The 44751-nt window shown below is 59.6% G+C and carries 35 protein-coding genes; 23 read left to right on the top strand and 12 right to left on the bottom strand.

Annotated features, from left to right (window positions below; all coding sequences use genetic code 11):
- Positions 1-120 precede the first annotated feature (120 nt).
- The gene (locus ABD937_RS18720) at positions 121-927 is read right to left on the bottom strand and encodes an alpha/beta hydrolase (protein ID WP_345257392.1); all 807 of its coding nucleotides are present in this window, start codon (positions 925-927) and stop codon (positions 121-123) included.
- 206 nt (positions 928-1133) lie between these two features.
- Here ABD937_RS18720 and ABD937_RS18715 point away from each other — a divergent pair, with 206 nt between their 5' ends.
- The 3 genes from ABD937_RS18715 (at position 1134) to ABD937_RS18705 (ending at position 3754) form a co-directional block, all read left to right on the top strand.
- The gene (locus tag ABD937_RS18715; RefSeq protein ID WP_345257391.1) at positions 1134-2087 is read left to right on the top strand and encodes an ATP-grasp domain-containing protein; all 954 of its coding nucleotides are present in this window, start codon (positions 1134-1136) and stop codon (positions 2085-2087) included.
- Positions 2088-2204: 117 nt separating this feature from the next.
- Positions 2205-3317, top strand: a complete 1113-nt coding sequence (locus tag ABD937_RS18710; RefSeq protein WP_345257390.1) for a carboxylate-amine ligase — start codon at positions 2205-2207, stop codon at positions 3315-3317.
- Between the two features lie 176 nt (positions 3318-3493).
- A complete protein-coding gene (locus tag ABD937_RS18705; protein WP_345257389.1) occupies positions 3494-3754 on the top strand; it encodes a hypothetical protein in 261 nt (86 codons plus the stop codon).
- An 82-nt stretch (positions 3755-3836) separates the two neighbouring features.
- Here ABD937_RS18705 and ABD937_RS18700 read toward each other — a convergent pair whose 3' ends face one another.
- Positions 3837-4874, bottom strand: a complete 1038-nt coding sequence (locus ABD937_RS18700; RefSeq protein ID WP_345257388.1) for a proline iminopeptidase-family hydrolase — start codon at positions 4872-4874, stop codon at positions 3837-3839.
- A 71-nt stretch (positions 4875-4945) separates the two neighbouring features.
- Between ABD937_RS18700 and ABD937_RS18695 the strand changes: the two genes are divergently transcribed.
- The 5 genes from ABD937_RS18695 to ABD937_RS18675 all read left to right on the top strand — a co-directional run bounded on the left by ABD937_RS18695 (position 4946) and on the right by ABD937_RS18675 (position 11168).
- Entirely contained in the window at positions 4946-6592 is a 1647-nt protein-coding gene (locus ABD937_RS18695; RefSeq protein ID WP_345257387.1) for an amidase, read from the top strand.
- 9 nt (positions 6593-6601) lie between these two features.
- On the top strand, positions 6602-8251 hold the full coding sequence (locus ABD937_RS18690) for an amidohydrolase (protein WP_345257386.1): 1650 nt from the start codon (positions 6602-6604) through the stop codon (positions 8249-8251).
- 42 nt (positions 8252-8293) lie between these two features.
- Positions 8294-9121, top strand: coding sequence for a type 1 glutamine amidotransferase (locus ABD937_RS18685; RefSeq protein WP_345257385.1), 828 nt, complete (start codon positions 8294-8296; stop codon positions 9119-9121).
- A 230-nt stretch (positions 9122-9351) separates the two neighbouring features.
- Positions 9352-10548, top strand: coding sequence for a hypothetical protein (locus ABD937_RS18680; RefSeq protein WP_345257384.1), 1197 nt, complete (start codon positions 9352-9354; stop codon positions 10546-10548).
- A 92-nt stretch (positions 10549-10640) separates the two neighbouring features.
- Positions 10641-11168, top strand: a complete 528-nt coding sequence (locus ABD937_RS18675; protein ID WP_345257383.1) for a hypothetical protein — start codon at positions 10641-10643, stop codon at positions 11166-11168.
- Between the two features lie 154 nt (positions 11169-11322).
- Here ABD937_RS18675 and ABD937_RS18670 read toward each other — a convergent pair whose 3' ends face one another.
- Positions 11323-13602: a TonB-dependent receptor gene (locus tag ABD937_RS18670; protein ID WP_345257381.1), complete on the bottom strand. Its 2280-nt coding sequence runs from the start codon at positions 13600-13602 to the stop codon at positions 11323-11325.
- Between the two features lie 81 nt (positions 13603-13683).
- On the opposite strand from ABD937_RS18670, the gene ABD937_RS18665 reads away from it, so the two are divergent.
- The 3 genes from ABD937_RS18665 (at position 13684) to ABD937_RS18655 (ending at position 15679) form a co-directional block, all read left to right on the top strand.
- Positions 13684-14349, top strand: coding sequence for a metal-dependent transcriptional regulator (locus ABD937_RS18665; RefSeq protein WP_345257380.1), 666 nt, complete (start codon positions 13684-13686; stop codon positions 14347-14349).
- 191 nt (positions 14350-14540) lie between these two features.
- Positions 14541-14999 (top strand): hypothetical protein, encoded by a 459-nt coding sequence (locus ABD937_RS18660; protein WP_345257379.1) that lies wholly within the window; start codon positions 14541-14543, stop codon positions 14997-14999.
- Between the two features lie 125 nt (positions 15000-15124).
- Positions 15125-15679, top strand: a complete 555-nt coding sequence (locus ABD937_RS18655; protein WP_345257378.1) for a hypothetical protein — start codon at positions 15125-15127, stop codon at positions 15677-15679.
- A 73-nt stretch (positions 15680-15752) separates the two neighbouring features.
- On the opposite strand, the gene accC is transcribed toward ABD937_RS18655, so the two are convergent.
- From accC to efp, 3 genes are all read right to left on the bottom strand, one after another.
- Positions 15753-17090: an acetyl-CoA carboxylase biotin carboxylase subunit gene (gene accC / locus ABD937_RS18650; protein WP_345257377.1), complete on the bottom strand. Its 1338-nt coding sequence runs from the start codon at positions 17088-17090 to the stop codon at positions 15753-15755.
- Between the two features lie 133 nt (positions 17091-17223).
- Positions 17224-17706, bottom strand: coding sequence for an acetyl-CoA carboxylase biotin carboxyl carrier protein (gene accB, locus ABD937_RS18645; protein WP_345257376.1), 483 nt, complete (start codon positions 17704-17706; stop codon positions 17224-17226).
- Positions 17707-17914: 208 nt separating this feature from the next.
- Positions 17915-18481 (bottom strand): elongation factor P, encoded by a 567-nt coding sequence (efp, locus tag ABD937_RS18640; RefSeq protein ID WP_345257375.1) that lies wholly within the window; start codon positions 18479-18481, stop codon positions 17915-17917.
- Between the two features lie 177 nt (positions 18482-18658).
- Here efp and ABD937_RS18635 point away from each other — a divergent pair, with 177 nt between their 5' ends.
- From ABD937_RS18635 to mdh, 3 genes are all read left to right on the top strand, one after another.
- Positions 18659-21229 (top strand): BamA/TamA family outer membrane protein, encoded by a 2571-nt coding sequence (locus ABD937_RS18635; RefSeq protein WP_345257374.1) that lies wholly within the window; start codon positions 18659-18661, stop codon positions 21227-21229.
- 63 nt (positions 21230-21292) lie between these two features.
- Positions 21293-21823 carry a TlpA family protein disulfide reductase gene (locus ABD937_RS18630; RefSeq protein ID WP_345257373.1) on the top strand — a complete coding sequence of 177 codons (531 nt, stop codon included), beginning with the start codon at positions 21293-21295 and terminating at the stop codon, positions 21821-21823.
- A 165-nt stretch (positions 21824-21988) separates the two neighbouring features.
- Complete coding sequence (gene mdh, locus ABD937_RS18625) at positions 21989-22918, top strand: malate dehydrogenase (RefSeq protein ID WP_345257371.1); 930 nt, start codon at positions 21989-21991, stop codon at positions 22916-22918.
- A gap of 284 nt (positions 22919-23202) precedes the next feature.
- Here the strand turns inward: mdh and ABD937_RS18620 are convergent, their stop codons facing one another.
- Positions 23203-25764 (bottom strand): S8 family serine peptidase, encoded by a 2562-nt coding sequence (locus ABD937_RS18620; RefSeq protein WP_345257370.1) that lies wholly within the window; start codon positions 25762-25764, stop codon positions 23203-23205.
- 412 nt (positions 25765-26176) lie between these two features.
- Between ABD937_RS18620 and ABD937_RS18615 the strand changes: the two genes are divergently transcribed.
- The 3 genes from ABD937_RS18615 to ABD937_RS18605 all read left to right on the top strand — a co-directional run bounded on the left by ABD937_RS18615 (position 26177) and on the right by ABD937_RS18605 (position 29110).
- Entirely contained in the window at positions 26177-26995 is an 819-nt protein-coding gene (locus ABD937_RS18615; RefSeq protein ID WP_345257369.1) for a M57 family metalloprotease, read from the top strand.
- A gap of 227 nt (positions 26996-27222) precedes the next feature.
- On the top strand, positions 27223-28047 hold the full coding sequence (locus ABD937_RS18610) for a M57 family metalloprotease (RefSeq protein WP_345257368.1): 825 nt from the start codon (positions 27223-27225) through the stop codon (positions 28045-28047).
- Positions 28048-28264: 217 nt separating this feature from the next.
- The gene (locus ABD937_RS18605) at positions 28265-29110 is read left to right on the top strand and encodes a M57 family metalloprotease (RefSeq protein WP_345257366.1); all 846 of its coding nucleotides are present in this window, start codon (positions 28265-28267) and stop codon (positions 29108-29110) included.
- Positions 29111-29198: 88 nt separating this feature from the next.
- Here ABD937_RS18605 and ABD937_RS18600 read toward each other — a convergent pair whose 3' ends face one another.
- Positions 29199-30149: a class I SAM-dependent methyltransferase gene (locus ABD937_RS18600; RefSeq protein WP_345257365.1), complete on the bottom strand. Its 951-nt coding sequence runs from the start codon at positions 30147-30149 to the stop codon at positions 29199-29201.
- A 59-nt stretch (positions 30150-30208) separates the two neighbouring features.
- Here ABD937_RS18600 and ABD937_RS18595 point away from each other — a divergent pair, with 59 nt between their 5' ends.
- Positions 30209-31582 carry an exonuclease domain-containing protein gene (locus tag ABD937_RS18595; protein ID WP_345257364.1) on the top strand — a complete coding sequence of 458 codons (1374 nt, stop codon included), beginning with the start codon at positions 30209-30211 and terminating at the stop codon, positions 31580-31582.
- Between the two features lie 250 nt (positions 31583-31832).
- The gene (locus tag ABD937_RS18590) at positions 31833-32663 is read left to right on the top strand and encodes a M57 family metalloprotease (protein WP_345257363.1); all 831 of its coding nucleotides are present in this window, start codon (positions 31833-31835) and stop codon (positions 32661-32663) included.
- Between the two features lie 319 nt (positions 32664-32982).
- Here ABD937_RS18590 and ABD937_RS18585 read toward each other — a convergent pair whose 3' ends face one another.
- On the bottom strand, positions 32983-33420 hold the full coding sequence (locus ABD937_RS18585; protein WP_345257362.1) for an acyl-CoA thioesterase: 438 nt from the start codon (positions 33418-33420) through the stop codon (positions 32983-32985).
- Between the two features lie 161 nt (positions 33421-33581).
- Here ABD937_RS18585 and bamJ point away from each other — a divergent pair, with 161 nt between their 5' ends.
- A complete protein-coding gene (gene bamJ, locus ABD937_RS18580) occupies positions 33582-34292 on the top strand; it encodes a BamJ family beta-barrel-assembly machinery protein (protein ID WP_345257361.1) in 711 nt (236 codons plus the stop codon).
- A gap of 130 nt (positions 34293-34422) precedes the next feature.
- Here bamJ and cmk read toward each other — a convergent pair whose 3' ends face one another.
- The 3 genes from cmk to ABD937_RS18565 form a co-directional block, all read right to left on the bottom strand.
- Positions 34423-35112, bottom strand: a complete 690-nt coding sequence (gene cmk, locus ABD937_RS18575) for a (d)CMP kinase (protein ID WP_345257359.1) — start codon at positions 35110-35112, stop codon at positions 34423-34425.
- Between the two features lie 97 nt (positions 35113-35209).
- Positions 35210-39040 (bottom strand): M4 family metallopeptidase, encoded by a 3831-nt coding sequence (locus tag ABD937_RS18570; protein ID WP_345257358.1) that lies wholly within the window; start codon positions 39038-39040, stop codon positions 35210-35212.
- Positions 39041-39423: 383 nt separating this feature from the next.
- Positions 39424-41949, bottom strand: coding sequence for an ATP-dependent Clp protease ATP-binding subunit (locus ABD937_RS18565; protein ID WP_345257357.1), 2526 nt, complete (start codon positions 41947-41949; stop codon positions 39424-39426).
- A 114-nt stretch (positions 41950-42063) separates the two neighbouring features.
- Here ABD937_RS18565 and ABD937_RS18560 point away from each other — a divergent pair, with 114 nt between their 5' ends.
- From ABD937_RS18560 to ABD937_RS18550, 3 genes are all read left to right on the top strand, one after another.
- The gene (locus ABD937_RS18560) at positions 42064-42444 is read left to right on the top strand and encodes an STAS domain-containing protein (protein WP_345257356.1); all 381 of its coding nucleotides are present in this window, start codon (positions 42064-42066) and stop codon (positions 42442-42444) included.
- Between the two features lie 34 nt (positions 42445-42478).
- Positions 42479-43339, top strand: a complete 861-nt coding sequence (locus ABD937_RS18555; protein ID WP_345257355.1) for a fructosamine kinase family protein — start codon at positions 42479-42481, stop codon at positions 43337-43339.
- A gap of 301 nt (positions 43340-43640) precedes the next feature.
- Positions 43641-44546: a ribonuclease Z gene (locus tag ABD937_RS18550; RefSeq protein WP_345257354.1), complete on the top strand. Its 906-nt coding sequence runs from the start codon at positions 43641-43643 to the stop codon at positions 44544-44546.
- Positions 44547-44751 lie beyond the last annotated feature (205 nt).

Genomic DNA, 44751 nt, shown 5'->3' with positions numbered 1-44751 from the left:
ATGAAAACACCTGAGCAGGTGCACAAAACAAAAATCCCGGCCACCTGAGGCAGCCGGGATCTCTTCTAAAAACTGTCAACCTATTCTAGGACTATTCAAATAGACCAATAAACAAATAAACTACTTCCCAAACGCCCAGAGCAGGAAATGCGGAAAGGCACGGCCCCAGGTGGCCACGTCGTGGCGGCCATCTTCGTAGTTGACGTAGCAGATATCCTTGTCGGTGTAGCCTTTTTCTTTCAGCTCACCGATCAGCGAAAGGGTGTCGTCGATGGAGTCGATGATGCCGTTGTGGTTGCGGTCGGAGGTCTCGTCGAGGGAGCCGGTGGTGAAGTAGAAGCGCAGGCCCTTGTGGTGCTTGCCCTTGCGGACCTGCTGGTGCATGATACGGTCGGTCTCCTCCACGTAGCCATCTTCAAGGTCGCGGATACGCCACCAGAGCGAGCCCGAAAAAACACCGGCGATGCGGAACACATCCGGATGACTCCACGCACTGTCGATAGCACTGAGGCCACCGAGCGAGAAGCCGGCGATCGCCTTGGTGCTGAACGACTCGATGCAGTAAAAGCTGTGCACATGCGGCAGCAGCTTGTTGAGAACGAAGCGCTCATAAGCCGCCGCGCGCGCGCCGCGACCCTGGAAGTCGAGCACCTTGGCCGTGCCGTACTCCATCTTGCGGTCGCGCCCGGCATGAACACCCACGCAAAGCACCGGCTTCATCTGCCCCGACTCCATCAGGCCATTGAGCAGCGTATCGAATGGCATCTTCGAAAGGTCCTGACCGTCGTTGATCAGCAGCAGCGACAGCGCGGACGGATCCACGACGTTCTTGGGCAGGTAAAAGTCCACGGTAACGTAGCGGTGCAGGTCGGCCGAGTAGATCAGCTGACGCTCCACGATAATGCAGGAATGTTCGGCAAGTTGCATGGCGCCAAATATAGCCCGTCCGGCGTTTTCACCAAGGAATGCACATCGCGGGGACCGGCTGCGAAATTCTTTTTGGTCAATGCGGATAAGTCGTACTTTAAAGGCATCAGGGCAGCGCTCCTTAACCGGCGCACTTCGTGCCGGCAAACGGTCAGCGACGCTCCTGCAGCATCATCACAAACCGAGACCTGTACTAAAAACCCATTATGAAAAAGATCGGAATTCTCCATGGTAAAGAGCGCTCCTTCCCCAACGCCTTTATCGAAGCAGTAAACAGCAAAGGCATCGACGGCATCACCGCCGAGCCGGTCCGCATCGACAAGGCCATGCAGGGCGAGCCGAGCGGCTACGCCGTCATCATTGACCGCATTTCGCAGGACGTGCCCTTCTACCGCACCTGGCTCAAGAATGCCGCCCTGAGGGGTACTGCCGTCATCAACAACCCGTTCTGGTGGAGTGCCGACGAGAAGTACTTCAACAACTGCCTCATGACGCAGATCGGCGTACCGGTACCCAAGACCGCGATCCTGCCCTCCTACCAGCTTCCCAACGACACGTCGAACGAATCCTTCTCAAACCTCTCCTACCCGCTCGACTGGGAAGGCATCTTCAACTATACCGGCTTCCCGGCCTATATGAAGCCCTTCGAGGGCGGCGGCTGGAAGAACGTATACAAGCTGCGCAACATCGAGGAATTTTTCCAGAAGCACGCCGAAACCGAGCAGCTCGTGATGCTGCTGCAGGAGGAGATCGTCTTCACCGAATACTACCGCTGCTACTGCATCGGCCGCAAGTATGTCAAGATCATGGGGTATGAGCCGCGCAACCCGCATCACCTGCGCTACTCGCACGACTTCACGCCGAGCCCCGAGCGCCTGAAGCAGATGGAGGAGATCGTGCTCAAGATCAACAACTACCTGGGCTACGACTTCAACACCGTGGAGCTGGCGATCCGCGACGGCGTACCTTATGCCATCGACTTCTGCAACCCCGCACCCGACGCCGACCTTGCTTCCGTGGGCGAAGAAAACTTCAACTGGGTAGTGGAGAACGCCGCCAACTATGCCATCGAGCGCGCACAGGCGCAGAAGGACGACCAGGACAACCTTACCTGGGGTGAATACATCAAGCGCTCCTCGGCAGGGAAGAAACTGCAATAAGGTTTAGAAAGGTTCAGTAGGGTTTCGAAAGGTTCAGACAGGTTTTCCGAACCAACCTCCCTGAACCTTGCTGAACCTCACTGAACCTTTTTCGTTTGGAACAATTAAACGTTTTTCATGGCTTTATTGAACTTTAGCACCTTCACGCTTGGTGTGGAGGAAGAATACATGGTGATGGACCCCGACACGCGGGAGCTCAAAAGCCACGAGCAGAAGATCGTACAGGAAGGACAAAAGATCATCAAGGACAAGGTAAAGGCCGAGATGCACCAGGCGGTGGTGGAAGTGGGCACCGATATCTGCGCCAACATCGACGAGGCGTATGAAGACATCAAGACCCTGCGCCGCACGATCTCCGATATTGCGGGCAGCCTCGGCTTCTCGATGGGCGCCGCGGGTACCCACCCCTTCAGCCATTGGGAGAGCCAGCTCATTACGGATCATATCCGCTACAGCGAGATCGTGAACGAGCTGCAGGAGGCCGCGCGCAGCAACCTCATCTTCGGACTGCACGTACACGTAGGCATGGAAACGCGTGAAATGGCCAACCACATCGCCAACTCCACCCGCTACTTCCTCCCGCACATCTACGCGCTCAGCACCAACTCGCCCTTCTGGGAAGGCCGCAAAACGGGCTACAAGTCGTTCCGCACAAAGGTGTTCGACAAGTTCCCGCGCACCGGGATTCCCGAAGCCTTCGAAAGCATCGAGGCTTACGACAGCTACGTCAAGATCCTGATGAAGACGAACTGCATCGACAACGCCAAGAAGATCTGGTGGGACCTGCGCGTGCATCCCTTCTTCAACACGGTGGAATTCCGGATCTGCGACGTGCCCCTGACGGTGGACGAAACGATCTGCATCGCCGCGTTGTTCCAGGCCATCTGCGCCAAGATCTACAAGCTGCGGCAGCAGAACATGAACTTCATCCAGTACTCACGCGCCCTCATCAACGAGAACAAATGGCGCGCGAGCCGCTATGGCATCGACGGTTACCTGATCGACTTCGGCAAAGAGGAGGAGATCAACACCCGCGTGCTGATCTACGAGCTGCTCGACTTCGTCGACGACGTGGTGGACGAGCTCGGCTCCAGGCACCGCATCCAGTACGTGCACAAGATGCTGGAGCACGGCACCGGCGCCGACCGCCAGCTGGCCGTATACGAGCGGAACCAGAACCTCGCCGAGGTGGCCGACTATATCCGCGAACAGTATTTATACGGTGTCTAGACAACAAGATGAACGAACCGAACAGGACCGCCGCGGCGGTCCTGTTTTTTGATACCGCATCAGGAAATAATAAGTAAACCGCAGGGCAGCATAGATATACACAAAATGTGGTATATTAGTGGTACCACAGGGGCGCATAGCGAGAAACGGAGCAGGTAAAAACCCCTAAAACCACCATGGCAAGAATCTTCACCATCCATTTCGAACACGAAGGCAGTGGCCACAGCGCGCTGGTGACGGTGCGGCAAACCCCCTTCGCTACCGAGTACAACCTCTCCATGCTCTCCGACGAGCTCCTGGAAGCGCTTCCGGGCAACCGCATCCTGTCGAGCCACCCCGGGCAGTTCGCTTTCCTCGATACCAACGGCGGAAAGCCGACTCACCTGATGCAAAAGCTGCTGCAGTCGATTGCCGAGCATGTATCTACGCTTGCCTGAGGCCAGTGCTGCCGCAACAACAACGTCTACGAAAGAGGCCGCGCAGGTGCGCGGCCTCTTTCGTATGGAACCGGAGCCGGAGTTACTTCGCGCCATCTACCTTCCGGATCCAGGAAATGACACCGTCCATAAACACTTTCTGGTCGTCCCACATCGACATATGGCTCCCGTTGGGACAGAATAGATACGAGCCGTTCTTTACCATCTTGCTTTGCGCTTCCATGGCCTTCGGGTCCATCGTATCGTACTTCGCCCCGATCATCAGGGTGGGGATCGAGATGTTCTTGAGGTCGGCTTTGCGGTCCCAGTTGGCAAGGCGGCCGCTGGCGCCGAATTCGGACGGCCCCTGCATCATCTTATAGATGTCGTAGTTCATGTGCTTCATCGAGCGCATCACTGCTTCCGGCCATTCGGGGAGGCGATTGATATGCTTCGCGTAGAAGTGGGGCATGAGCAGCTCCTGGTAGCGCGGGCTCGTGTGCTCGCCCCGGCGCTCGATGTCGCGGATCTCCGCTACCACCTTCGGGTCCATCTGCGGCGCCAGCACCTCGTTGGCGTACCGCACATAATCCGGGATCGACGCCATCATATTGGCCACGATGAGGCCTTTCATGTGCTGCTGGTACTTAAGCGCGTACTCCATGCCCAGTATCCCGCCCCAGGAGTTGCCGAGGATATAAAAGTTGTTCTTGTCGGCGCCGATGGCCTGCCGCACCTGCTCCACCTCCTCTACGAAGCGCTCGGTGGTCCACAGCGAAGAGTCCTTCGGCTGGTCGGAGTAATAAGATCCGAGCTGGTCGTATTCGTAGAACTCGATCCCTTCTTTCGGGAAGAAGCTCTCGAAGCACTCCATGTACTCGTGGGTGAAGGAAGGCCCGCCGTGGAGGAGCAGCACCTTGATCCGCGGGTTGTTGCCGAAGCGCTTCGTCCATACCTTGAAGGTGCCGGCGGTAGTCGTGATCGGGATCATCCGTACCCCGGCGGTCTGCACGCCGCTGTCGCCGTAGTTGAAATATTCCTTCACCGTGGGGGCGGCGTCGTCCTGCTCTCCGGCAACCACTACCGGGGTGCAGGAGTAGGCCAGCAGGCAGGCCAGGAGCAAGAGGGAACAAAAGCGCATAGGTATCTGTTTAGAACAGTAAGATAGTGAGAATGCTGTAATTTGTCGGCTTCAACCCTGACCCTGATACAATGAAAAAACTGATCACCTCCCTCCTACTTTTTTGTGGCCTGCAGGCAGCTGCGCAGGGCCGTGCCGACAGCCTGCAGCAGGCCCGTGCCTTCGCGCGCTGGCTCGATCTCGACTACACCGATGCCGAGGCCGACTCGCTCCTGGATAACCTAGCCGCCTACCGGAGAACCTATGCCGGATTGCACCAGGCCGCACCGCCCAATCACCAGCCCTACCCGTTTGCCTTCCAGCCCGGCCCCTTCGGGACGATCATACCGACAGCGCAAAAGAAGATCGACTGGGCGCTACCGGACACCTACCTGCCCGCCAACCGAGCCGAGCTGGCATTCTACTCCATCCCGCAACTCGCGTCGCTGCTGAAGAACAAGCGGATCAGCTCCGAGGAGCTCACAAAATTCTTTATCGGGCGGTTGAAGAAATGGGGCGACACCCTGGAAAGCGTCGTTACCCTCACCGAGGAGCTGGCGCTGCGCGAGGCGAAGCAGGCCGACGCCGAGATCCGCGCCGGCAAATGGCGCGGGCCGCTGCACGGCATCCCGTATGGGCTCAAAGACCTCTTCGCCGTAAAAGGATACAAGACCACCTGGGGCTCTACCCCGTACAAAGACCAGGTCATCGACCAGGACAGTTACGTATATCTACGGTTGAAGGAAGCCGGGGCGGTGCATTGCGCCAAGCTCACGCTCGGTGCCCTCGCGTACGACAACAAATGGTTCGGCGGCGCTACGAAAAACCCCTGGAACCTGGCGCAGGGATCGAGCGGTTCCTCTGCCGGATCGGCGGCCTCGGTGGTGGCGGGCCTGCTTCCCTTTACCATCGGCACCGAAACGCTGGGCTCCATTGTATCGCCCTCGGCCCGCTGCGGCGCCACCGGCCTTCGCCCCACCTTCGGCACCGTGAGCCGTAGCGGTGGGATGGTGCTGTGCTGGAGCCTCGACAAGATCGGACCGATCTGCCGGAGCGCCGAGGACGACGCAATCGTATACTACTACATCAAAGGAACCGACGGCCGCGATCCCGGCGCCGTAGACCATGCCTTCAACTGGGAGCCGAAAGGTGACGTCAAAAAGCTGCGGGTGGCCTATGCGGAGAACTACTTCCGCCGCCTCCGCCCCGATGCGCCCGAGTGGAAGGTGCTTGACGTCTACCGCTCCATCGGTGTGGAGCCGGTGCCGGTGACCTTTCCCGACTCCGGCCTGTATCGCTTCGATATGGTGGGGCTCGTCCTCGCCGCCGAATCGGCGGCCGCCTTCGACGAGCTTACCCGCTCCAACCGCGACGACCTCATCGAGCGGCAGGACAAAGGCTTCTGGCCCAATATCTGGCGCGCCGCCCGGTACATCCCCGCCGTGGAATACATCAATGCGAACCGCTGGCGCTACGAGTTGTCGCAAACCGTACAGCGCTTCATGAAAGATTGGGACGTCGTGATCACGCCTTCGTTCGCCGGAAGGCAGCTCTCCATCACCAACCTGACCGGCAACCCGGCACTCTGCATGCCCATTGCCTTCAGCAAGGAAGGACAGCCGCAAAGCATCACCCTCCTCGGCAACCTTTACGACGAAGCCCGTATTTTGCAGGCCGCGAAAGCCTACCAGGAAAAAACCGGCATTCACCGCCAGCATCCCGCCCGCTTCCGCCAATAACCGCTCCACATGAACAGATCCTCCCTCCTGCTTGCCGCCCTCGCCGTGGCCTTCAACACCGCCGCCCAGAAACGCCCCGCCGACCTCCTGGTGACCAACGCCCGTATTTATACGGCCGACGAGCGCTTCAGCACCGCTACCGCCATGGCGGTCAAAGACGGCCGCATCGCCGCGGTGGGCAGCACCCGCGACCTGGCAGCAGCTTATTCGGCTACCACGACCCTCGACGCAAAGGGTGGATTCATCTACCCCGGCTTTATCGACGCACACGCGCATTTCCTTGGCTATGGCCGCGGGCTGCAGCAGGCCGACCTCACCGGCACCAACTCGTGGAACGAGGTGCTGCAGCGCCTGCAGGCCTTCGTGCGCAAGAACAACCTGGCAACAGGCGAATGGCTCATCGGCCGCGGCTGGGACCAGAATGACTGGGCCGTGAAGGAGTACCCCGACAAGCAGCAGCTCGACGCACTCTTCCCTGACCGCCCGGTGCTGCTGACACGTGTGGACGGTCATGCCGCCATCGCCAATTCGGCGGCCCTCAGGGCCGGGAACGTCACGGCCTCCACTACCCTCACCGGCGGATCCGTAGAAGTACGGAACGGCCAGCCAACCGGCATCCTGATCGACAACGCCGTAGACCTGGCCACGGCTGCCATCCCCGCCCCGACACGGGCGCAAACCCGCCGCTCCCTGCTTGCCGCCCAGCAGAACTGCTTCGCCATGGGGCTGACCACGGTAGACGACTGCGGCCTCGACTTCGCCGCGGTGCAGTTCATCGATTCGCTGCAACGTGCCGGCGACCTCCGGATGCGGATCTATGCGATGCTGAGCGACGCGCCACACAATTTTACCTGGGCCTTGAAGAACGGTCCGCTCAAAACCGACCGGCTGAATGTCCGCTCCTTTAAAGTATATGCCGACGGCGCGCTCGGCTCCCGTGGCGCTGCCCTGCTGAAGCCTTACCGCGACCGGCCCGACTGGAGCGGCTTCCTGCTCAGCGCCCCGGAGCATTTCGATTCGGTGGCCAGCGTGCTGTACCAGAACAACTGGCAGATGTGCACCCACGCCATCGGCGACTCGGGCAACCGAACGGTGCTCAACATTTACGGCAAATACCTGAAAGGCCCCAACGACCGCCGCTGGCGGATCGAGCACGCCCAGGTGGTGGCCCCGGAAGATTTTGCGCTGTTCGGCCGCTATAGCGTGGTGCCTTCGGTGCAGCCTACCCATGCCACCTCCGATATGTACTGGGCCGGCGACCGCCTCGGGAAAGAGCGCGAGAAAGGGGCCTACGCCTACCGGCAGCTGCTGGAGCAGAACGGCTGGCTGCCGCTGGGCACCGACTTCCCGGTGGAGGATATCTCCCCCTTCAAGACCTTTTACGCCGCCGTGGTCCGGCAGGATGCGAAAGGCTTCCCGGCCGGCGGCTACCAGAAAGAGAATGCCCTGACCCGGCAGCAGGCCCTCTGGGGCATGACCCTCTGGGCCGCGAAGAGCAACTTCGAGGAGACCGAAAAGGGCAGCCTCGAAGCGGGGAAATGGGCGGACTTTATTATTCTGGACCGCGATTTGATGAAAGTGGACGGGAAAGCGATCCTCGGGACGAAGGTCCTGGCGACGTATCTCGGCGGTTCGGCCGTTTACCGGCGTAACCGATGAGTTTTCCCTTAAGTTTGCCGCTAACCTATTTTTGAACGCATCATGTTACGCATCGCTATACTGGATCTTTACGAAGGGCAGCCCAACCAGGGCATGCGCTGTATCCGCGAGATCATCAATCAATGGGGAGAGTTCCATGCCCTGGACGTTACCTGGGACGAATTCGACGTTCGCCAGAAGGCGGAGCTGCCCGATCTTTCCTACGATATCTACCTGTCCAGCGGTGGCCCCGGATCGCCCTTCGACGGCGAAGGCACCGCCTGGGAAGAGGCGTATTACGGCTGGCTGGAGCGCGTGCTGGCACACAATGCCGACCCGTTGCAGCAACACAAGAAATACGTGTTCTTTATTTGCCATTCCTTCCAGATGGCCTGCCGCTACTTCAGGATCGGAACGGTCACGAAGCGGAAGTCGACGGCGTTCGGCGTTTTTCCCGTGCATGTGCTGCTCGAGGGCCAGCAGGACCCCGTGTTCCGGGGCCTCCGCGACCCCTTCTACGTGGTAGACAGCCGCGACTGGCAGGTGATCGACCCCGACTTCGACGGGCTGCAGGCAATGGGCGCACAGGTGCTCTGTATCGAGAAATACCGGCCGCATGTGCCCTTTCAGCAGGCGCTGATGGGCCTCCGTTTCAATGAATGGATGGTGGGCACCCAGTTTCACCCGGAGGCCGATGCGGTGGGTATGAGCATGTACCTGCAGCTGCCGGAAAAGAAGCAGAGCGTGATCGAAAACCACGGGCTCGACAAGTGGGAGAGCATGATCGACGGCCTCAACGATCCCGACAAGATCCTGTGGACCTACAGCCACATCCTGCCCAACTTCCTGACGATCGCCGCGCACCAGAAGGTGCTGCAGCCGGTGTCGTGAATCGTGAATCGTCAATCGTGAATAGCTTTTGAAAGCTCGTCGTTTCGAAACGACTTGCGGAAATCCTGAAATGAAATTGCCGGAATACTTCCGGCAATTTCATTTTCGGGAAAACTGTCTTCGGATAAAGTGAAGCAGCATAGGTGGATAAAGGGCGCACCGGCCAGGTATTCACGATTGCCGATTCACGATTCACGTTCCTGCCCTATCTTTCTGCCAAACGAAGCACCATGATCCCGGCACTGCGCAAAGCCTACAACGCGGCATTCACCCAAGAGAAATATGCGGCATTCGTGAACGACCTGTCCGGCACCCACCCCGGGCAGCTCGATTTCCGCGTGGCCGAAACACCCATCTTCGTGCCGCGGGCCTTCAAGGAGCAAACGCTTGATGCCTGCGAACGCATCATCGACGCCATCCTCGACCCGGGCTACAGCGCGAAGAGCGAAGCCGCGATCCCACCCCATTTACGTGTGCCTGGTGAAGACGCGCACCCGCACTTCATCGCTTTCGATTTCGGCATCTGCTCGGCACCCGATGGTAGCCTCGAGCCGCAGCTGATCGAGATGCAGGGCTTCCCCAGCCTGTTTGCCTACCAGGTGCTTTTCCCGGAAGTGCATGCCCGTCATTTCGAAAAGCCCGCCGGCTTCAGCAACTATCTCAACGGGTTCGACAAGGAAAGCTACCTCGCACTGCTGCGCCGCCTTATAGTAGGCGACGAGGCGCCGGAGCACGTCGTGTTGCTGGAGATCTTCCCGGAGCAGCAGAAAACGCGCATCGACTTCGCTGCCACGGAAGCCTACCTTGGTATCAGCACGGTGTGCCTCACGCAATTGCAGCAGGAAGGGCGCAAGCTGTACTACGAAAAGAACGGGAAGCGTACCGAGATCCGCCGCATCTACAACCGCCTCATCTTCGACGACCTCTTCCAGCAATCCGTAGAAGTACAGGAGAAGGGGAAGCTGTTCCAGGCCGATCTCGACGTCACCTGGGTGCCGCACCCGAACTGGTTCTACCGGCTTTCCAAATACACCATGCCCTTTATCCGGCACCCGCACGTTCCGGAAACGCATTTCCTCAACAGCCTCGGTGCCTGGCCTTCCGACCTGGAGAACTACGTAGCCAAGCCGCTCTTTTCCTTCGCCGGCCAGGGCGTCATCATCGATGTAACGACGGACGCGCTCGACGCGATCCCGGACCCGGAAAACTGGATCCTGCAGCGCAAGGTGCCCTATGCCCCGGTAATCGAAACACCCGATGAGCCGGCAAAAGCAGAGATCCGCATCTTCTATTTCTGGGAACCGGGCACTCCCCGCCCCATCCCGACCAACAATCTCGCACGCCTCAGCAAGGGAAAGATGGTCGGCGTGCGGTACAATAAAGACAAAGAATGGGTAGGCGGTACTTTCTGCTGGTTTGAAAGCTGACGGGCATACATATAATAATTTAGCTTAACATCTTATTTACGCGCGACTGCTTTTCTGGCATAGGCTTTTCAAACATATTGGAAAGTTAACCTATGAAGAAGATCCTATCCTTTGCGCTTTGCATCGTGCTGGCCGGCAGTGCCGCGCAGGCGCAGTCAACGACCTATAATAGTGAGTCTACGAACGCCGCTTTCGCACGCTCGCTCCAGCAGCAAACAGCTGCGTTGAATGCCAAATACGATAATATAATCGCCTCGATCCAGGCCGACGCCCGCTTGAGCCAGGCAGCCAAGAATAAGAAGATCGCAGAAACGAACCGCGCCCGTGCCCGGAAGCTGGAGGATGCGCGTGTGGCGTCGGCACGTAAAGAGCAGCAGGTGATCGCGCAGCAACGTGCGAAGAACGGTACGCTGTCGTCGACCAGTAACAACGCCGCCTATGCTGCTTCGCTTGACCGCCAGATCGCTGACCTCAATGCCAAGTATGACGCGATCGTAGCTGGCATCCAGTCTGATGCGAGCCTGACACAGGCTCAGAAAGATGTGAAAATCCGCCAGACCAACGAGGCGCGTGCCGCAAAGATCCGCGATGCCCGGGCTGCTTCTGCGCGCAAATATTAAACAGCGAATAGCTTTACCGTACTGCTCTTCCCTTCTGCTCGCCAGGAAGGAAGAGCTTTTTTTATAAGAACCTGCCGGCACCCAAGATGTTCCCGGGCAAAGTTGTCGTGGCGCCACAAGCAGGGTATGTGCCGATCGGTAAGGCGAGGAGCGATCAATCGAGTTTCATACGCACCCCCACAAACACGCGGCGGCCCTGGTTGGGTCCGTATACATAGGCCGGGTCAAAGGTCAGGGCATACGGATTTTCGGTTGTCGGCACCACCGCGCCAGCCGCATCGTACTGCACTTTTTTATCGAAGGGATCCTGCGCCCGGGCGATCAGGAACGGGTTGCCCCGGTCAGGTGTCCAGTTGAGCAGGTTCTTTACGCCACCAAAAACTTCCAGCTGCGCCGACACCCATTTGGTGACCTGCAGGTTCTGGATGCTCCATACGGGCGAATAGGGCTGCCGCGGGTCGAGCGGCGACAGCAGCGGGAGGCGCATCGGGCCATAAACATTACCGGTGTAATCGAAGGTCAGCCCCGCAGCGGGAAGCGTATAGGAGATTGTCCAGTTGCCGCTGAAGCGCTCCGTGAGCACCGGCCGTACCGTGCGCAGCTTGCCGTCGTCGGCGCGCGCCGTTACCGACACCTCCTGGAAGGTTACGCCGACCGATCCTTTGAGCCGCTGGCGCAGGTTCCCCTCAAGGCTTAGGCTCACGCCCCGCGAAAGCGCCTGCCCGTCGAGGTTGGCGTAGATGATCTTGTTGGGATCGGTATCGTAGTCGGGCTGGATGCGGTTGCGGAACCAGGTGAACCAGGCCGAGGCGTCGAGCGAAAACTGGCGGCCCGGCCGGCCGAAGGGCAGGATGTAATTCAGGTTGGCGTTATAGCTCGACTCCGGCTTCAGCTTCCCCCGTATTTCTACCGTACGCGACCCGGTGAGCGCAGCGTGCTCCTCGGTGAAAATGCTCACTACGCGGAAGCCGGTGCCGGCATTGACGCGCAGCACCTGGTTATGCGGCAGCGCCCACTTCCAGGCAAGACGCGGAGTGCCAATGACGCCGTGCGCCGGGTGATGGTCGGCACGAAAACCAAGCAGCAGCTGGTGACGGGCGCCGACACGCCATTCGTCCTGCACGAGCAGTCCCGGCAGGAACGTGCGCTCCGGGCGGTTCCGATTCCCGGACGCGTCGAACGTAGCCGGTGAGTTGTCGTCGTAATAAGTATGCCGGGCCACGGCACCCGCCAGCAGCTGGTGACTGCGGCCCAGCTCTTTCTGCCAGGTCAGCTGGCCGAAGAGGATACGCTGGTCGCCCAGGAAAGGCGTTTGCCCGTAGGCCGCATCCTGGTCGTGCCCCGTTGCCGAAAAGGCGAAAAAAACCTGCCCGGGAACCGGCAGCTGGTAGCGCCCGATCAGCTCCCAGCGGCTTGTATAAATACTTTCGCCGTACACGCTGTCGCCGCCGCGGAAGGCACGCTTCCAGTTCATCTGCCCGCCCCAGCGGTCTTCGTAGTAATACCGTGCGGCAAGCGTGGCCACCCGCCCCTGCCGGCGTGCGAATTTCCACTTGTTGAAGAGCGATACACGGTGCTGGAGCGTGACGTCGGTAAAGCCGTCGCCGTTATTGTCGACCGGGTTCTGGTAATGATAGTAGTGCAGCCCGATAAGTCCTTGGGCCTTGCCGGCGCGGAGGCGGGCGCCCGCGTCGAGCGAGTGCTCGAGCCAGGAGGTACTCATGGCCGTAAGGGCAAGCTTCGGCGCCTTGGCCGGGTCCTTGGTGATCACGTTGATGAGCCCGCCCACCGCCTCGGATCCGTAGAGCCCGGAGGCCGGTCCCTTGATCAGCTCCATTTTCTCCATCAGCTGCGTTGGGATACCAAAGAGGCCATACACCGAGGAAAGGGAGCTTACGATCGGCATGCCGTCGATGGTCACCATCGTGTATGGACCCTCGAGCCCGTTGATGTGGATATCGCCGGTGTTGCAAACACTGCAGTTTACCTGCGGCCGCACCCCGTTAACCTGCTGGAGCGACTCGAAAAGGCTGGGCGCGGGGTTCTTGCGGAAGAACTGCGGGCTGTAGACCTCCACCGCAACCGGGCTTTCGAGGCGGTGCACCGGCTTCAGCGTGCCCGACACGACCACTTCGTCCAGGCCGCCGCCGCGGGGCTCCAGCTGCAGGCGCAAGGGCGCGGAGAAGCGCACGCGTTTCCCGACCGGCTCGTAGCCGGCATGGCTCACCTCGAGTTGATACTCGTTACAGGCGAGCAGGGGTCCCAGAAAGTGGCCGGAAGAGTCGGTGACCACGGTGACGCGGGTGCCACGAAGGGTGACGGTGGCGCCGGCGAGGGGTCCATCGGCGGTATGAACGTATCCTTCTACACGGCATTCCTGCGCCCGCAGGCCAGAAGCGCAAAACAACAGGAAAGAGAAAAGGAGGGGTCGCATACAGAAGGGTTAGAAAGTCCAAAGATAGTTTATTTGGGCTCCCAAATTTTTTCTTTTCGGAACACCTGCTAACTTCGTGCCATGTCGCATTTTTCCCGCCTCTACGAGGAGAACTACCTGAAGGCCATTTACAAGCTGGAACAGAGGCGGGTGGGTAAGGTCAACAACATTGCACTCGCGCGGTACCTCGACCTCAACCCAGCCTCCGTGCTCGAGATGGTGCGGAAGATGGCGGAAAAGACCCTGGTGCAGCTGAACCCCGATAAGACGATCGCCTTAACCGACGAGGGTACCCGCCTGGCACTGTCGATCATCCGCAGGCACCGGCTTTGGGAGGTCTTCCTGGTCGAAAAGCTGGGCTATCCCTGGAACGCGGTGCACCACCTTGCCGAGCAGCTCGAGCACATCGACTCCGACGACCTCGTGGACCGGCTCGAAAGCTACCTGGGCTTTCCTGCCGTGGACCCGCATGGCGACCCCATCCCCGACAAAGCGGGTCATATGGCGACACCGGAATCACTTTCCCTTTCGGTGGCCACGGAAGGCGCCACTTATATTGTACGCAGCTTTGCCGACACCGATGATGCCTTCCTCGACTATTTAGGGCGCCTCCAGATCCGTCCCGGCACGCGGGTGACGGTGGTAGAGCACCAGGAGTACGACGGCTCCTGCCAGGTTGAGGTGAACGGGACCGCGCTGCAGCTGAGCGAGAAAGTTGCCGGCAATATCCTGGTGGCCGGAGCCTGAGCTGCACACGGGCAACAGTTGGGGTATCCGCTACCCTGGCTGTGCAGTGTACGGAAGGCGACGGCCCGGCCGTACGGAAAAGCGCTGCTCCCCGCACTCTTGTATTTTACCTTCAAAAGCCACCTTGCTGCCCAGCTTCGCTACATTTTGGCATGACCTTTAGCACTCTATACAGAAAGAAATTTTTGTATATGAAAAAGATACTCTTCCTCCTGCTGGCCTCTGGTATTTGCGGCGCTTCTTATGGACAGGACCGCACCACTGTCGGAACGAGCACCGGCTCCTACCCTGCCAAGTCGAGCTGCCAGAACCAGGTGAATGCCATCAACCATAGCTACAATAAGCAGGTGACTGCTCATAAGACGAATTCCAAGCTGACGGCGGTGGACCGGGAATATAAAATCCTCATGACGAACTTGTACCGCAACGAGAAACTGAGCCAGGTGGAGCAATCCTGTGGAGCGACCACGTTCCGTTACCGTAGTTGCGTAGAGTCGGCCAATGCGATCGTTGCATCGGCTGAGCGACAGAAGGAGACGTTCCGGACAGATACGCGCTATACCACCAGGCAGCAAAGTGAAAAGATAGCATCGACCAACGAGGACCGCAATGAAAAGCTGCGTGAGCTCCTGGCCAGCTGTAAGTACTAAGGCACCTGACCTCACCACCGGAAAGCGCCCCCAGGGGCGCTTTTTCGCGTTTAACAGGCTATTGGGTGAAGCCCGGCCTTTTGGCACAGAATTTCGTAATAGCGGGTTGAACTAAATGCGTTTTTATGAAAAAGCTTTTCTCACTCCTCCTCTGCGCCACCCTCTTCGGCAGCGCGTTTGCGCAATCCGACCGCGAGCGCAGCCGCGACGTGATCTTCGGCAAGGGCGGCTCCACCAGCACCGGCTCCACTTCCAGGACTACTCCCCGCGATGTGATCCTCGGCGGGAATGGCAGCAACAGGTCTACCGGCAATTCCTGCCAGGACCAGATCAATGCCCTCAACCGCACGTACGATAACCAGGTGCGCACGATCCAGAACAACCCGCTGCTCTCCTCGGCCGAAAAAGCCAAGAAGATCCGCGAAACGAATGAGGCCCGCCGCTTCAAGATCGCCGAGGCCCGCCGCGCCTGCAACGCCGACCGTCGTGACGACCGCAGGTATGACCGCAGGGACCGCGACGATGCCCGCGATGACGACCGCAACTATGCGAAGACGCGTAAGGTCAAAGGCAACAACGGCAACCACTACGGCTGGGACAAAGGCAAGGGCAACCCTCACCGCAATGGTGGAAAGCCCGGCAAAGGCAACAACGGCAACGGAAAGAATAAGAACAAGTAAGACAAGCTTGCATGCCTCTATAAAGAAGAAGCCTTCCTGGATGGGAAGGCTTCTTCTTTAGGTGCGGAACCACTTATTTCATTGTGAATCCCTCGAGGAACTTCGTGTTGAAGTCGCCGGAGCGGAAGCGCTCGTCCTGCATCAGCTGCAGGTGGAACGGGATGGTCGTTTTTACACCTTCGATTACGTACTCGCTGAGGGCGCGGTACATGGTGTCGATGGCTTCCTCGCGCGTTTGCGCTACGGTGATCAGCTTGCCGATCATGGAGTCGTAATACGGCGGGATCACATAGCCGGCATACACGTGGCTGTCGACGCGCACGCCATGGCCACCGGGCTGGTGCAGCACGGTGATCTTACCGGGCGACGGGCGGAAGTCGTTGTACGGGTCTTCGGCGTTGATGCGGCACTCGATGGCGTGCATCGCAGGCTCGTAGTCGCGGCCGGAGATGCGCTCGCCCATCGCGATCTTGATCTGCTCTTTGATAAGGTCGTAGTTGATCACTTCCTCCGTCACACAGTGCTCTACCTGGATGCGGGTGTTCATCTCCATGAAGTAGAAGTTGCGGTGCTTGTCGACGAGGAACTCGACGGTGCCCACGCTTTCGTAGTTGATGGCGGAAGCCGCTTTCTTGGCCGCCTCGCCCATGGCGTGGCGCAGCTCGGGGGTCATGAAGGGAGAGGGTGATTCTTCCACGAGCTTCTGGTGGCGGCGCTGGATCGAGCAGTCGCGCTCGGAGAGGTGGCACACGGTACCGAACTGGTCGCCGGCGATCTGGATCTCGATGTGGCGGGGCTCCTCCACGAACTTCTCCATGTAAATACCGTCGTTCTTGAACGAGGCGCCGGCTTCGGCCTTGGCCGTGTTGTAGGCGCGCTCCATTTCTTCTTCGGCCCAGACCACGCGCATGCCCTTGCCGCCGCCGCCGGCGGTGGCTTTTAGGATCACGGGGTAACCCATGCCCTTGGCAAGCTGCTTGGCCTCGTCGAGGCTCTGGAGCAGGCCTTCGGAGCCGGGGATCACGGGTACGCCGGCGCGGATCATCGTTTCCTTGGCCGTGATCTTGTCGCCCATCGCGTTGATCATTTCGGGCGTGGGCCCGATGAACTTGATGCCATGGTCTGCGCAGATCCTGGAGAACTTGGCATTCTCGGCGAGGAAGCCGTAGCCGGGATGGATGGCGTCGGCATTGGTGATCTCGGCCGCGGCCATGATGTGGGGGATATTGAGGTAGGAGTCGGCGCTCTGGGGCTTGCCGATGCACACGGCCTCGTCGGCGAACTTGACGTGCAGGCTGTCCTTATCGGCGGTGGAATAGACGGCCACCGTTTTGATGCCCATCTCCCGGCAGGTGCGGATGACGCGGAGTGCGATCTCGCCACGATTGGCGATCAGTATCTTTTTAAACACAGCAATCTGTTTTAATGGGGTAATGGGATGATGGGAGAATGGGGTAATGAAGTGATCGGGTGGAAAGTTCCGGATCGCGCAGCCGCGAACAAGAATTACCCCATCAGCACATTACCCCATTCTCCCATTCGAATTACGCGGGCTCAACGAGGAAGAGCGGCTGGTCGTACTCCACGGGGGAGGCGTCCTCTACGAGGACCTTTACGATGCGGCCTTTTACTTCGCTTTCGATCTCGTTGAACAGCTTCATCGCCTCGATGATGCAGACCACCTTACCAACGCTTACCTCGTCGCCCACCTCGCAGAGGTTCGGCTTGTCGGGGCTCGGGCGGCGGTAGAAGGTCCCGATCATCGGGCTCTTGATCGTTACGGTATTGGAGGCGGCAGGCGCGGCGGCTGCGGGAGCGCCGGCGGCGGGAGCTGCTGCGGGGGCGGCGGCGGGCATCTGCTGCATCGGGAGCTGCATCTGCGGCATCGAGGGCGCGGCCATCACCTGGGTGATCTGCTCTTCCTTCTGGCGGATGGTGATCTTGAAATCTTTCTGCTCAATACTTACTTCGCCAATATTCGAGTCGTTCACCAGCTGGATCAACTCCTGAATTTGCTTAAAATCCATGTGCTTCAATTTGAAAAGGTTTTGGTCTGAACAGGGGGCTAATATAGGGCGAAAATAAGGGATAAAGAGGTTTTCGAGGTTTTGGAGGTTTTAGGGGTTTTCGAGGTTTTTACCCGTCCCACTCCGTTATCTCAAAACGCAGGCATTTACCCGCTAACCCTAAACAAAAAGCCCCTGTTGCCAGGAGCTCTTCGCATATTTTGAGGCATTAGTCTTTGACGCGCTCTACATACTCACCCGTCTTCGTGTTGATGCGGATGGTATCGCCTTCGTTCACAAAGAGGGGCACCATCACCTGGGCACCGGTCTCGATGGTGGCGGGCTTCAGGGTACGGGTGGCGGTATCGCCTTTCATGCCGGGCTCGCTGTAGGTGATCTTGCTAACCACCTTGTCGGGCAGCTCCACGCTCATCGGCAACTCGGTTTCGGTGTTCACCAGTACGGAGCATACCATGCCTTCGGTCAGGAACTTCGGGGCGTCCACGAGGGCCTCGGCCACGGCGATCTGCTCGAAGGATTCATTGTCCATGAAGTTGTACCCGGCATCGTCCTGGTACAGGTACTGGTAGTCGCGACGCTCCACGCGCACGGGGTGGATGGTCTCACCGCTGTTCCAGGTCTTTTCGATGGTGCGGTTGTTGTCCACGCCGGTGAGCTTGGCCCATACTTTGGCGGCGGCACGGGCGGTCTTGTTCTCGCCGTACTCAACTACTTTGTACAGGCTACCATCGAGCTTGATGATAAGGCCGCGGCTGATATCTGCTGTTGAAGCCATAAAGGAGAATTAGATTTAAAGTTAGGGCGGCAAATCTAACGGAAAAAACTCAAACCGAATGGCCGCCTCCCGCACCGCTACCGCCTGCGTGTTTTACCCGCAGGTACCGATGGCACTCTTTTTTAGCACATGGGGTAAGAAACCGGCATTATGATTTGTAGCTCAGCCTTTCATCCCGTGAAAAGACCCGCCCTCCTGCTCTTCGCCTCCCTCCTGGCAACCGGCAGCGCCCTATACGCACAGCCCGGCCGTACCACGAAGGTCACGGAAGGCCCCACCGGCAACCCACCCCGCGCCCAGGCCGTGGCCGGGCCGCAATACAAGGCCGGCGGCATCAAGCGTACCTTCCAGGGGCGCCACTACCGCGAGGAATGGACCGAGCCGACCTGGGTGCCCGTGCTGCGTATCGATACGCTGGGCGGGCTCACCGTGCTGGAGGCCGGCGGCGGCAAGCAAACCTTCTCGCTGCGGCTAAAGGACGGGCAGGGACGGCAGTGGGCCCTGCGCTCGGTGGATAAGGACAACAGCACCGTGCTGCCCGAGATCGCGCGCGGCACCTTCCTCGACGCCATCGCCGACGACCTCGTTACCTCGGCACATCCCTACGCGGCGCTCACCGTGCCGCTCATGGCCGAAGCCGCCGGGGTGTATCATACCCGCCCCCGCATCGTGCTGGTGGCCGACGATGCCCGCTGGGGCGAGCACCGCACCCGGGTGGGCAACCAGCTGTTCCTGTTCGAGGAGCGCCCCGACGACATGCCCGAAGGCATCCCGAACTTCGGCGGCGCCACCGAGATCATCGGCATCGAAAAGCTGCGCGAGCACCTCGCCACGAAGCCCGACCACCGCGTGGACCAGGAATCGTATGTGCGCGCCCGCATCTTCGACATGTTCCTCGGCGACTGGGACCGCCACGAGGACCAGTGGCGCTGGGCCCGGTTCAAGGAGGGCGGCCGCACGCTGTACCGCCCCATTCCCCGCGACCGCGACCAGGCCTATGCCCTCTTCCAGGGCGTCATTCCCTACCTGCTCACCCTGCCCGAGGAACTCGAAGTGCTCGAGTCGTTCCGCGGCCACATCAAGAACGTCAAGAAATACAACTTCCCCGCGCGCTACCTCGACCGGCAACTGGCCAACGAAGTGTCGCCCGAGCGCTGGGTGTCCATTTCGCAGGAGCTGCAGGGAAGGTTGACCGACGCTGTGATCGAAAACGCCGTGCGGCAGTTGCCCCCGGAGATCTTCAGGCTTTCGGGTGAGGAGATCATTACCAAGCTCAAAAGCCGCCGGAGCCACCTCCCGGAATATGCCGCGAAGTACAGCCGCTTTCTTTCGGAGATCGTGGAGGTCGTGGGCACCCTGAGAGGCGATCGCTTTTCGGTGCAGCCTGCCGACGGCGGTAAGATGCAGGTGCAGGTGTTCGGGGCAGGATCCACTACCCCCTATTACCAGCGTAGCTTCGACCCGAAGGAAACCGATGAGGTGCGGCTATACGGATTGGGCGGGGCCGATCAATTCGACGTGACGGGTGAGCGTAACATCAAGCTCCGGCTTATCGGGAGCGCCGACCGCGATTCGATGCAGGTATCGGGCGGCGGCAAAACGGCGTTTGTTTACAACAACCCCGGGGACGCCATTTCGGTGAGCGGACCGGTGCGCGTGCGGCTTTCGGAGGATACATCCATCAACCGCTACGCTTACAAGGGGTACCAGCCGAACGTGGGGCACACCATCAAGTTCCCGAGTTTCAACAACCTGCGGGGCGTGCACTTCAACCTCGGGTATATCTACCGCCGCCACGGCTTCCGCAAAGTGCCCTTCAGCTGGGAGCAGCGGCTGCGCGCCAACTACTCGATCTTCAACAAATCCTTCGGCGGCGATTACTATGGTATTTTCCACAACGTGATCGGGCCGGCGTCGCTGCTCGCGGATGCGCGCTACGACCAGGCACTCCGGCACCTCTACTTCGGCCTCGGCAACGAAACAAAGGCGCCGCTCGACCGCAGCCTGTATCGCCTCATGACGCGCGAACTCGCCGCCTCCCTGGGCCTGCAGTTCCGGCTCGGGAAATACCACCGCCCGGGATTCACAGTCGGCTATGAAGCCACCAAGATCCTGCGGCAGGAGAATGAAAAATACTACTCGGGCACCGACCTTTCGCTCAACGACCCGTCGGTGTTCTTCTGGAAGCAGTTCGGCACCGCGGCCGTGTACTACAACTTCCATTCGGTCGACAACGAGGCGATCCCGAGCAAGGGTTTTGATTTCAAGGTGTTGGCCGGCTATACGCAGAACCTGAAAGAGTCGGGACGCAACTTCGTGCGCTACGAGGGATCGGCCACGGGCTATATCCCGTTCAGCCCCGTCATGTCGCTGGTGTTGCGTGCCGGGGGCAGCCGGGTAGATGGCATCGCCGAATTCTACCAGCTGCCGACGCTGGGTGGCGGCGCTTCGTTGCGGGGCTACCGGCGCGAGCGCTTCCGTGGCGAAACGGTGGCCTTTAACCAGAACGAGCTGCGCTTCCTCTGGAACTTCCGCAGCTGGCTGTTCAACGGCAAGGCGGGCCTCATTGGCTTCTTCGACCAGGGCCGCGCCTGGTATTCGGCGGAACCGGAAAGCAAGACCTGGCATACGGGCTTTGGCGCCGGCGTGATGATCGTACCCTTCAACCGGGTGGCCATCACCGTTGCGTATGGCGTCACGCCCGAAGACCGGGTTATCAACCTGCGCCTCGGCACGAAGATCTTCTGACGAAGCAAGTGGCCTGGCTTCGCGGGCGGGCCGAGGCCGAACCCGGAGCCGTATGTTTGCAGTATGGTACCCCGTTTTTTCCTGGCCGTATTCGCCTTCCTGCTCCTCACCGGGAGCGCAGGCGCGCAATCCGATTCCGCAGCGACGCAGCAGCCGCTCGAGCCGCCGTACAAGCGCTTTCCCGGGCTCCCGCCCATCGACCTGCTGCTGATCGACAGCAGCACGGTGTTCACGACGGAGCAGGTGAAGAAGAAGCCGGTGCTGCTGATGGTGTTCGACCCGAACTGCCACCACTGCCAGATGACGGCCGAGGAGCTGTACAACGAGCGCGCGAAGCTGCCCGATGTACAGATCGTAATGGCCACGATGGAAACGGTGTCGCGTATGCGCGCTTTCCGCGAGAAGTACCACCTCGAAGCGGTGCCGCAGGTGCTCCTGGGCAAGGACCGCTTTTACCTGCTGCCGCCCTTCTTCAATATCAGCCACCTCCCGTTCATGGCGCTCTATAATAAGAAGCATGAGCTTATCGGCACCTTCGAAGGCTCGCTGTCGATCCCGAAAGCGATGGAACTGCTGGCGGCGAAAGGAAACTAAGCGGTACTTGTAAACCGATGGAACAGGAACGTCGCCGTTCCTGTTTTTGTGTACCTGGCACACGATGCAACGGGTCGAAAAGCCGCGGAGAGCGCCCGTTTCCGAAGGCTCCCTTCGCCTATCTTCGCAGCGCAAATTCTTTTTTTACCCATAAATCACGAACTGATGAAAATTACGGTGGTAGGCGCTGGTGCCGTTGGTGCAACGGTGGCCGACAACATTGCCCGCAAGGAACTCTGCGAAGAACTGGTATTGCTCGACATTAAGGAAGGCCTCGCCGAAGGCAAGGCGCTCGACATGACCCAAACGGCCGCCCTGCTCGGCTTCGACACCCGCATCACCGGCAGCACGAACGATTACAGCAAGACCGCCGGATCAGGCGTGGTCGTGATCACTTCCGGCATCCCCCGTAAGCCGGGCATGACCCGCGAGGAACTCATCGGCACGAACGCCAACATCGTAAAAGGCGTTACCGAGAACATCCTGAAGCACTCCCCCGACGCCATCATCATCGTGATCTCCAACCCGATGGACACGATGACGATGCTCGCCCTGCAATCGAGCGGCATTCCCAAGAACCGCATCATCGGCATGGGTGGCATCCTCGACTCCGCCCGCTTCAAGTGCTACCTGAGCGCGGCCCTCGGCTGCTCGCCCAACGACCTCAACGCCACCGTCATCGGCGGCCATGGCGATACTACGATGATCCCGCTGATCCGCTATGCCACCTGGAACTCCGTTCCGGTAAGCACCTTCCTCTCCGAAGAGCAGCAGCAGAAAGTGGTGTCCGACACCATGGTGGGCGGTGCTACCCTCACCAAGCTGATCGGCACCTCCGCCTGGTATGCACCCGGTGCTGCCGGCGCGGCCCTCGTGGAAAGCATCGTGCGCGACGAGAAGCGCCTCTTCTCCTGCTGCGTATCGCTGGAAGGCGAATACGGACAGAGCGACATTTGCCTCGGCGTGCCGGTGATCATCGGCAAGAACGGCTGGGAGCGCATCGTCGACTACAAGCTCGATGAAAACGAGCAGGCCCTCTTCAACAAGAGCGCCGATGCCGTGCGCAGCATGAACGACGTGCTGAAGACCTTATAAGCAAAAGCCCCGCTCACGCGGGGCTTTTTTATTTCAGATCGGTGAGTTCAGATTCAAGATTTTTCCGATGGCACTTTCATCAACGACTTGCAGGCTTTCACTACATGCGAGCCGCACAAGATCTGCCGGAACGCCCGTCAAGCACGCTCCCTTAACCAATAGACAAGTAGACCAATATACAATCCTCCTTAGCGAAACCCTTAGCCCTTTCCGTGCCCTTGTCATCCTGAGCTTGCCGAAGGATCTTAGCGGTAAAAAACACTTCTTTTCCATCCTTCGCCTTCCTAGAGCACGACCAGCTTCTCCACCCGGAGCGCTCCATTTTCACCGGTGATGCGGATGAAATACACACCAGCCGGAAGCACCAGCGCGGGAAAGCGATTGGCGACCCCGTTGAGTGTACCCACCGCCCAGCGACGACCAAGGGCATCCGTGACGACGACGCTGTAGCGCCCGGCCTCGTTACTCAGTACCTGCACCGGCTGCCCCGCCCGAACCGGGTTGGGAAACACCAGTACCGGCGACCCCGGAAAATAATAGATCGCAACCGGCTCGCTATACGCGAACGCGCCGTTTTGCAACTGCACCACCAACCGGTAGTAGTTGATACCTTGCCGTAACCCGGAATCCTGAAGCGTAAAGCTTGTGGAGCCCGGCAAGGTTACCGGGCCTACCGTGGCAAAGCCCGAAGTTCCCTGCCGCTGCAGCCCAACGCCGGCCACACCGAACAGGCTGCCGACCGCCCCGAAAAAGGTGACCGTATTGCCTTCCTGCTCCTGCACATAAAACGTGCGCACGTAGCACTCTACTCCCTGGGCGTCGTACTTCAACGTATAACTACGGAGGCCGGGCTTTCCGGCAACGAGGGGCGCCACCGCGTAGTACGGCGAGGGCCGTTGTGCTTTCGACAATAGGGCAAACGTATCGCTCACCTGACCGAAGGGCTGCAGGTAGCGTGCCCCAAGCTCATACAGGCGATAGGTCGTGCCCGCGCGGTTCCAGAGCAGCAGGAAGGAGTCGGCGCAATTGAAGCCGGTTTGGAGGGCCAGCAGCGGGCTCAGCACGGTTGTGTCGGACAGGGCATCCGGCGCAGTAGCCGAGCGCATCCGCAGGCGGAACAGCGACGTCGTATCGGGCGCCTGCCATACGTAGTGGCGTTGCGCCAGCGGGACGTCGGCGATGGGCCGCCACTGCACACCGTCGTAGGTATACTCGATGCTTCCGGTGCCCGTGCGCCCGGTTTCCCAGCGCAGCACCGTGCGTGCAGCAGCCTGCATGGGGTCGGAGGCGGTGGGATAGGTCCACACAAAGCGGTCGGCCGTATCGGCCTGCCAGGCCAGGGCAAAGGCCTGCATACCCGTAACACGGGTGCCGCTTACCTGGATGGTATAGGTACCTGCTGCCGGATCGGCCACGGTTACCTGCTCGATATTATTCAGCGTATCGGTACCGCGCGTGGCCGGCGCCGCCACATTGGCCGGGGCAGGGTCAAGCACCCAGGGCTGCCAGCTGCTTCCGGCCGCGGGTGGGCGGAGCAACAGGTCCAGGTCGTTGACGAGCGCCTTTGACGCGTTGGCCGGGGCGGACGGGTCGCTCCAGGCGAGGGTGACGCGGAGGCGGCGGGTGCCGGCGGGCACCGGGATCGAAAAGGTCTTTGCCTGCCCGTTTGGAAGCGAATCGTAGAAATACCGTCCCTGGGCCAGGCCGAGCAGGGCCGCCGCCGTATTCAGGGATCCGAACCCATAACGGTAGTCCACTTCCGGGTTGCCTCCGTCGTCGGCGCTGTTCACAAGCAGGGTCTTTACCAATGCCGCCGGCGGCAAGGCGCCTTGCGTCCTCCGGTAGGCCTGCTGCAGGAGAAGCGCCGACCCGGACACAAGGGCCGCGGCACCCGAGCTGCCGTCTTGCCCGAAGGCGACGAGCTCCGGCTTCACGCGCCCGTCGTGCGCAGGCCCGCGCGAGGAGGCGGCTTCCAGCACGCCAAGCGAATCGGTGGCCCCTGCTACCAGTACGTTCTTCGCCATCTTGAAATTGCCGGTCAGGTTCGACACACCGGCGAGCGCGTTGTAGGCTCCGCTGGTAGCAGCGGCAGTGCCGCTGTTGCCGGCAGAGAAGACGAACAGCAGCGCCGGATTGTTGCGGGCCGCGGCGTCGTAGGCAGCCGCTTCCACACCGTAATAGTTCTGGATCACCGTGCCGTAGGAGTGATTCTGCACCGAGATGCCGTGGATACGGTAGAAGCTATCCGGCTCCGGAAGCAGGGAACTGAAGGAGGTGGACGTAAGCAGGGCCGCGGGCGCCACACCGGTAGCGAAGGGCGAGCTGTTGCCGCCCCCGGCTGCGATCGTCGCCATAATAGAGGCGTGTGCGCTTACCGTTGGCGCTTCAAGTCCGGTGCGGAAGATGCGCCCCTTCAGGTCGATGTCGGTGCTGTCGAAGGACTGCTCCTTTACCGAGAGCCGCGTCGAGTCGCCGCGAAGCGAGGGAAAAAGGGCGTGCGCGCGGTTGATGCGGTTGAGCGACAGGTCGAGAAAACCGGTGCTGAGCTCTTCGCGGGGTGCCACAGCGAGGTCGGCAAAGCGGATACCGCCTGCCCCCAGCAGCGCGGACCAGTCTGCGGCGGCAATGCGCACGCGATAGGCCCCGGCGGGAGCGTAGGCGGCAAGCACCCTTCCTACCGCCGGGTAACGGCCCGGTTCAAGCTGCAGCACGACGGTGAGGGTGTCGGCGCGTCCGCGGAGCGCCTCCTGCAGGGCAGGAGCAAGCGCGGGTCCCTTACCGGTTTGCGCATGTGCGGAAGAGGCGGTCAGAATAAAGAGGAGCAGGTATCGGAGCGTACGGTTCATGGGATGGGTTCGCGTGGGTGTTTGGATCAGGAAAGAGCGCCGTTCGGGGTCTGCTAAGATAGCCATGTGGCCGGTAAAAAGGGCACGGCAGGGCTACCGGAACCTTACGAACAAAGCGCGCGCCTCAAGGCACAGCTTCCGGGAACCGCAGAGTTCATAAAAACGCAATCCAATGATCCTAACGGGGTTGCACAGCCGGAAATTTAGTTAAGCACTTCTATGTAGTTGAACTTACGCGCTTTCTTAGTGGTTTTTAGCCCGGGATTACTAAGAATGAAAATAATTTTAATGGCGCACCATCGGTTAAAGGTAAATGCAACCTGGTTTAAAAAATTGTCGTTGATGGCTTTGTTAAGGATATGTAAATTGGTCACGCACTCTTAATTTTTCACCCAACACACAAAAAAATAGAATGAAAAGAATCCGTACCCCCTTCGTGATCGCCGCCATGGCATCTGTGACCCTTTTTTCCTGTAAGAAGGAAGCGAAAGAAGCTACACTCCCGTCCGAAACGCTCAACATGATCGCTGCCAAAGGATTCAGCACCGATGGCGTACAGCGTGTAGCAGGTGGTTACCTGGTAGAAGGTGATATCATCCTGCGTGAAAGCGACCTGGCCTCCACGCCGTCGTCGCCGAACATGGTCATCGCCCAGGAAGAGCAGTACCGCACGTTCAACACGGTGAACGCTGCCAACTACCCGGTGATCAAGATCGCGCTCAACAACAGCTCCGCTGCGCATGAGGCCGCCTTCTCCGCTGCACTCGACGAGACCGTAGCCCGCTACAACGCGCAAGGCCTTACGATTTCGTTCCAGCGGGTAACCACCGGCGCCAACATCTCGATCGTGGCTTATTACGAAGCGAGCAATGTACTCGGCTCTGCCGGCTTCCCGACTTCTGCAGGCGCCCCCTACAACGAGGTGCGTATGAACACGTATCACTACAGCACCGGCACCGGTACTACCAACGTCAACTACATCGCTACGATCATTGCGCACGAAGTTGGCCATTGCATCGGCTTCCGCCACACCGACTATGCCAACCGCGCCTACAGCTGCGGCGGCCGTCGCTCCAACGAAGGCCAGGCCACCAATGGCGTTGGTGCAGTACACATCCCCGGCACACCCACCGGCGGCGACCCGAACTCCTGGATGCTCGCCTGCGTCGGCACGAACGTGAACCGTCCGTTCAACGCCAACGACAAGGTAGCACTCTCCTACGTTTACTAAGCTCTTTCAGAACTTCCATAAAGCCACCCCACCGGGTGGCTTTATTCTTCTTATTATTATGGCTGACCGTATTTTTACGGTTGACCATTACCGTTGGACCACGTGTTTCTGCGCGTTTTTTCCGCAATCTGAACTTGACTGCAACAGGCATGCAAAAACATTCGTGGAAATACGGTTCGGCGAACTTATTTTCAACTCTTTCTTTTCACCCCTAAACACACACAAAAATGAACCGTCTCGCACAACCGGCGCTCATCGCCGGCCTGACCCTCCTCACGCTTGCCTCTTGTAAGAAAGACGCCAAGGAAACCACGCCCGTGGATGGCGTATCCACCGAAGTGCTCGCGCAGATCAAGGCTGCAGGCTTCAGTACCCAGGACGTTAAGAAAGTGGACGAAGGCTACCTCGTTGAAGGCGACATCATCCTGACCCCCGACCAGCTCGCAGGGATGCCGACCACCAACAACCTCATTTACGCCAACGAGGAGCACTACCGCACCACCAACCTGGTGAACTCGACCTCCTACCCCACCATCCGCGTGGCACTCAACAACTCCTCTTCAGCACACCAGGCCGCGTTCTCGGCCGCTCTCGACGAGGCCATCCGCCGCTACAATGCGCTTCCCCTGCGCATCAAGTTCCAGCGTGTGACCTCCAGCGCCAACACTACGGTGGTAGCCTACCGCGAGGTGAGCAACACGCTCGGCTCGGCCGGCTTCCCCACCAACAGCGGCGCCCCGTACAGCCAGGTGCGTATGAACACGTATCACTACAGCACCGGCACCGGTACCACCAACGTCAACTACATCGCTACGATCATGGCGCACGAGCTCGGTCACTGCATCGGCTTCCGCCACACGGATTACATGAACCGTGCGTATAGCTGCGGCGGCGCATACAGCAACGAAGGCGCTTCTACCGTTGGCGCAATCCACATCTCCGGCACACCGACCGGTGCGAGCGCCAACTCCTGGATGCTGGCCTGCGTTGGCTCCGGCGTAAACCGCCCGTTCACTTCGGCCGACCAGACCGCGCTGAATTACGTTTATTAAGCACAACCTATTACGAAAAAGCCCCGACGATCCTGTCGGGGCTTTTTTATTCCTGCAACGGCCGCGCTTCAACTGTTAAGGCTTTCCAAACGCAAGCCCGTGGCGGATTTCACCGTCCATGCAAGCGCGCCGTTCGACGCTGTTTTCGGGGCAGCGGCCGAAGCGCTCCCCCTCCGGGCGGGCAACCGGCGTAATTTCAGGACGCAAACTTTAACCTATGAAACCCACATCCCGCAAAACGGGCACCGCCGTCCTGGCGCTTGTGCTCCTCGCCGCTACCGCATTCTCCTGTAAGAAGGAAAACGTGGCAGAAGCGCCCGCCTCCGCAACCAACAATGCGCTTCCCGCCTCCGTGCTTGCCCAGATCCGCAGTCTTGGCTACAGCGACCAGAACGTGCAGGCCGTTGCCGAAGGATATGTAGTAGAGGGCGACATCCTCCTTACAAGCGAGTCGCTGCAGGCGCCGGACGCGAATGAGCTGGTGTTTGGCACCGAAGAGCACTACCGCACTACCTACGTGGTGAACCGCAGCACCCACCCCACGATCAAAGTAGCCCTCAACAATACGTCCGCCACCCACCAGGCGGCCTTTTCCGCAGCCCTCGACGAAGCCATCCGCCGCTACAATGCACTGAACCTGACCATCCGGTTCCAGCGCGTGACCACGGGCGCACACACGACCGTAAATGCCTACCACGAGGTGAGCAATACCCTGGGATACGCCGGCTTCCCTTCCTCCGCGGGCGCACCGTTCAATACCATCCGTATGAATACGTACTGGTACCGAACCGGCACCGATCTTACCAACGTCAATTACATTGCTACCATCATCGCCCACGAGCTCGGGCACTGCATCGGCTTCCGCCATACCGACTATATGAACCGTTCCTACAGCTGCGGCGGCACGGCCGTGAACGAGGGCACGTCCGGCGTGGGCGCCGTACACATTCCCGGCACCTCCACGGGTCCGAAGGCAGGCTCCTGGATGCTCGCCTGCATCGCCGGCAACGAGAACCGCCCCTTCAGCGACCAGGACCGCTACGCGCTGAATTACGTGTATTGATCCTTCGACCGGCTCAGGATGACAATGGGCCCTCTTACCTTGGACCGAATCCGTCCCAATAGAGAGCGTTGCTGGCAACAGCGGCGCTTTATTTTTCGATCAGGTAGCACCAGCGCTGAAGCTTGCCGGCAAAGTCGAAGGGCGTAGTGGCCTTGGTGATGTCGCGCACCCCTTGCGCGTGCAGGCGCTCCCTGTCGAGCTGGAAGCGGGTGAAATTGGTGCTGAAGTAAAGCAGCCCGCCCGGCCGCAGCAGGCGCAGGCAATCGTTGATCATCGTTACGTGATCGCGCTGTACGTCGAGTATGTCGTCCATGCGCTTGCTGTTGCTGAACGTGGGCGGGTCGAGCACGATGAGGTCGCAGGAGGCCGCCGGCTCCTCCTTGAGGAAGCGCAGCGCGTCGGCATGCACGGTACGGTGCGGCGGCGCATCTGGGAAATTCTGCGCTACGTTGCGCTCGGTCCATGCTAGGTAGGTTTTCGACAGGTCTACCGACACCACTTCCGACGCGCCGCCGGCAAGCGCATACACCGAGAAAGAGCCGGTATAGCAAAACAGGTTGAGTACCCGCCGCCCGGCCACCCGCTCGCGCACCATCCCGCGCGTGATGCGGTGATCGAGAAAGAGCCCGGTATCGAGGTAGTCGGTGAGGTTCACGAGAAACCGGAGCCCGGCTTCGGATACGGCGAACTCGTGCCGCTGCTCGTCGAGCTTCTGGTATTGCCCCTGACGCCCCTCCTTGCGCTGCCGCATCTTGATGTGAATGTGCTCGGGTGCAACGCCCGTTACCTCGCTCATAACGGCGGTGCAGCCCTCCAGCCAGGCGCCATGCTCTTCGTCGCTGAGGCCGTGGCGCCGCTTGTACTCGGAAACGTACAGGGCATCGCCATAGCGCTCGATGATAAAGGGCGCCTCGGGAAGGTCGTGGTCGTAGATGCGGAAGCAGCTGATCCCCTGCCGCGCCGCCTGCTTCGACAGGTGCCGATACACCTTTTGCAGCCGGTTGCGGAACATTAAAAATTTGTCAAAGGGTTGCAGCATTGCTAAAATTTTTAGAACTTCGGGCTTCGTAAGCGCCGTCAAAAATAAGGGAACCAACAGTGGAGTATGCGATCGTGGACATAGAGACGACCGGGGGCTATGCCGCCGCCAACGGGATCATCGAGATCTCCATCCACGTATACGACGGCGTGTCGGTGGTGGAAAAGTACGAATCGCTGGTCAACCCAGGCATGGCGATCCCCCGGTACATTCAGGGCTTTACAGGCATTAACGATGCGATGGTCAAGGACGCTCCCTTCTTTGAAGAGATCGCGGCCGATGTCTTCGCCATGCTCGAAGGCCGGGTGTTTGTGGCGCACAACGTCAACTTCGACTTCTCTTTCGTAAAGAGCCAGCTGGCGCACTGCGGCTTTACCCTCAGTGGCAAGAAGCTGTGTACGGTGCGCCTGGCCAGGCAGCTCTTTCCCGGTTATCCCTCCTACAGCCTCGGCAATCTCTGTCATTCCCTCGGCATCGGGCTGGAGAACCGCCACCGCGCCGGCGGCGATGCGGCGGCCACGGTGATCCTATTCGAAAAGCTGCTGCGCGCCGACAGCAAAGGCCTCATCGCCACGAGCCTCAAGAAGACCTCAAAAGAGCAGACGCTGCCGCCGCATGTGCCCAAGGATGATTTCGCGGGGCTCCCTTCCTGCCCCGGCGTGTATTACTTCCACGACAGCAAGGGCAAGGTGGTGTACGTAGGCAAGGCCAAGAACATCAAGAGCCGGGTCAACAGCCATTTCAGCAACAACTCCGACAGCCGCCAGAAGCAGAACTTCCTGCGCAGCGTCTACCGCATCACGTACCAAAGCACAGCCACCGAGCTGATGGCCGCCATCCTCGAATCGACGGAGATCCGGCGCCTGTGGCCGGCCTTCAACCAGGCGCAGAAAAAGGCGGAGGAGCAATTCGGCATCTTCATGTACGAAGACAGGGCAGGCTACCTGCGCCTCGCCATCGAAAAGAAACGCCGCAACAACCACCCGGTATATACCTTCCACTACAAGATAGAAGGTCATGGCCTGCTGCGCCGCCTCATGAAGGAATATACGCTGTGCCCGAAGCTTTGTTTCCTGCAAACGGATAATGATCCCTGCCAGGGCATGGCAGAGCACCACTGCCATGGGGCCTGTGAAAAGCAGGAAGCACCGGAAGCCTACAATGCGCGGGTACAGGAAGCGCTGGCGGCGCTGACCCGCAAGCCCTCCTATGTGCTCCTCGACCAGGGCATGAACGAGGAGGAACGCTCCTGCATCCTCGTGCTGAAGGGAACATTTTATGGCATGGGCTACCTGCCGCACGATGTGCTGGCCGGAGACCCCGAAGCCCTGCAAGACTACCTGCAGCCCTATAAGGAAAACATCACCATCCAATCGCTCCTCAGCAGCTACGTGGCGCAGAATCCACATCAGGTGCTCGTTCTCTCGGAATAATCTAAAAAATTTGTTAAGGAAATGGCGCGCCGGTGCTATATTCGTTTGTCCGTATAACTACGGATGAGCACGCTTCAGGAGTTACTGATCCATTCGCCGCAAATGCAGCTCTGCCTTGGTCTTCAGCGCAATGAACCCGACACCGTAAGGAGGCAGGTTCACCGCCAAAAAACCGGCAACGAGCGAAGGATACCGGCGTTCGCCTTCCGGCTTGGGTAACTTTAGCGTGCTAAACGAAAAACACCCTGCCATGTCGAAAACAACCTTCCAGCCGTCCGTACTGGTCTTTTCCGCGCTCCTGGCTCTTGCCGCCACCTCCTGCTCCAAGTCTGATGCCCCCGCTCCCGCCGCTGCTGCTGCAGAAGCCCCTGCCGCGCCTGCTGCTCCCGTGTCGCTCAGCGCCGAGCGCGCCGAACTGCTTCGCCAGTTCCTGGTGCAGACCTCCGGCGAGCAGAACGTGACCTGGTCGGCTGCCACCGGCGCATTTATGATCGACGGCGACGTGGCCATGCCGCTGGATGAAGTGGAAGCGCACTACGCGCAGAAGGACGCCCCGCAGCAGGGCACGGCCCGTACCGAAGGGGTGCAGCACCGCAAGAGCTATTACCTCGTAACGCCGGTGAAAGCCGCTACGGTTAAGATCTATGCCGATGGCACCGTACCGGCCGTTTGGAAGGCCGCGCTCGACCGCGCGATCGCCAACTGGAATGCTACCGGCTCCAAGCTGTACATCACCCGTATTACTACGCCCACCGGTGCCAACACCACGGTAACGGCCGCCAACACCGGAGGCACCGGCACGATCGCGGTAGCCAACTACCCCGATTACCTGAGCAACCCCGGTCGTAAGATCACCATCAACACGTACTACAACTACCTGGCCGCCGGCCTGCAGACCTTCGCCATGACCCACGAGCTGGGCCACACCTATGGCTTTGGTCATACCAACAGCACTTATGGTACTCTGGTACCCGGTTCCCCGAACAGCGACAGCTACTCGGTGATGAACTCGGTGTGCAAGACCTGGAGCTCTTTTTCGACGTACGATCTGCTTGCTATTCGTACGGTATACCCCAAGTAAGTTAGAATGCCGAACACACACGCAGGCCTGCTCTTCTGAGCGGGCCTTTTTGATCCCAGATCTCGGATCGCGGATGTATGATCTGCTCATAAGTCGACCATTTCGTCCAATCGGCAGCACAGTCATTGTTTTAACCCGCCAGAACAAAATAGAAGCTGCACGAGATCACATAACTGGGATTTGAGCTCGCGAGTATGCTATGTGGTTACAGGCATGCCATTATGTGACATACACAGACCATTGAATGCCTGTTCCAATCAGGCCACAATGTTCGCATCAAAGAAGATCAAACATCTGAGATCCCAGATCTGAGATCCCTCTATTGCCATTCAAACCCTTCTGCCTTGGGCATCGCTTCAAAAAGGTGGTGTACCTGCTCGGGAGGGGTACACAGCTTGCGCTGGCGCACGTCCATCCAGGCGCCGTCGACGACGAGCACGGCGGCGAGGGTGTCGCCGTTCTTGATGATCTCGTGGCGGAAGCTCCAACGCGAGAAGTCGCGGCGGCCGCGCCAGAGCGAGAGGTTAATGGACACCTCGTCGCCCGGGCGAATCTCGCGGCGGAAGGTGCACTCCTCGCGGAAGAGGATGGGCCCGATGCCGAGCTGCTGCATCAGGGCCGGCGTCAGACCGCTCTCATTGAGGAACTCGACGCGCAGGTAGGCTCCCCAGTCGTAATACACGGAGTGTCGAAGGTGGAAGTTGGGGTCGAGGTCCGACCAGCGGACCTGCATCGTGCGTTGAAAAGCGGAGGCCATGGGCGCATCAGTTTAAGGGCCCAAAGAAAGCCAAAAGCCGGCAACGGTGGCGCAACAGCTGCCGGAGCCCGGCGGCCTCATTTTGCAAGCCTTTGCTAAATTCAGCGCCGGGGCCCCGCGGCTGCACCGGAGCCCTTATTTTTGTTGCACAAACAAGACGCATGAAAAAACTCTTTCTCGTATCCGCCCTGGCCGTTTCGCTGGCATCGTCTGCCCAGAAAAAGCCGGTGGCCAAGCCTGCCGCCAAATCCCCGGCAACACCCGGGCTCAAGAATATGACCGACTCGGCCTCCTATGCCATCGGCATCAGCGTGGCCAACTTTTACAAGCAGCAGGGCATGAAGAGCCTCAACCCCACGCTCGTGGCACGCGCCATCCAGGATGCCCTCGGCGGCAAGACGACGCTGCTCAGCGAGCACCAGGCACAAACCGTGCTGATGAACTACATGAACCGCGCGCAGGCCAGCAAGGCACAGCCCAATATCGATGCCGGCGAGCGCTTCCTGGCACAGAACCGCAAGAAGCCGGGCGTGAAGGTGACGGCCTCCGGCCTCCAGTACGAGGTGATCAAGGAAGGTGAAGGACCGAAGCCGGCCGCAACCGACACGGTAGTGGCCCATTATGCCGGTACGCTCATCGACGGCAAGAAGTTCGACAACTCGTATGACCGCAACGAGCCGATCACGATTCCCCTCAACGGTGTGATCCGTGGCTGGACCGAAGGCCTGCAGCTGATGTCGGCCGGATCGAAGTACCGCTTCTTCATCCCCTATCAGCTCGGCTACGGCACCAACGACGCCGGATCGATCCCCGCCGGCTCGGCCCTCATTTTCGAGGTGGAGCTGCTGGAGGTCAAAGGCAAAAAGCAATAGTATTTCTACATAAACAACGACAGCAAAGGGCGCCCGTGGGTGCCCTTTGCTTTTGCCGGGCTCGACTCAAATAAAAAGGGCGACCGCATTTCTGCGGCCGCCCTTTTTATTCAGAAAAAAGATTCGTTGTCTATTGGCCCTCGCTACGCGCGATGCCCTCCACCAAAGTAAGCGCCTTCTTGAACTGCTCGGCCGGCGTAAGGTTGGTATTGTCGAGAACAATGGCATCTTCCGCCTGGCGCAGCGGGCTTACCTCGCGGTGCGAGTCGATATAGTCGCGCATCTCCAGGTTGGATTTTACCTCTTCGAGACTGACATTCGGGTTCTTTTCATAGAGCTCGCGGAAGCGGCGCTCCACCCGTACGGCGTTGTCGGCCGTCATGAAGATCTTGAGCTCGGCATCCGGGAATACGACCGTGCCGATGTCGCGCCCATCCATCACGATGCCTTTATTGCGGCCCATCTGCTGCTGCTGCGCTACTGCGAAAGCACGCACTTCCTTGATGGCGGCCACCTCGCTCACTTTTTCCGCCACCACAAGATCGCGGATCACGTACTCCACGTTCTCGCCGTTCAGGTAGATCTCCGACTGCCCGCTCTTGCTGTTGGGTACGAATTCCAGCGTGATGTCGGTGAGCGCCTGGTGCACCTGCCCGGGGTCGGTCCAATCGATATGGTTCCGGAGGAAATAGAGGGTGATGGCGCGGTACATGGCGCCGCTATCGACATAGATGTACCCCAGCTTGTGGGCCAGTTGCTTGGCCAGGGTACTCTTTCCGCAGGACGACCAGCCGTCTATCGTTACAATGATCTTCTTCATGGTGGGGGATGCCCGCAAATTTGGGAAGGAACGACCGAACGGCAAAAAAAAAGGCTGTTGCCGGAGCAACAGCCTTGGATAACGAACTAAAAGATGCTTACTGGCGAACGTAGCCCTGCGTATGCAGGAGGCTGCCGCCCGCGCCACGCACCTGGATGCGGTATTGGCCACCGGCCTGGCGGCCCAGGTTCACATCGATGCGGTTGGCGCCGGCCTGCAGGCTCGCGGCCTGTGTGCCCACCACCTGACCCACGCTGTTGAGCACCTGCAGCTGAACGCGCTCGGCGCGTGGTGCCACTACCTGCAAGGTCGCCACACCGTTACCGGGGTTCGGGTAGAGCGGGGTGAAGGACCAGTCGGAGGCTCCGGAGGCTTCAGGGATGCTCTTGGCCTCACGGCTGGTGACGGCGCTGCTGGCAGTCACCGGTGCTTTCGCGCCGAGCGCATAGTTGCCACCCAGGTAGTAGGTAAAGGTGATCGTATAAGAAGCACCAACGCCCGGGAGCGCCGTGTACACGGGCACGTACTTGCGGGTGTTGGAGCTCGTGGCACCGCTATACGTGCTGTTATTGACCTGGAACACCGTGAAGCGGTCGCGGGACACACCCGTTGCCTGCTCGAGCGCAGCGAGCTGGGCCTCGGTATAGAACAGCGTTACGGATGTAGAGACCACGAGTGCCACGGCGGGGGTAATGCGCACCACCTTGTTCGACACCTTATAGGTACCGTAGGAGTCGCTGTACAGGTTGAACGTTCCGTCGCCGGCACGGGCGATCTTCACATTCGTGCAGCGGAAGGTCTTCGTCGTGCTGTTGTTCTTCAGCCGGGCCAGCACCTCACCATCCTGCTGGCTGTACACATACACGTCGGCGCCGCCTGTCAGGTTCTCACCACCGCTGTGGTCGGCCTGGTTCTCGATCAGGCGCGGCGAGCCGGTCACCAGCAGGTTATCGACCTTCACGCTCACGGGACCGCCGGCATTGGCGTCGTTGTTCCAGCGGAACGCGAGGTAGAACTGCTTATTGGCGAGCGACGGGGGCAGCGTAACATCGTACACACCGGTAGTCGGCTGAGCCGAGGCAAGCTGGCGATATCCCTCACCGTTAAGCTCAGTGAAATTGACGCCATCGAGTGAGTAGGCCACCGACATATAGTCGAATACCGGCAGGCGCTCGATATCGGGGTTAGCGGGGTCAGCGCTGAGCGGGTCCACCTCTCCTTGCACCGTGTAGTCGAACTTAAGCTTCACAGATCCGAGGCCACGGGCGTCGATGAGCGGGGTACGCACCAACGTGCGGCTTTCGCTTGCGCTGTTATAGGTACCGCCGGGCAGCACAAGGTCGGTTGCCCCTTCCTTGCCGGTTATGGCCAGGCTGTTGTCGAATACGCCCCACTGATTCTTACCAGTCGCCAGCGGGTCGCCGCTGGTCTCGGGGAACTCAAGGGTCTCCTGCCAGCCGCTCAGCTCGCCAAAGCCGTCGGCGCGGGTGAAGGTCTCGGTAAAGAGCGTTTTGAGGCCGGTGCCTACAACCGGCACGGCGTCGTCGTCCAGCACCGTGATCACGTAGGTTGCGTTGATGGGCGTGGTCAGTGTGCGCGAGAAGGTCACTTTGAGGTTGATGGTCTCATCTGTTTCCACGATGCCATCATTGAAGACCTGAACCACCAGGTTCTGCTTGCTGATAGCGTTCGTACTGTTCGTTAGCTTGGTCACGCTCGGGCTCCAGTCGCTGGAGAGCGTGGCGGTGCTGCCGGAAGAGCTGATCGTGGCCGTGGTGTTGGCAGGAATCAGGATGGGGATCGTGATGGAGCGCTCGGCATTGCAACCCGTTGCCGGTGTCGACTCGAGCACTACCTGGCCCGGCTTGAAGACGAAGCCGTACGTGACGGTGCACGGGGCCTGGAACGCGGTGCCCACACCTACGGCATACCAGGCGTTGGTAACCGAAGCAACCGTAGCGCTGCAGGGATCGCCGGTGAGCGACGTAGCCACTTCGATGGAGATCCTGCGGGCCTCGGCATACGTAGCCGTGCTGGTCAGCATGGTTTCGGTGAGGAAGGCGATGTTTTCCGCAACGCTGAAGCCAAGGCCGTTCACCCGGTAGGCGTTGCCCAGGTCGTTGATCTCGTCGTCGGAATCAGCGCGGTAATAGTTGGCGGCGCTGAGGCCAGCCGGGCGGGTACCGAGCTTGGATCCGGCCGTCAGGAGGAAGAACCACTTGTTGAGCACAGCGCTGTTGGTGTGCACACCGCACTGGTCGTTGGCCAGCGTGGGCGAACAGTTGGGATCTTCCCAGTTGGCGCCGCCATAGGTATCGGGGTCACCAATGGCCGCGGGGTTATCCATCCGGCGCAGCGGGTTGTCGAGCGTGGCGCCGATCTGCTCACCGATATAGAACGGGCGGTAGGCGCCGGCGCTCACCGTGCTGCCGCTGCGGGTCATGGCGTAGTGCTCTGCGCAGGCAGCCCAGATGTCGGAGAAGCCTTCGTTCATGGCACCCGACTCCTTTGCATACACCAGGTTGGACGTGAACTCGCAAACACCGTGGCCGATCTCGTGGGCGCATACGTCCAGCGAGGTGAGGGCCTTGAAGCCGGTGGCCGAGGGGCCGGAGCCGTCGCCATAGGTCATTACGGAGCCGTTCCAGAAAGCGTTGTCATAAGCCGGCCCGTAGTGGATGAAGCTTTTGATCTTGGCGTTGTTGCCGTCGAAGCTGAGGCGGTTGTGCTTCGCCAGCCAGTAGTCGTACACCTGTCCGGCACCCCAGTGGGCATCCCAGGCAATGTCGTCGTTCTCGGCTTCGAAGGCACCGTCCTGCTGGCCAAGCGGCGCGCGCTTGTGCTCGGCGAGGGTCCAGTTGTTGTCCTGGTCGGTAAAGCTCTTGCCCTGCAGGTACAGCGAGGGAACGGAAAGCGGGAGGCCGCCGACACCGTTCATGTCGTAGGTCTCGACGCCGTTGCCGCGCGTATCGTCGATGAGGGCCCAGGTGGCGCCCCCGGGCTGGTAGAGCGGCTCTGAGGTCGGGTGGCTGCTCACGATGGGAAGGCCATTGTGCGGGTCGTTGCCGGAGATCTGCTTCGTCATGATGGTCTGCGCGCCCGAGTAGCGGGTTTGCACCGTTACGCCCACCGAGGCGGGCGGGGCAGGCTGCTTGCCTTCCTCGTCGGCATGCTTGATGATCTTGTCCACAAGCAGCGTATGCCCGTCCTGTGCATCGATATAGATCCAGGCACGGAACAGGGGCTCGGCAGCGTAGATGTTGAATTTATAGGCGAGGCGCGGTACGGCGCGGCCTGCCCTGGAGAAGTCGTTCACGATCACGAGCTCGCCGCCGGGCTGCACCTCGTCGAGGGCGGTCTGGAGGGCGGCACGCTCCGTGGCGTTGGTGCTGCGGGAAAGCTTTTCCTGCACGTCTTCCCAGGCGAACTTACGGCCGCCGCTCAGTGCCTTGGCGCGCGACAGCGCGGCCGTTTTAGCGACCGCGGGCTGCAGGGCCAAGCCTTCGGGCACCTGGTAGAAGGCTCCGTTGTAAAACTGCACCACGCCGTCGCGGACGAGGGCTTTGAAGCCTGCACGGTCTACGCGCACGCCTTTGTAATACTGGTGAAACTCCAGCACCTCGAAGTTGCCGGGATAGGCCGCGGTGCGGGCGGGTTGGAGGGCGTCGGTGCCGCTGCGGGCACCTACGTACTGCGTCAGCGCATTGAGCGCATCGGCGCGTTTTTGTCCCTGCTTCTGCTTGAAGGCGATCAGCTCGGGGGTGAGGCGTTCTTCCGACAGGTTGAAGCTGGCTACGCGGGGGTCGCGCTCGAGGCGCTGCCGGCTTTCGGCGAGCGCCTTTTCAGCATCCTGCGCAAAAAGCACGCTCGGGAGGGTCAGGGCACAGAATGCCAGTGCCGCCCTGTGGAAGGGTAGGTTTCGATTCATACGTTAAGGGGTTTGGTGAGTGTGTGTGAGTTGGAGAAGAATGTATTGACTAAGGGATTTTTAGAGTCCGTTAAGGGGATCGGTTGGTTTATCGTATCATCTTCTTTCTACCATTTTCGCCAAGGGAAAGCTCAGCAATTACAATGCCACTCTTAACAGATCGTTAAATAAGGGTGTCTTCGAAATTACGTAGGCGGGACTTCGCCGGATTGGAAGAGCTTTTACTTTTTGGATGAAATGCGTAATTGTACTTAAGTGGTCTGTAGAGTTGACGCGTTGCCTAAGCCCCAAAAAAGTACGACTTAAGCCAGCAACCGGTTCTGTACGGGCACAAAAAAAGATCCCGCCACGTGGCGGGATCTTTATCCGTTGTTCGGCACTCTCTAGGAGGCCGGCTCTTCTTTTGTGGTTTCCTTCAACGTGAAGCTGAGCTTTGCGTTGGGCTCATCGAGGTCGGCAAACAGCACGTCGCCGGCCTTGATGTTCATGTTGAGGATCTCTTCGGCCAGCGGGTCTTCCAGGTACTTCTGGATGGCGCGGTGCAGCGGACGCGCACCGAACTGCTGGTCGTATCCCTTGTCGGCAATGAAGCTCTTGGCCGTTTCGGACAGCTCCAGGCTGAACCCGAGGTTCTGGAGGCGCTTCATCACACCTTTCATCAGGATGTCGATGATCTCGAAGATGTTCTCCTTCGTGAGCGAGTTGAAGATGATCACGTCGTCGATCCGGTTCAGGAACTCGGGCGAGAAGGTGCGCTTCAGCGCTTTCTCGATCACCGCCTTACCTGCCTCGTCGGCGTTCTGGATGCGGGCCTGCGTGGCAAAGCCAACGCCTTCTCCGAAGTCTTTCAGCTGGCGTACACCGATGTTCGAGGTCATGATGATCATCGTGTTCTTGAAGTCCACCTTGCGGCCGAGGCCGTCGGTGAGCTGTCCGTCGTCGAGCACCTGCAGGAGGATGTTGTAGATATCCGGGTGGGCCTTCTCGATCTCGTCGAGCAGGATCACGCTGTAGGGCTTGCGGCGAACGCGTTCGGTGAGCTGACCACCTTCTTCGTAACCCACGTATCCCGGAGGCGCACCGATGAGGCGCGACACGGTGAACTTCTCCATGTATTCCGACATGTCGATGCGGATGAGCGCATCTTCGGAGTCGAACATATGGCGGGCGAGCGCACGGGCAAGCTCGGTCTTACCGACGCCTGTGGGGCCCAGGAAGATAAACGTACCGATGGGCTTCTTGGGGTCTTTGAGGCCGACGCGGTTCCGCTGGATGGCCTTCACCACCTTCTGGATCGCTTCGTTCTGGCCAACCACCATGCCTTTCATCTCGTCGGCCATCTTGCGGAGCTTCTGGGTTTCGGCTTCCACCATGCGCTTCACCGGGATGCCGGTCATCATCGAGATCACCTCGGCGATCTCTTCTTCACCGATGGGGTAGCGCTTGTGCTTGGATTCTTCCTCCCACTGGGCTTTGGCCTTCTCGAGCTCTTCGCCGAGGCGCTTCTCCGTATCGCGGAGGGCGGCGGCCTCTTCGAACTTCTGGCTCTTCACCACGCGGTTCTTCTCGACCTTGATGTCCTCGATCTTCTTCTCGAGGTCCAGGATATTCTGCGGCACGTTGATGTTCTTCAGGTGCACGCGGGCGCCGACTTCGTCCATCACGTCGATGGCCTTGTCGGGAAGCAGGCGGTCCGTAATGTACCGGTCGCTGAGCTTCACGCAGGCCTCGATGGCCGCGTCGTCGTAGATAACGTTATGGTAGTCTTCGTACTTCGATTTGATGTTGCCGAGGATCTCCATCGTGTCTTCCACGCTCGGGGGATCGACCATCACCTTCTGGAAGCGGCGGTCGAGGGCCCCGTCCTTCTCGATGTACATGCGGTACTCGTCGAGAGTGGAGGCGCCGATGCACTGGAGTTCGCCGCGGGCAAGGGCCGGCTTGAAGATGTTGGAGGCGTCGAGCGAGCCCGAGGCACCGCCGGCACCCACGATCGTGTGGATCTCGTCGATGAACAGGATCACGTCGCGGTTCTTCTCCAGCTCGTTCATGATGGCCTTCATCCGCTCCTCGAACTGACCGCGATACTTGGTACCGGCAACAAGGGCGGCGAGGTCGAGGGAGATGACGCGCTTGTCGAACAGCACGCGGCTTACCTTGCGCTGCACGATGCGGAGGGCGAGGCCTTCCACGATGGCAGTCTTACCCACGCCGGGCTCACCGATGAGAATGGGGTTGTTCTTCTTGCGGCGCGACAGGATCTGCGACACGCGCTCGATCTCTTTCTCGCGGCCCACGATCGGATCGAGGGTACCGCTTTCGGCGAGCTTGGTGATGTCGCGTCCGAAGTTGTCGAGCACGGGCGTCTTGCTTTTTGCAGCCGCCCCGCCGCGGGCCTTGGAGCCCTGGAATTTCTTTTCGTCATCGAAATCGTCGTCGTTCTCTTCCTGGTACTCGGCGCGAACGTCGTTGGATTTTACGATGCCTAATTCCTGCCTGAATAATTCGTAGTCCACGTCAAACTGATTTAGGATTTGTGTTGCAATGTTTTCCTTGTTCTTAAGGATCGACAACATGAGGTGCTCGGTTTCGACCGTCGGGCTCTTCAGCGCTTTGGCTTCGAGCACCGTGACCCGGATCACTTTTTCTGCCTGTTTGGTCAGCGGCAAGCTATTTATGTTGGCAATGTTTTTACCCGTCTTATCCTTCACGGCCAGCTCTACTTCCTTGCGCAACTCATAGAGGTCGACGCTGAAACTCTTCAAGATTCGTACCGCGGTATTATCGCCTTCCCGAATGAGTCCCAGAAGCAGGTGCTCCGTGCCAATAAAATCATTCCCTAAACGCAATGCCTCCTCCCGACTGAACGAGATGATCTCTTTTACCTGTGAGGAGAAATTATTGTCCATTTGATTGATTGAGCTTGTGATTAGATAGTGCTTGTTACAATAATAACGAATATTTTTACGCGAGGTTTAGCCCCTAATTGTTAATAAATATCCGTGAAAACCAGTTCATCCGCTATGGAGGTCAAAACTAGTACCAAAGAGAAATTTACTGTCATAAGTGGTTTGCCCACGGAATTGTCTGTTAATCTGACAGAAGACTTTTGCCGCGAACTGACAAGCTACTTGCAGGCACCGGTTAAAAATATCGTGCTCGACCTCTCCGGTGTGCAGTCGATGGACGTGGAAAGCGCCGAAGCGCTCGTACGCACGCAGCAGGCGTTTTACGAAGGCGGCGCCTCCTTCGTGGTGTGCGGGCTCGAGCGACCGGTGGAAGACTTCCTCGATGCGCAGGACCTTTTGGAACTGATGAACGTAACCCCCACCGAAAGCGAAGCCTGGGACATCGTGCAGATGGAGGAGATCGAGCGGGAGCTGCTCGACGACGAGGAAGCCTGAGGCTTCTGCCCGTACCAAACCGCCCGCCCGCCCGATGCATCCGATCCTACCCCTCCTCGAGCAGCGCCTCCGCGAGCGCATCACGGACCTTCGCCCGGTAGGTGGCGGCAGCATCAACGCGACCTTCGCAGTGCGCACCGCTTCCGGCGCCCGCTACTTCTGCAAGCACAATTCTGCGCCTAAATTTCCCCATTTGTTCAGCTGTGAAGCCGATGGCCTGAAATTAATAGCTGAGCAACAACTCATCCGTACGCCGCGCATTCACGACATGTTCGAAACTGCCGCCGACCAGGTACTCCTGCTCGAATGGATCGACGACGGAACGCCCGGCACCGCTTTCTGGGAACGCTTCGGCAGGGAGCTCGCGGCCCTTCACGGGTGCCGCGCACCGCAGTTCGGAGGCACCCCCGACAACTACATGGGCTCCGTGCCGCAACCGAACCGCGCACACCCCCGGTGGAGCGACTTTTTCCTCGGGGAGCGCCTCCTGCCCCTCGTGCGCCGCTGCCAGGATGCCGGACTGCTCCCTGTGGCCACTGCGGCCGCGATCGAAGGCCTTGACCGCCACCTTCCCGGCCTGTTCGGCGACCCCGCTCCTGCCCTTCTCCACGGCGATCTGTGGAGCGGCAATTTCCTCTGCGCCGGGAACGGCGACCCGGTGCTCATCGACCCGGCGGTCTATTACGGACACCCGGCCATGGACCTCGGCATGACAACACTATTCGGTGGCTTCGAGCCCCCCTTCTACGCAGCCTACCACGAGGCATCGCCGCTGCCCGCCAACCACCGGGAACAGTGGGACGTGGCCAACCTATACCCGCTGCTCATTCACCTGCTGCTCTTCGGGCGCTCCTACCTCCCTCCGATCAACGAAACGCTGACCGCCTACCGCTGACCGGAGGGTGAGGCATGAATCGTGAAACGTCAATCGTGAATGGTTCAGCGTATGTACGGGCAACGGTGCGCGAATCGGGCTCCGTGCACCGCGCACCGAAGCTTCAGCAAAAACATAATTCGTGCACCACGCGCCGTAGCATCAGCGAAGGCGTGACGGTGGCAGCGCGGTAGTACAGGACAGCAGAAATGCGGGACCTTGCTCGGAAATGGTTACACGCCGGGTGCATGCCCATACCGAAGCAACCTTACCAATTAACCAATAGACCAATAGACTAATAAACTATCCCTATTTTTATCGCATGTTATCGGTGACGATCCTGGGGAATAATTCTGCTGTACCGGCTTTCAACCGCCACCCTACGAGCCAGGTGGTGACGCACGACGGAACCAACTACCTCGTTGATTGCGGGGAGGGCACCCAGATCCAGATGATCAAATACAAGATCCGCCGCGGCAAGATCACGCACATCTTCATCTCGCACCTGCACGGCGATCACTACTTCGGGCTCATCGGCCTCATCAACTCCTTCAACCTCCTCTCGCACAAGCAGGAGCTGCACATCTTTGCGCCCGCACCGCTGCAGGAGATCATCGAGATGCAGCTCCGGGTGGCCGACTCGCAATTGTGCTACCCGTTGCAGTTCCATACGCTTTCCGGGCCGGGGGTACTCGTCGACAACGAGAAGATCCGCATCTCGGCGTTCAAGGTGACGCACCGCATCGAGACTTATGGCTTTCTCTTCGAGGAAAAAGAAGGCAAGCGTAAGCTGCAGATCGACCTCGTGCGCCAGTTGCGCATCCCGCTCAGTTTCTACAGCTCGCTGCAGGCCGGCCTCGACTACATTACGCCGCGCGGCGAGGTGATCCGCAATGACTCGGTGACGGCTGCGCCCGGCAAAGGCAAGCGCTACGCGTTCTGCGCCGACACGAAATACGACGAGGGCATCCTGCCGCATATCGAAGGCTGCGATCTGATCTACCACGAAACGACCTATCTCGATAACATGCGCGATAAGGCCGACCTGCGCTTCCACTCCACCACGAAGCAGGCCGCCGAGATCGCGCGCCGCGCCCACGTGGGCAAGCTGCTCATCGGCCACTTCTCCTCCAAGTACGCCGAACTCGACCAGTTTCTCCTCGAGGCCCGCGAGGTCTTCTCCAACACCGAGCTTGCCCTCGAAGGACAGGTGTACGAGATCCATTAGGTCCCGCCCGCCCGCTCCGGCCCCTGTCCCCCGTAGGGGGAACTTAGATGGGAACTGTTCTTCCGGTAGCTGGCTCACTCAGAGCATAACCAAGAAAATATAAAGTGAATAGTCCTAGAATAGGTTGACAGTTTTTAGAAGAGATCCCGGCTGCCTCAGGTGGCCGGGATTTTTGTTTTGTGCACCTGCTCAGGTGTTTTCATGT

The organism is Flaviaestuariibacter amylovorans (assembly GCF_039541815.1).
Classification (GTDB): domain Bacteria; phylum Bacteroidota; class Bacteroidia; order Chitinophagales; family Chitinophagaceae; genus Flavisolibacter; species Flavisolibacter amylovorans.
This window is presented reverse-complemented; position numbering and strand designations above follow the sequence as displayed.

Excerpts from the sequence above, each read along its gene's own strand:
- ABD937_RS18720 (WP_345257392.1), bottom strand. The coding sequence starts at position 927 with ATGCAACTTGCCGAACATTCCTGCATTATCGTGGAGCGTCAGCTGATC.
- ABD937_RS18715 (WP_345257391.1), top strand. The coding sequence starts at position 1,134 with ATGAAAAAGATCGGAATTCTCCATGGTAAAGAGCGCTCCTTCCCCAAC.
- ABD937_RS18710 (WP_345257390.1), top strand. The coding sequence starts at position 2,205 with ATGGCTTTATTGAACTTTAGCACCTTCACGCTTGGTGTGGAGGAAGAA.
- ABD937_RS18705 (WP_345257389.1), top strand. The coding sequence starts at position 3,494 with ATGGCAAGAATCTTCACCATCCATTTCGAACACGAAGGCAGTGGCCAC.
- ABD937_RS18700 (WP_345257388.1), bottom strand. The coding sequence starts at position 4,874 with ATGCGCTTTTGTTCCCTCTTGCTCCTGGCCTGCCTGCTGGCCTACTCC.
- ABD937_RS18695 (WP_345257387.1), top strand. The coding sequence starts at position 4,946 with ATGAAAAAACTGATCACCTCCCTCCTACTTTTTTGTGGCCTGCAGGCA.
- ABD937_RS18690 (WP_345257386.1), top strand. The coding sequence starts at position 6,602 with ATGAACAGATCCTCCCTCCTGCTTGCCGCCCTCGCCGTGGCCTTCAAC.
- ABD937_RS18685 (WP_345257385.1), top strand. The coding sequence starts at position 8,294 with ATGTTACGCATCGCTATACTGGATCTTTACGAAGGGCAGCCCAACCAG.
- ABD937_RS18680 (WP_345257384.1), top strand. The coding sequence starts at position 9,352 with ATGATCCCGGCACTGCGCAAAGCCTACAACGCGGCATTCACCCAAGAG.
- ABD937_RS18675 (WP_345257383.1), top strand. The coding sequence starts at position 10,641 with ATGAAGAAGATCCTATCCTTTGCGCTTTGCATCGTGCTGGCCGGCAGT.
- ABD937_RS18670 (WP_345257381.1), bottom strand. The coding sequence starts at position 13,602 with ATGCGACCCCTCCTTTTCTCTTTCCTGTTGTTTTGCGCTTCTGGCCTG.
- ABD937_RS18665 (WP_345257380.1), top strand. The coding sequence starts at position 13,684 with ATGTCGCATTTTTCCCGCCTCTACGAGGAGAACTACCTGAAGGCCATT.
- ABD937_RS18660 (WP_345257379.1), top strand. The coding sequence starts at position 14,541 with ATGAAAAAGATACTCTTCCTCCTGCTGGCCTCTGGTATTTGCGGCGCT.
- ABD937_RS18655 (WP_345257378.1), top strand. The coding sequence starts at position 15,125 with ATGAAAAAGCTTTTCTCACTCCTCCTCTGCGCCACCCTCTTCGGCAGC.
- accB (WP_345257376.1), bottom strand. The coding sequence starts at position 17,706 with ATGGATTTTAAGCAAATTCAGGAGTTGATCCAGCTGGTGAACGACTCG.
- efp (WP_345257375.1), bottom strand. The coding sequence starts at position 18,481 with ATGGCTTCAACAGCAGATATCAGCCGCGGCCTTATCATCAAGCTCGAT.
- ABD937_RS18630 (WP_345257373.1), top strand. The coding sequence starts at position 21,293 with ATGGTACCCCGTTTTTTCCTGGCCGTATTCGCCTTCCTGCTCCTCACC.
- mdh (WP_345257371.1), top strand. The coding sequence starts at position 21,989 with ATGAAAATTACGGTGGTAGGCGCTGGTGCCGTTGGTGCAACGGTGGCC.
- ABD937_RS18620 (WP_345257370.1), bottom strand. The coding sequence starts at position 25,764 with ATGAACCGTACGCTCCGATACCTGCTCCTCTTTATTCTGACCGCCTCT.
- ABD937_RS18615 (WP_345257369.1), top strand. The coding sequence starts at position 26,177 with ATGAAAAGAATCCGTACCCCCTTCGTGATCGCCGCCATGGCATCTGTG.
- ABD937_RS18610 (WP_345257368.1), top strand. The coding sequence starts at position 27,223 with ATGAACCGTCTCGCACAACCGGCGCTCATCGCCGGCCTGACCCTCCTC.
- ABD937_RS18605 (WP_345257366.1), top strand. The coding sequence starts at position 28,265 with ATGAAACCCACATCCCGCAAAACGGGCACCGCCGTCCTGGCGCTTGTG.
- ABD937_RS18600 (WP_345257365.1), bottom strand. The coding sequence starts at position 30,149 with ATGCTGCAACCCTTTGACAAATTTTTAATGTTCCGCAACCGGCTGCAA.
- ABD937_RS18590 (WP_345257363.1), top strand. The coding sequence starts at position 31,833 with ATGTCGAAAACAACCTTCCAGCCGTCCGTACTGGTCTTTTCCGCGCTC.
- ABD937_RS18585 (WP_345257362.1), bottom strand. The coding sequence starts at position 33,420 with ATGGCCTCCGCTTTTCAACGCACGATGCAGGTCCGCTGGTCGGACCTC.
- bamJ (WP_345257361.1), top strand. The coding sequence starts at position 33,582 with ATGAAAAAACTCTTTCTCGTATCCGCCCTGGCCGTTTCGCTGGCATCG.
- cmk (WP_345257359.1), bottom strand. The coding sequence starts at position 35,112 with ATGAAGAAGATCATTGTAACGATAGACGGCTGGTCGTCCTGCGGAAAG.
- ABD937_RS18570 (WP_345257358.1), bottom strand. The coding sequence starts at position 39,040 with ATGAATCGAAACCTACCCTTCCACAGGGCGGCACTGGCATTCTGTGCC.
- ABD937_RS18565 (WP_345257357.1), bottom strand. The coding sequence starts at position 41,949 with ATGGACAATAATTTCTCCTCACAGGTAAAAGAGATCATCTCGTTCAGT.
- ABD937_RS18560 (WP_345257356.1), top strand. The coding sequence starts at position 42,064 with ATGGAGGTCAAAACTAGTACCAAAGAGAAATTTACTGTCATAAGTGGT.
- ABD937_RS18555 (WP_345257355.1), top strand. The coding sequence starts at position 42,479 with ATGCATCCGATCCTACCCCTCCTCGAGCAGCGCCTCCGCGAGCGCATC.
- ABD937_RS18550 (WP_345257354.1), top strand. The coding sequence starts at position 43,641 with ATGTTATCGGTGACGATCCTGGGGAATAATTCTGCTGTACCGGCTTTC.